A 54600-nucleotide genomic window follows, 5' to 3' on the forward strand; every position below is an offset into this window, starting at 1 on the left:
TGCACGGTACAATGACGGCCAGCGCGAGGCACAGTTTAACGGCGGCTTTCTTCACTTGCATTATACTCTAAAATTCGGTTCAGCCCCAGAAAGACCAAATCACAATGTGCAAATATCGTATTTTTAATTCGTTTAACAAAGAATTTTGCATCCCCGCCGGTAAAAATTATCGACAACGCATCGATTTCCGGAAACAGCCGGGCGATATACCCCTCGATTTCGAAGGCAATGCCGTTCATCACGCCCTGCCGGATCGCCTCGACGGTCGAACGCCCCAAAAGCGTCTGGTCCTCACAGGATTCACACAGGGGAAGCGCCGCCGTATAATCGTGCAAGGCCCGGAAGCGCATCTGTACGCCGGGAGAAATATTACCGCCCCGGAAAACCCCGTCGGCAGAAACCTGATCGATGGTAATGGCCGTCCCGAAATCCACGATCAACAGATTGCGGCCCGGGTAGAGCGACGCAGCGCCGACGGCAGCCGCAAGACGGTCCTCACCCAGAGTTTCGGGCGTAGTGTAACCGTTACGAATGGGAAGAGGAAGTTGCGGTGAGAGCCGCAGACAGCGCCCGATGCGGCGACGCACCAGCGCGACGGTGTCATCGACCGGACCGCGCGTAGTCGCAACAATAGCCTGCGTAATACCGGGATGAGCAGCAAGAATCCGATCTATCACCGCTTCGTCGAACTCTTCCGAACATCCGTCGGAAACGACGGTACCGCCGTCAAATACAGCGTACTTGACCCGCGTGTTACCCATGTCGATCGTCAGGTTCATCGTTGAATTTTTTGCTTCGTTCTTTCCGTCCGGCACGGCCGCTCTCCAAGTTCACTGCGGCACGAATCGTTCACAACCGTCCGGATTCAGTTTTTATAGCAGTTATATACTTTTCGGTTACCACGACCGTTCTCTTACCGATTTCGGCGGCACCCCACAACCCTGCGGAGCGTTATGCCGTCCTCCGACCCTCTCCCGAGGGAGGAACTTCGGGAAAAAGACGAGGCATATCGGTCGCGTTCGGGCAAGTCCATACATCAAAAATACTCCCCAGCTCTTTCTACAAAGATTTAAGCACCTCGTATCCCGCTGCGACATCCTTAATCCCCCTAACGGTCATCGCCAGGCGATTATTGTGTTGCTTGAGAACAAATCGGTCGGGGCGCTGCGTCACTTTGCGCAAAAGCTCCATGAACGTATCGCTCTTGTAGTAAGGAGAATCGTCGTCGCCTACGAAATGGACGATCATCAAGCCGTTTTTGACCTTCACGCGCTCCATACCCAGCCGCACGGCCTCCCACCGCAGGCGGACCACATTGAGCAGCTCGGCAGCGGGCCGGGGCAACGGACCGAAGCGGTCGATCATCTTGGCCTCGAAACTCTTGAGCATCTCCTCGTTGCGGGCCGTATCCAGCTCCCGGTACAAGCGCAGTTTCTCGGCGGGCTGCTGCACGTAGGAGTCGGGCAGCTCGGCCTCGACGTCGATCTCGATCACGCTATCCGAAATATAGCTCATCTTATCGACCACGCCCTGCTCGGCATCGCTCATGCCGGGCATCTCGAGTCCCTCCGAGCGGAGTTCGGCGATCGCCTCCTGCATGATCTTCTGGTAGGTTTCGAAACCGATGTCGGCGATAAAGCCGCTCTGCTCGGCGCCCAACAGATTGCCGGCGCCCCGAATGTCGAGATCCTGCATGGCGATATTGAATCCCGAACCCAGATCTGAGAACTCCTCGATGGCCCGCAGGCGCCGCCGGGCATCCGGAGTCAGCAGCTCGTCGCCGGGCGAAAGCAGGTAGCAATACCCCCGCTGGCTGCCGCGTCCCACACGTCCGCGCAACTGATGAAGATCGCTCAAGCCGAAATTCTGGGCATTATTGACGATGATCGTATTGGCGTTGGGAATGTCGATGCCGTTTTCGACGATCGTGGTCGAAATCAACACGTCGAACTCCCCGTAGATAAAATCCATAATCAGCTTTTCGAGCTGTTCGGCCGGCATCTTGCCGTGGCCGATTCCCACCCGCGCCCGGGGGCAGAGCCGAGTAACCATACCCTGAAGCGTCATCAGATCCTCCACCCGGTTGTGGACGAAATAGACCTGTCCACCCCGATCCAGCTCGGCATTGACAGCGTCGCGGATAATCTCCTCCGAAAAGAGATGCGACTCGGTAATGATCGGCTGTCGGTTGGGCGGCGGCGTCGAGATGACGGAGAGGTCGCGCGACCCCATGAGCGAGAATTGCAGCGTGCGGGGAATCGGCGTCGCGGTGAGGGTCAGCGTATCGACATTGACGCTCATCTGCGTCAGCTTCTCCTTGGCCGCCACGCCGAACTTCTGCTCCTCGTCGATAATAAGCAATCCCAGGTCGTGGAATTTCACCTGCTTGCCCAGGATCTTGTGCGTACCGATCAGGATGTCGATGCGACCCTCGGCCAGCTCAGATAGGATGCGGGACGTCTCTTTCGAAGACTTGGTCCGGTTGAGATATTCGACCTTCACGGGAAAATCCCGGAGCCGATGTACGAAGGAGCGGTAATGTTGCAGGGCCAGAATCGTCGTAGGCACCAGCACGGCCACCTGCTTGCCGTCGGTCGCGGCCTTGAACGCCGCTCGGATCGCCACTTCGGTCTTGCCGAAGCCCACATCGCCGCAAATCAAACGATCCATCGGCTGATTGGACTCCATGTCCCGCTTGACGGCCTGCGTCGCGGTCTGCTGATCGGGCGTATCCTCCCACATGAACGAAGCTTCCAGCTCCTGCTGCAAATAGGTATCCGGCGAAAAGGCAAATCCCTTGCTGGCTTTGCGCTTGGCATAGAGGGCGATCAGTTCGCGCGAGATGTCCTTGACGGCCTTCTTGGTCGCGGTCTTGAGCTTCTGCCAGGCTCCGCTGCCCAATTTGTAGATTTTGGGCGCTTCGCCTTCGCCGCTCTTGTATCGCGAAATACGGTGCAAGGCGTGCACATGCACGAACAGCACGTCGTTATCCTTATAAATCAATTTAATAGCCTCGTGCACCTTGCCGTTCTCGTTGATCTTGACCAGACCGCCGAAACGCCCCACGCCGTGATCGATATGCACCACATAATCGCCCATGCGGAGCTGATTCAACTCTGCGACGGTCATCTGCTCGTCGCGCTTGATCTCGCCGTTGATCCGATAGCGCTGGTAGCGGTCGAAAATCTGATGGTCGGTATAGAAACAAAGTTTCAGGTCGTGATCGACGAAACCCTCGTGCAGCGTGATCGGCAGGGGGTTGATCTGCGCCTCCTTACGCCCCGACTGGTAGAAAATGTTCTCCAGCCGTTCGAGCTGCGCCCGGTTTTCCGACAGGATATAGGTTTTATAACCGCGCTGTCCATTGGAAATGATGTCGTCGGCCAGCAATTCGAAATTCTTGTTGAACTTGGGCTGGGGAGCCATGCGGAACGCGACCGTCGCATCGGCCGGCCGCTCCTTCAGGCTATCACGCAATTCGAACAAACGCATCCCGGCCATGTCCTGCAACAACACCTTCCGGCTCACCAGATGGGTGTCAATCTCCGCAGGTTCCTCCATCTCCCCCAGAACCTTGCGACGCAGATCGTTCACGCGCCGCAGTACGTAGTCGGGATCGAAAAACCAGTAAGTCGCCTCTCCTGCAAATGCGAGCAGCGAAATCCGATCCCCGGCAAAACCGTTCAGGTTCGGAACGATCTCCACCTCGTTCAGCCGGTCGGCGGAAAGCTGACTGGAAATCTCGAATCGGCGGATCGAATCCACCTCTTCCCCGAAAAAGTCCAACCGGTAAGGTTTGCTCTCGGAAAAGGAAAACACGTCGAAGATACCGCCACGCAGCGAATACTGTCCGGGTTCGTAAACGAAATCCACCTTCGTGAACCCCGAATCGGCCAGCAACTCCTCCAGCTCTCCGATCGCCAGCCGGTCGCCGACCTTCACCCGCACGGTTTCGCGCCGCATCGAGTCGGGGTCGGTCACCCGTTCGGCCAGAGCTTCCGGATAGGTACAGATAATCCGGTATTCGCCCGCAGCCATTTCCCGACGCAGAGCACTCAACGCCGCCGTCCGCTGCACGACACCCTGCGCATCCTCCGTACCGTAAACGATCGAACGCTTGTAGGAGCCCGGAAAAAAGTAAACCTGTTTTTCGTCGAGCAGGGCATAAAAATCGTTGAGCAGGTAGGCCGCCGCATCGCGGTCTTCCGCCACGAAGACGTGCGTACCGCCCGTTCGGGCGATCAGGGCAGCGGCATAAACCGAGAGAGCCCCGCCGACCATATCGCGCAGAAGAACGGTCCGCCCCGCCGAATCGTACGCACGACGCATCGCGCCGAGAGGCTCCGCTCCGGCGATCAACTGCAAGATATTCGGTTTATTTCCGGGACCCATATTCCGCCCAGCTAAAAGATGCCCTGCAGGAATCGATTCCGCAAGGCGCTCAAACGATTATTCAACTCCGTGTATTCGTATCGGCTGCAGATCGTACCTGCGACCGAACATGTATGTCTTTCCACCTTCCGCCTTTGTCCGGCTCCGGACTTCGTCCGCCTTCCGGCCAGTAAAAGGGGCCGAATCCCATCCGGCACATCGACCGAGTCCATGCCTCCGCCCCTGCGGCATCCGGTATCTCTAATCCTTATACAGGTCTTTGCCCTCCTTGTCGTAGTAGTGGACATCGACGATACCGACGCTCTGGTCCGCCACGATCTTCAACTGGATCTTATACTTCCACATCCAGCGGCGGCGCAACGACCACAGGCCGTGATTCAAGTAGGTCGAAACGTAAGGGCTGACGCGCAACTTGATATATTTGTGCCCCGCATCCTGGGCCAGATAGGAGATCTTGTTCTCGATCTTCTTGTCGAGCAGAACGGTCGGCTCGATACGCCCCGTGCCGTTGCACGTGGGACAGACGTCCGTAACATCCTGCACGGCGACCGGACGCACCCGCTGGCGGGTGATCTGCATCAGCCCGAACTTGGTCAGCGGCAGCACCGTATGCTTGGCCTTGTCGGTGGCCATCAGCTTGTTCATCTCCTCATAGAGCAACTGACGGTTCGCAGCCTTGTGCATATCGATAAAGTCGATGATGACGATACCGCCCAAATCGCGCAGACGCAATTGCCGGGCGATTTCGCGTGCAGCGGCCAGATTGACATCGAAAGCCGTCTGCTCCTGATCGTCCTCCGCCTTGGTGCGATTGCCCGAATTGACGTCGATGACGTTCATCGCCTCCGTGTGCTCGATAATCAGGTAAGCGCCCCGGCGCAACGACACGTACTTGGCGAAGAGCGACTTGATCTGCTTCGAAATGTCGAAATTGTCGAAGATGGGGACGTTGCCCTTATAAAGTTTTACGAGTTTCTCGCTTTGCGGTTCGATCTGACGGATGTAGTTCTGAATCTCATGGTACATCGCTTCGTCGTCCACGACGATCTGCGAAAAGGCGCCTCCCAACGAATCCCGGATAATGGTGTTGGCCCGGTTCATCTCACTCATCAACTGGGCCGGAGCAGGGTTCTTGCGAATATTTTGCAGGGTCTTCTGCCATTTGTCCAACAGGGAGCGGATATCCTGTTCGATATCGCTGTCCTTGGCCTCGACAGCCGCCGTGCGGATGATAACGCCGAAATTCTTCGGCAAAACGGCGGCTGCAATGCCCTTGAGCCGCTTCTTCTCCTCCGCCGAGCGGATCTTCTGCGACAGGAACACCTTCGACGAAAAAGGCACCAGCACCACGTTACGTCCAGCCAGCGAAATATCGGCCGTCAGACGCGGTCCCTTGGTGGAAATCGCCTCTTTGGCCACCTGCACCATAACGGTCTGCCCCACCTGCAGGTAGGAGCCGATCTTGCCCGACTTTTCGATCGGCGGCTCCAGCTTCATCGCATCCAGGCGGATTCCCCGCTTGCCGGGCTGGTAACTCGCCACCAGCTTCTGCAACGAAGAGAACTGGGAGCCCAGGTCGAGATAGTGGATAAAGGCATCCTTCTCATGGCCGATATTGACGAACGCGGCGTTCAGCCCCGGCATGATCTTGCGCACCTTGCCCAGATAAATATCCCCTACGGCGAATCCCGTCTGGCACTGCTCCTTGTTGAGCTCGACCAGCACCTTGTCCTCGCACAGGGCGATCGAAATCTCGGTCGGGTTTACATTGACTATTAATTCTCGGTTCATATATATTTTCGTCCCGCAGACCGCGGCGACGATTCTGACATTATGGGGTTTGCGGCTGTTCGGCGTTCGGGAAGCACAGCCCGGCTTCCATTGTTTTCAACTCGCCTGGTCCGTAGAGGACGATATTGCGGCACATTCCCTTCGCAAAAAGCCTCTTTTGGCTTTTCGGGAGCGGATTCGATATACGGTGATACGTTCACAAACACATCGTCCTCTCCTTCCCGACGATCCGACACATCCCGCCCTGCGAACGGAGCGGGAATCGGAAAACAGGTAAAGCTAAAAGGGCCTCGCACCCTTTTAGCTTTATCTACCTTAATTAGCACTAAGGCGTACTACCTACTTTTTCTTGTGACGATTCTTGCGAAGACGTTTTTTACGCTTGTGGGTCGCCATCTTGTGACGCTTATGTTTCTTTCCGTTCGGCATAACTGTAATTGTTTAAAGTTTCTATTATTTATTTAACTTTTGCCGCAAAACTCTTTGCAGGCTTGAAGGCCGGAATGTTGTGGGCCGGGATCGTAATGGTCGTATTCTTGGAAATGTTACGAGCCACCTTCTTCGCGCGTTTTTTCACGATGAAGCTGCCGAAACCACGGAGATATACATTGTTGTTCTGCGCCAGGGAACCCTTGATGCTCTCCATAAAAGCCTCGACGATAGCCTGGACCTGTACTTTTTCAGCACCGGTACTTTTAGCGATTTCGCTAACGATATCTGCCTTTGTCATACTCTTTATATTTATAAGTTAAACTCTATTTCGGGACTGCAAATATAAGTTTTATTTGATTATATCACAACAAAGTAGAACATTTTTTTGCAATTCACCTCGCCCGCGTCGCGCCGCAGTTCGAAACCCCTTACTCAAATACCGGGCCATAAAACCGCGCTTCGATACCCGGCGGGCCGACCGGAGCCGGACCGTATCGAAGAATATCCGGAAAAAGGCAACGCATTATCAAACAACCCGATAGCCGGAACCGGACACCGCCGCCCGAAAGTTTCGTCCGTCGGGCACAATAAATTGCCCGAAATTCGCATTGTATAATTGGTAAAATCACTATTTTTGTAGAAGATAGGATCCGGTTCGGCAATCCCGGCGGGCAAGCCCGCAACCTTTCACTATCTTTGACATAGTCTTAGATAGAATGCGCCTCGGGAAACCGGGACAGGTTCCCGTTTTCTCCCGGCTTTCACTATCTTTGTTTCAACTAAAACCGCGAATATGGTCAAAATACTTTGGGTGGACGACGAAATCGAACTATTGAAACCCCATGTGCTTTTCCTCCGGGGAAAAGGTTACGAAGTCGATACCTGCAACAACGGATACGACGCGATCGACATGGCGACGGAGGGCAACTACGACCTCATCATCCTGGACGAGATGATGCCGGGTATGACAGGACTCGAAACCCTTCCGAAAATCAAGGAAATACGCCCCACTACTCCGGTCATCATGGTCACCAAGAGCGAGGAGGAGAACATCATGGACAAGGCCGTCGGGTCGAAGATCGCCGACTACCTCATCAAACCCGTGAATCCCAACCAGGTGCTGCTCTCGATCAAGAAGAACGTCCACTCCCAGCAGCTGGTCACCGAACAGACCACGGCCGATTACCGGGCGGAGTTCGGACGCCTCTCCTCGGCACTCCAGATGGCCGACAGTTTCGCCGACTGGTGCAACGTCTATCGCCGGATCACGAACTGGGAGATCGAGCTCTCCGATTCGACCGACCAAAGCATCAAGGAGGTCATCGAATACCAGAAGCACGAAGCCAACCAGGAGTTCTGCAAGTTCGTCCGCAGGAACTACTACGACTGGATCAACAAGCGTGACGAAACCACCCCGGTCATGTCGCATACGCTCATGCGGTCGAAGATCTTCCCGGTGGCAGACGAGAATCCCAAGACCACGCTGCTGCTGATCGACAACTTCCGCTACGACCAGTGGCGCTCGATCAGCCCCCTGCTGCGCGGCTACTACGACATCGCGGCCGACGATTTCTACTGCGCGATCCTGCCCACGGCGACCCAGTACGCCCGCAATGCCATTTTCGCCGGCCTGATGCCGCTGGCCATCGACAAGCTGATGCCCAACAAGTGGCTCAACGACAACGAGGAGGGAGGCAAAAACCAATACGAAGAACAGTTTCTGCAACGGCTGATGACCTCCAGCGGCAAGAACTACAAATACACCTTCGACAAACTGGTGCGCCCCGAGGCGGGCCGCAAGCTGATCGACAACATCCAGCGGATTTACGACGCCGACTTCTCGGTGATCGTCTATAACTTCCTGGACATCCTCTCGCATGCCCGCACCGAAACGGACATCATCCGCGAACTCACCGAGGACGAAGCCTCGTTCCGCTCGCTCACCCGTTCGTGGTTCGAACACTCCGACCTGCTGACACTGCTGCGCCTGCTCTCGGAACGCGGACACACGGTAATCATCACCTCGGACCACGGCACGATCCGCATCGACAATCCGGTGAAGGTGACCGGCGACCGCGAAACCTCGGCCAACCTGCGCTACAAAACCGGCCGCAACCTGGCCTACAACTCCCGCGAGGTATATGAAATCACCCGCCCGGAAGACATCCAGTTGCCGTCGATCAACTTGTCGTCGAGTTACATCTTCGCCTACAACACCGATTTCCTGGTCTACAACAACGACGCCAACCGTTACATACGGTACTACCGCAATACTTACCAGCACGGGGGAATCTCGATGGAAGAGATGCTCGTTCCCTACATCGTACTAAAACCCAAACAATAAATCATGCAGACCATCCACATCGACTCTCTGGACGAATTGCCGCACGCAGCGGCCGCCGTCATAAACGCGCTCGAAGGACGCTCGGTCGTCGTTTTCCGCGGCGAAATGGGGGCGGGCAAAACCACCCTGATCCGGGAAATCGTCGCCCGGCTCGGAGCCGACGACACAGTGACAAGTCCCACTTTCGCCATCGTCAATCAATATACGACCCGCGAAGGGAAGAATATCTATCACTTCGATTTCTACCGGATCAACCGGCTCGAAGAGGCTTACGACTTCGGCTACGAAGAATATTTCTACTCCGGGAATCTCTGTCTGGTCGAATGGCCCGAGAAGATCGAAGAGCTGCTGCCCGAAGAGGTGATGACCGTGCGGATCGCCGTCGGCGACGACGAAGAGCGCACGATCGAAATCGACTGACTCCCGATTCGGCCCAATATCCCTGTATAGTACTTCTCAACACAGACTTCCCGCCCTCCGGCTCCAGCAGGCGAGATCATCCGGCACACGGTTGCAACAGAGAGTGTGTGATCCAGCCCGGCTCGAACGACCGACTGCCGAAACGAATATCGGGCGTAGTAAGTTTCCCCACCCCGCAACGTGAAACGGGAAGGAGTCGGGAACCCGCCGGTCAGATTCGGCTCGCTACACTTTATCATCCTTGCAGCAAATAGGGGGGGGGCAGGCTCAAACGACCGACATTCGAAGCATACGCAGAGGACACTTGTGAACTCTACCATGCAAGGAATAGGAAAACAGAAAGTTAAGTTTGGATTAGCGCTCGGCTTTCACTATCTTTGACATAGTCTTAGATAGGATGCGCCTCGGAAAACCGGGAACAAGATCCCGTTTTCTCCCAGTTTTCACTATCTTTGGCCCCGAAAAATAAGGGCTTCGAAAAACGGTCGCCCGGGAAAAGCGAAAAATTTGCAAAAAAAGACAACCGCCGCTTTTGACGACAAACACACGACAATGGAAAAATACGAATCGAAACACCAACAGATACTCCGCTCGGCGGAACAGATTTATACGGTCATCAGCCGCTTCGACAATCTCACTCCTGCGGTGCAGGACAAGGTCGAAGAGTGGCGGGCCGACGAAAACAGTTGTTCATTCAAAGTCAAGGGCTTCACCGTCAATCTGCAAATCGTGGCCAAGGAAGCTCCCAAATACGTCAAGATACAGAGCGGCGAAGACGGCGTTCCCATCGACTTCACCTTCTGGATCCAGTTGCAGCCGGCAGGTCCCTACGATACCCGCATGCGGCTGGTGCTGCACGCGGAACTGAATATGATGATGCGTATGATGATCGGAGGCAAGCTCCAAAAAGCGCTCGACCAAATCGCCGAAGCCATGGCCAAAGCCATGAACGGCAGCGCGATGTAATACCGATGTAATACCAAATACCCAACGAAAAACCCGGTGCGATCTGCACCGGGTTTTTCGTTGATACCCTCGTTCCGGACAATACCGCAGTCTGAAACCGATACGGCAAGGCAAATTATCAGGCTGGAACCGCCTGTCCCGGACAGGCCGCGACATCGGGCCGGCAGAAAAATCGTCCTCTATCTATCCGGCACGAAAAGCGACCTCTATTTTTCCAAACATTCGAACACCCGGCGCACCGTAGGAAACATCCCTTCGAGCCGATCTTTCAGTTCGGCGGCCGGACACCACGCAGCCACATCGATTCCCTCTTCCCGCTGAGGTTTAAGGGCTCGGCTCGAAGAAACGCGCATTTCGAACCAGTGCGTAGCCTTGAGCTCCCACCGCCCGTGCATATAATAGGCATGCAACGTCCGGCAAAGGAAGCGAACCACCTCCGCACCCACAGCTCCCGTTTCCTCGGCGACTTCGCGCACGGCACATTCCGCCGTACTTTCGCCCGGCTCCACATGTCCTTTGGGCAAATCCCAGCGCCCGTTGCGGTGAATCATCAAATATTCGCCGCGATCGTTCACTACCACGCCGCCCGCAGCCTCGACAGCAGCGAATTCCTGCCGGAAGAGGGAAAACGCCTGCTCGGGATCGGGCGTACAAACCGCAACCTCATTGTGAGTTTCCAGAAAATTAAGTATCTTCGTCCGGGAAATACGCCCGCCCTGCGGAAGATCGACGGCAAAAAAACGTGCCGGCGACGTTTCATCGGTAAAAATCAGAGTTTTATCTGCAAAATATAGATAGATACGCATAAAAATCGCTATTGACAAGCGCAAATTTAAGTATAAATCATATGAAGTAAACCCGATCTCAAATGAAAAATTTATTCCTCTTTATGGCAATTACGCTCGTGGGACTCGGCGGATGCAGTGAAAAGCGCTCCCAGCCCCTCGCTATCGACAACTCGCTCACCCAGGAGGAGATCGCCGCCGGCGTTCTCTCGCCCGAAGTGATGTGGAAAATGGGCCGCGTAGGACTGGCCTCGCTCTCGCCCGACGCCAGTCGGCTGCTCTACACCGTCACCTGGTACAATATGCAGGAGAACCGGGGCGTTACGGCGATCTACGTTCGTGACGCCGCCAGCGGCGAAGTCGCCCAGCTGACCGACTTCTCGTCGAACAACTCCGATCCGAAATGGAATGCCGACGGCAGCAAGATCTACTTCCTGTCCGACCGCAGCGGAAGTTCGCAAATCTGGGAAATGGCTGCCGACGGACAAAATCCCCGCCAGCTTTCGAAACTCGACAAGGACATCGAAGGGTTCGGCGTAAATCCTGCGGGTGACAAAGTCTTTTATGTACAGGGCGTACAGGTCGCCGACCGCAAGTCGTCCGACATCCACCCGGACATGGCCGAATCGAAAGCCCGCGTTTACGACGACCTGATGTGCCGCCACTGGGACCGCTGGGATGAAGGCGAATACCGCCACATCTTCATCGCGGAGCTGACCTCCGGCGGCATCGGGAAGGGCGTGGACATCATCGGCGAAGGTGCGGAGTGGGACACTCCGCTGGCACCCTATTTCGATATGTCCGAAATCGCGTGGGCTCCGGACGGCACCCGACTCGCATACACCTGCAAACCGCTGACAGGTGCGAAATACGCCGTTTCGACCGACTCGGACATTTTCGTCTATGACACGGAGACAGGCGCCACGACCAACATCTGCAAGGGACTCACCCCCATCTCCGGTCACGATGCGGCAGCCAAAACCGAACTGCCTTTCGTCGGCTACGACAAATACCCCGTATTCTCGCCCGACGGCACCAAAATCGCATTCCGTTCGCAGCGTCGTGCGGGCAATGAAGCCGACAAGGAGCGTCTGATGGTCTGGAATTCCGAAACGGGCCTGGTGAAGGAACTCACGAAGAATTTCGACTACAACGCTACCAACGTCATCTGGGACGGCAGCGAAGCGCTTTGGTTCCTCGCGCCGATGGAGGCTACGCACCAGCTCTGCCGCGTGGACATGAACGGCAACGTTTCCGTACTGACCCGGGGCGATCACGACATCAACGCCGTATCGATCGCAAACGGCAAGGCCGTAGCCGATATCTGCACGATCTCTTCGCCCTCGGAGCTCTATGAAATCGACCTGAAAGACGGAGCCATCACGCAGCTCACGTTCATCAACCAGCCGATCCTCGACAAGATCCGCCTTGGCAAAGTCGAGAAACGCTGGGTGGAAACCACCGACGGCAAACAGATGCTGACGTGGGTAATCCTGCCGCCCGATTTCGACCCTGCGAAGAAATACCCGACGCTGCTCTACTGCGAAGGCGGTCCGCAAAGCGTCGTATCGCAATTCTGGAGCTACCGCTGGAACTTCCAGCTCATGGCCGCCAACGGCTACATCGTCGTCGCCCCCAACCGCCGGGGCGTGCCTTCGTTCGGACAGGAGTGGCTCGACCAGATCTCGGGCGACTACTCGGGCCAGAATATCCGCGACTACCTCTCGGCTATCGACGACGTCGCCAAGGAGCCCTGGGTGGACAAGGACCGCCTGGGCTGCGTCGGCGCTTCGTACGGCGGTTATTCGGTCTATTTCCTGGCCGGACACCACGACGGACGCTTCAAGGCTTTCATCTCCCACTGCGGTATCTTCGACTTCGAAGCCATGTACGGATCGACCGAGGAGCTTTTCTTCCTGAACAACGACTACGGAGGCCCCTACTGGGACAAGCAGAACGCGACGGCCATGCGTACCTATGCTAACTCGCCCCACAAGTTCGTCGATAAGTGGGATACGCCGATTATGATCATCACCGGCGAACTCGACTTCCGCATCCCCTATACGCAGTCGCTCGAAGCCTTCACAGCAGCACGTCTGCACGGTATCGACGCCCGTCTGGTCGAATTCGAAGACGAAGACCACCAGGTGATGAAGCCCCAGAACTCGGTGGTTTGGAACCGCGAATTTTTCGGCTGGCTCGACAAATACCTGAAAAAATAGCGTTTTTCAACCGTTTCGATGCGAACGGCGGCCTTCTTCCGGGAAGGCCGCCGTTCTATTTTCCACAACGGAATCGGAAGCCATTGATAAAAAAAGCGTATTGGTGACAACTTTTCCGTCGCTCGTTGAATTTATTTTTTTTCATGTTCCGCAAACTATAATTTTGACTTCGAACTTAAAATCAGATAAGCATTATGGAAACAACCAAGACGCTTCGCAAGTATGTGACCCCCAGCATCGGGGTTTTGGACATCCGCATAGAGCGCGGATTCGGCGACTCTTTCCCGGGCGGCACCGTAGAACCTATGTCGTACAACGACGCAACGAACGACAGTTACTAATTAAAACCATCGAACTTATGAACCGCATAATCAATACCCTTGCCCTCGCAACGGCCGGACTGGTTCTCCTCTGCGGATGCTCCGCCGATCCTGCGACGGATGAAGCCGCTCCGGGAGGGAACGACGGAAAAACCGTCCCTGTCTCTTTCGCCGCCGAACTGCCGGCAACCCGTGCGACGATCGAAATCGGCGACGACCGTTTCAACGGCGCCTGGGAGGTCGATATCGACAAACTCGGCATACACGCAACGCTGAACGGCGTCGCGCAAATCAACAAACCCTTCGTCTTTTCGAGCGAAGGCATTTTCAAAGGTGAACTCACTCCGGGAACCGGCGCCTGGACCTACCTGGCCTATTATCCCCACGGAGAGCAATCCCTGAACGGCACGTCGGCCACCATTCCTTTCGGCAATACCCGCATCCAGAAGGGCGGAACCTACAACAGCCTGTTCGACATTCTGATAGCACCCGCACAAACTACGGCCAATTCAGCGGAAGGCGTCGATGACAGCGGCGAAAGGATCCGCTTCAATATGCAGCGGCTGACGTCGATCCTGGATTTCGACCTGACCAATTCGACCTCCGACCCGATTCGCTGCGTGCTGCTGACGGCGGAAAGCGACGATTTCCTGTCGGCCAAATCCCTGAATTTCGACCTGGCACAAGGAGAGGCCGCCGCACCCGCACTCGACACGGAAGAACGGTCGAAGTCGATTCTGATAAACTTCGACGGCGGGTCTGCATCGGCCGCAGCTCAACTGGACGCCTTCTTCAATGTCCTGCCGGGCAATTACAACCTGAATCTGGACATCATCACCGCCACCAAACAGATGGCCTCCGTAAAGATCGACCGTACCGACAAGCCGTTCGAGGCGGGTGTCCTCTACAAGAAAGAGGTCGGCACGCTGACCCCCTCCGCCATTCCTGCCCCGTCGCTCGACTGGCCCGACCAGGACATCGACGCCACGCATGAAATCACGGTAGGGCCGGACCAGTCGCTCACCTACCCCGCAGCCATCGACATCACGGTACCGGGCGGTATCGCCGAACTGAAAGTCGAAATCGTTTCCGACGCCCTGAACTCGCTGGGGATACAAAACCTCGATCTGGTACACGAAACTTCGATCGCAGGAAGCATCCAATACAAAGACTTGGGTCTGAAATGCAGCACGGAGATCCAATATACGAAATCGACCGTATTCGACATCACCAAGCTCGTCCCGATGATTGCGATGCTCCCCGATGCAATCGGCAACCACGTATTCAAGGTGTCCGTTACCGACCTGGCCGGCCAGACGACCGTACAGGACCTGACCTTCCATTACGGCCAGGTAACGCTCGAAACCGCCGACCTGTGGCAAAATACCGCAACGCTGAAAATCGTCCCCTCCGCAACGGCCGCGAGCGCGACGCTCGAATACAAGCGCAGCACCGACGACGCCTGGCAGCAGGCGACCGTTTCCGACAACGGCAACGGCACTTTCACGGCCGCGATCGAGCCGACCTGGAGTTCATCGACCAACGAAATGGGTAAAACCGTTTACGAACCGGACTATGCCACCGGCGTTTTCGCAGGTACGACCTACGATTACCGCTTGAAGCTGGACGGTACAGAAAAGGAAACCGGCCGCTTCACGACGGCCAAAGGCGATGTAATTCCCAACGCGGACATGTCGGAATGGAGTACTGTTTCCCGGGCAGGTCTGTCCGGAAGCAAAGACGTTCCCTACCCCAATAAAACCGGAGATTCTTTCTGGGACTGCGGCAATAACGGCATCACGACAGATTTGTGTTCTTCTACCACGGATAAATTCGGCGCAGCGGCACCCGCAGCGAAACTGCAGAGCAAAAATATGTTCGTCCTGGCTGCAGGCAATCTCTTTACCGGGAGTTTCAACTATGCCAGCATGACCGGTACGGTGAAATTCGGCAGCAAATACACCTACACGGCACGTCCCAAGGCTTTGCGCGTAAAATATCACGCCACGACCGGCGACATCGACATCGTGCGATCGCAAAATCCGGCCCCCGGTGTGGCCAAGGGCGATCCTGACAAATGCCGTATCTTCGTGGCGATCGTGGACTGGTCCCAGCCCCACACGGTCGTTTCGGGAACCGGCTCGACCACGGGAGCCTGGGATCCGGCCAACGGAGCGGACGTCGTATCGGAAGCAGGTAAAGTCGTCGGCTACGGCTCGATGTGGATCGATCAAAGCACCCCCGGCGATGCCTTGGTTTCTTCCGAAGACGCACTCAAAATCCATTGGTACGAAGAGAAAGCTCCGGCTCCCACAGGGAACTACACGATCGTGATCTCATGCGCCGCGAATGCCTACGGCGACTACATGACGGGCTACTCGAAAGCCTGCCTCTATGTCGATGACTTCGAATGGGTATATTAACTCCATTCAGCGATATTCCGTCAAATACCTCCTTGGAATAAGGAGGTATTTGACGTTAATTCCACGCTGTTATCTCAAACAAAACGCCCGTAAAACCGGGGATTCGTGATGAACTTTACCCGTTTCGTTGAATTTATTTCCATTATAGAAAAAACCCGTCTATTTTTGTGAAAATTGTGAATATCATTCACTAACTGTCTTATGGCGAAAAAACATCGGATCCTTCTCCCTGTACTGGCGCTGCTTCTGATCGGCGCCTGCTCCCGCAACGAGGAAATCGAGCAGCCGACTTCTCCGTCCGGCGGAGTCGAAGTCGCCATTTTGTGCGACAACACGAAAGAACCGCAGGTTTACAGTCTGCCCGACGGTACCCGAACCTGGATCGACGACAACGACTGGGCTTCGACCCGCTGGGACAAAAATGACAAGATCGCCCTTTGGGCGACCGCCGACGGCAGCAACTATACGCTCAACGCCCAGCATTTCTCGCTGGCCTACTTCACCCCCAGCTATTCGACCGCCGTTTTCAGCTCGACGGTCGCCGATATGCCGGCAGGAACCTATACCTACACGGCCGTCAGCCCGGTGCCCGAAAGCGTCAGCGGCACGCAGGTATCTTACCGGATCCCGGCAGAACAGACGGGCCGTTACGAAGGGAAATGGGATATTCTGGCCGCCGATCCGCTGACCGCCGACGCGCTTCCCCTGTTCGAACAGTCCGACCAAATGCTCGAAACTCCACCGTCGCACGCGCTGCGCTTCCGTCACAAATGCCACGCACTGCGAATCGAAGTCCCTGCAGGCCGCAACATCTGGGGCGAACCGATCACACGTCTGGTCATCGATTTCCCGACAGAAGTCGTCGGAACCGTTTCGTTCGACGCTGCCGATCCGTCGGCCCCAATGTCCCTGACCGAAGGCTCGAAGAGCATCACGCTCGATCTGAATACCCCGCTGACGGACGAAGCCGAAAACTATGCCTGGGCCTTCATCAACCCCACGACGGTAAGCGGCGACATCTCTTTTACGGCCTATACAGCAAACGGATACCGTTCCCACACGCTCTCCGTCCCGATCGACCGCGAAATGGCGGCGGGACACATCACCCCCATTACCTTGACGATCCCGACCGAGTTGCCGGTAAGCTATGTCGATTTTTCGGTCACGGGCGACTCCTCGAATCTGGGTGAAGAGCCTTACAACCTGATCGTCAAAGCTCCCGAAGGAATGACTTTCCGCGACGGGACGACCGAGCAGACCTTCCCCATCGACGAATCCAACAAATACACGGTGGCTTTCTACGGCGACCTTTACGGCGATCTGCTGGCTCAACAACCGTTGCAGGTCAGCTTCGAAACCGAAAATGCCCTCGTGCCGCAAAATGTAAGCGTCGCTTCGTTCACTCCCGGCGAACATCTGCCGATCGCACTCAAAATCCCGTACCTTCTTTCGGAAGATTTCGACGATAAAACCGATTTCGAATACAAAACAGAAGCTACGACATCCAATCCGGACGGTATCTCTCTGTCGCAGTACGGCTTTGACGAGGGTTGGACGGGAACCCGTCTTCAGGTTTCGCAAAAGGCGATGCGTATTTCCGTCCGACACGAAACCATAGCCCAGTATCCGGGACGGCTCGACACTCCGCCGCTCGCCTATATCAAACCCGGAAAAACCGTAAAGCTGAAAGTGACCTTCAATGCCAACAAGGACAACGACTATCTCTATTGCAGTTTCGGAACCCTCACGGATACGGCACCTAAAAAAGGTAACGACGGCCTCGAAAACACGCTGAAAGAACAGATCGACAACCTCAATACACTGAGCGGCGTATCGTTCGGAAATATTCAGGGAGTATGCACCTGCGAAGTTCCCGCAGCAACGAATGCAACGCGCCTGTCGTGGCTGACTCAGAGAACATACAACCTCACCGGCAACGGATGGGTATCGAGAACTTGGTATATGTACCTCGACAACATCCGCGTAACCATCGTAAAATAAACCTCCAAATCAATAACCCTATGAAAAAATACCTGTTGATTCTAACGACCCTTGCACTGTTGGGGGGGGGCTGCTCGAAAGAGGAAATCCCCGAAACGACAGACGGGGAGGGCTCGGTCGAATTCCGGACCACGACCTGCTCCGAGGTCGATTCGCAGACGACCCGGGCGCAAACGTCCCTGCCGGACAACTGCAAGCCGTCCGGCAACAGCTTCAAGCTGGTCGTAAAAGGCAAAGAAGGCACCGCGACAGCGGAATACCTCGCCGAATACACCACGCTCAGCGAATATACGGCCCCCTTCATGCCCAGCGGCGACTATACGGCGACGATCAGCTACGGCGATCCGCAGCAGGAGGGCAGCACGGCTTTCTGCTACCAGGGAGCGCTCGACTTTACAATACTCGCCCGCAAGACGATTCAAAAGACCATTACCGCCTCGCTCACGAACTCGGTAATCAGCCTCGAATGCGGCGAGTGGTTCAAGAAATACTATTCCGAAGCGCAATTCACCGTCCAGACCGAAGCGGGCAACAATTTCAGTTTCACCCACTCCTCGTCGCCCGATACTCCGATCTTCGTCAAGCCGGGAAGCAAACTTCTGCTCAAAGGTACGGCGGTGAAGGCGCAGAACGGCGTGAAAGTGGAATTCCCGCAGCAGCAGATCGGTGTCACGACGGCCCGCACCTGGCACAAAATCCGGATCGACGCTTCGCAGGCGGGACAGGGCAGCATCAGCATCCGACTGGACGATACGCTGACCGAAGTACCCCCGCAGGAAATCGAACTCAACCCCGAAGCATAACCCCGTATAAAATAAGCTAAAAACAGATCCTATGAAGACTTTTACCAAATATTTGCTCTTGCCGCTCTGCTGTCTTTTCATGGCGGCGGGATGCGGAAAAGACGATCTCCCGACGGGCGAACAACCGGAAGGACCCGGTTCGGAAACGGGTATCCTGAGCTTTGAGAACTGGGACCTGACCGTAGCGGACGACATGGAAATTTTGCCGACGGACAACGCTCCCGGCACCTCTTCGACGCGCAGCACGGTGGACGCACCGGACGATTATATCGTAAAGATTTACAATTCGAAAAAAGAACAGGTCGGCAGCTACACCTATGCTGAAATAAAGACCACGGGCAATATCGAATTACCGCAGGACAGCTATACCGTCACGGCGGAATCGCCCAATTACGCCAGCACACCCGACGTGGCGTGGGAAACGCCCGTCTATTACGGCGAAATTTCGGTCAACGTAATCAAAAAGCTCACGACCACGGTCAATAACCTGGTCTGCAAATTGGGAAATATCAAGGCGACGGTCGGACTTTCCGCCGATTTGGACAGCCTGTTCAAGCCGGACGACGAAACAGACAAACTCACCGTCACCCTTTCGATCCAGGACAATTCCCTGGTTTACGGACGCCCCGAAGCCACGGGCGAAACGCTCAAACCCGGTTTCTTCCGCGCAGTCGATACGGACAACACCCTGAAAATCGTCCTTTCCGGCCAATACAACAAAGCCGGCGAGGGAGAGCCAGCCTCCTACGTGCCGGTCAATTGGAGCCAGGAGATACAGAACGTCAAAGCCGGACAATGGCGCAAGATCAACATCAAGATCCTGCATGCCAGCGACGGCAACGTCCAATTCCAGGTTACGGTCGAAACATGGGTTTACGACGAGAAAATCGACGTGGATGTCATGTCTTCGTTCTATTCTTACGGCGAAGAGGAGATTCCCGACGAAGAAATTTCGGACGAGAACTCTCCGGCAGTAACCCTCGAAAACGGGGATATCGCCCAGCCCTACCCCATCACGACCAGCATGTTCGACTTCGACGTTCAGAGCTGCTCCCCGATGATTACGGCCGTCGTAACTCCTTACCAGGGTTCGACCGTTGCCTCGCTGGAGGTTGTCTTCGATTCGGACAACGCCCAGTTCCTGGAAGCTCTCGCAACGGCCGGCTACAGCAACAACACGGTAGCCCTCTGGCCGGGCGAAAATCCGGCCGGCGACTACTGCGTAGTCAAGCAAAGCGGCTCCGATCTGCTCGTCAAGGTCAATTACAACGGTATGAAAGGATTGTACGACCACACGGGCACCCATACCGCGAAGTTCATCGCCATCGACTCCGAAGGCCGTCGCTCCTACACGACAATGACCATCAAGGTCACCCACGACAGCGGCACCGCAGAGGGACCGAACATCTTCTGGAGCACCAATCCGGAAGGTACGGATATTGTCGATATCGACTCCCGCCACACGCTCACGGAGGAGGGTATGAACGTCTTCATCAACCTCGCCTCCGAGAGCGGAATAACCGGCCTGACGGTCGATATCATCAGCGATGCCCTCACCGCCGAAGTCCTCGAAAGCCTCGGTATCGGCTTGGAAGCGCATATGGATCTGGTCAATCCGGCTTCCGACAAAATGGACGAAGGACTCCACTCGTTAGGGTTTAAGACCAAAGACGAAATCGTCGGACAGAAAACCCTGCAATTCGACATTTCTCAGTTTATGACGATGCTCTATGCCGTAGCTCCGGGCAACACGGACTTCAAATTGACCGCAACGGATGCTTCGGGACAGAACATCAAGTCCATCATGCTCTATGTTCCCCAACAGTAAACCGAAACAGTGATGAAAAAGATTCTTAAATATATTTCGCTGCTTGCAGGCGTGGCCTTCCTGACCGCAGCCTGCTCGCAGAGCGACATCGACGGCAACGCCTCGGAAGAGATGGGAACCCTGCGCCTGAGCGTCAATATCGGCGGCTCGCGTGCCGACGCATACAACGCTCTGGATCGGAGTATCATGCGCGTCTATAAGATCGAAAACGGAGAAGAGAAGCTGATCCGCAAATACCAGCCGGCTACGGAAGCTCCGGGTGATTTCTACCTGGTGGCAGGGTCCTACCGTATCAAAGTGGAAGCAGGGGACCAGAGCCAGGCGACCTTCACCAACAAGAGTTATTACGGCGAATTGGACGTCGATATCGAACCCCAACAGACCGTCCTCAAAGAGGTAGTCTGCCCAACCACCAACATCGGCGTCAAAGTCGTCTTCGATCAGACGATTCTGGACAAAATGGATCCGGGATTCAAGGCTTACGTCAGCGCCATCGACACCTTCTCCAAAACGGAAGCTGAAAACGGCTCGGTACCGACGCTCAAATACACCGAGAACGCAACGGGTTATTACCTGCTGCCCGAAGATGTTCACAACCTGAGTTGGGGCTTTTACAGCTCGAGCACGGAGTTGGGTAGCGTTTCTAAAACCGGAGTCATTCCGACACCCGAAAGCGGCAATCTTTATACGCTGACATTCAAGTATTCGAAGACTCCGAACGGTTACCTGGGCATCACCGTACAGGTCGATCAGGACGGAGAGATCCACGAAGATCCCTTCATCTTCAGCCCGCAGCCGACGATCAAGGGCGACGGATTCGACATCAACTCGGTAATCGGATTCAACACGGACGACATTTCGTTCGCAGTATCCTCGGTACAGGCGCTTTCGGGCATCTCCATCAAGGCCAACGACGAAACGATCCAGGTGTTGAGCGACGGCGCGCTGCTTCCGGAAGCCGCAGCCAAAGGCATCAGCTACACCAAGACCGACGACAACAGCGGCAAACTCTCCCTCGGCGGAACCTTCTTCTCCACGTTCGCCGGCGGCATTCACGAAGTAGAATTTACGATGACCGACGTCGCACAAGCCGAAGGTACGGGCAAAGCCCGCATCGCAACACCCGGACTCACCGACCTGGCGGTGTACGACCTCTGGCTCAATACGGCCGATTTTCAGGTAATCGTCACCGATCCGGCGCTCACCAACGTCAAAGTACGTTACCGCGAACGCGAACGCCTGGCGGAGTCGCCTGCCTTCGGTGAGTGGAAGACCGTAACCGCCGTTGCGGGTGCCGACTATACCTATACGGCACAAGCCATCGACTTCGCCGCAGACCGCGATTACGAATACCAGTTGCTCATCAACGATGCGGAAACGGGCGAGATACACAATTTCTCGGCCGCAACGGGCATTCAGCTTCCCAATGCGGGATTCGAAACCTGGACGAACAGCAAAACCTGGTACCCCTGCTCGGCGGACGAAATCGGCTCGAACGGCATGGGTACAGGCTATACCGGATTCTGGGGTACGGGTAACCCCGGTGCCAATGCCGCCGGTATCGTGGTGACCGAACCCGCAGACGATCCCCGTCCGGGATCGACCGGGAGCAAGTCCGCCCTGCTCAAGACCCAGAGCGCTTTCGGCGTAATCGCTGCCGGCAACCTCTTCATCGGAGCCTTCGGCGGTGTTCACAACATCACCAAAGGCGATGTGTATATGGGTCGTCCGTTCACCTTCAACGCCCGTCCCAAAGCGATCACATTCTGGTACAAAGGGACGGTCGGGTCCGGCGACAAGGCCCGCTTCTTCGTCTGCATGGGCAAATGGAGCTCCTACCACAAGATCGACACGAACGACCAGAGCACCTTCTTCGATCCTTCCCAGGAAAGCCTGCCCGAAGGCCCCATCTACGGCCACGGGGACTGGCTCAACGATACCTCCCAAAGCGATTGGAAAAAGATCGTAATTCCCATCAAATACCGCAGTGATGAAAAGCCCAATTACCTGATGGTAACAGCCTCGGCGAGCTACTGCGGTGACTACATGGAAGGGAACAAGGAGAGCAGAATGTATATCGACGACATCGAATTTGTATATTGATTTTCATGCGAGGAACCGTCGCCATCCTGACACTGACACTGTCACTGTGTCTATGTTTTGCAAGCAATCAATCGCAGGCCGCTCCGGGACCTGCGATTGATTCGGCAATACCGCAACCCGATTCTTCGGAAACCGTGAACACGGGCTCCGAAAGCCCTCGGCCCGAACATCCGCTTCGGACCGATGCACAATCGCCTGCTCCGATGGAATCCGCCCCGGAGCGTAAGGCCGATCCTCGCGCAGAACGGGGCCTGACTTCCATGTCCAACCAGTTCGTCCCCCGGGGACAATGGATTTTCGGAGCCTCCGCCTCCTACTCTACCCACACGAACAAAGATTACACGTTTCTGGTAATCGAAGATATCAACTCAGACGGCTACACCTTCAAAGTCACCCCCCTGATCGCCTACGCGATCCGGGACAACATGGCTATCGGCGTCAAATTCATCTATTCCCGCTCATTGCTCCGCATAGATAGCGGCAGCATCAAACTGGGCAGCGACATCGACCTCGGTGTCGATTTCTACAACGCACTGCAACACAACTACTCCGGAGCTTTCATCTGGCGTCAGTACATCCCTCTGGGACAAAACAAGCGCTTCGCCCTGTTCAACGAAACCAGCCTGACATTGGGCGGCGGCCAGTCCCGGTTCGCTGCGGACTCCCCGATCCGGGGCACTTACGAAACCAATTTCTCCGCCTCGATCGGCATATCGCCCGGCCTGGTAGCCTTCGCCACCAACAACGTAGCTTTCGAAGTCAATGTCGGCGTAATGGGTCTTTCCTACACCCGGACACGCCAGGTACACAACCAGGTAACCGTCGGAAAGCGAACTTCGAGCCTGATGAATTTCAAAGTCAATATCCTGTCGATCGGGCTGGGTATATCTCTCTATCTATAACGCGGAAATACGATGAAACGACTGATTTTTACCATACTGATAGCCGTCGCAACGGTTTCCATGCTCCGAGCCCAGGAACCGACATCCCTGGAGGCAATTCCGTCTTCCCGCTTGCAGGACAGCCTCTACGCCACTCCGGTTCCGACGACCGTCCCTGTCATCGAGGAACTTCCGGCCCCGACGTTCTACGCCGATCTGAGCGACTCGTCCGCATCGATGCCGACCTCGGTTTCCCCGGTACGTCGGAAACAACGATTCCTGCCGATGAAACGGAGAATCGACCGTGAAATCAACAAAATCAAATTCGCCTATGCAGGTGAAATCGCCCTGGGCCTCACCGTATCTTACGGCACCCTCTCAAGCGACGACACGGACTACCTGCTGATCCTGGACAACCTGAATCTGAACGGCAGTATCTTCACCATCAACCCCTCTGTAGGCTACTTCTTCAAGGACAACATGTCGGCCGGCGTCCGTTTCGGATACACCAACATCAACGGAACGCTGGACACGGGCAATTTCAATCTGGGAGAGCAAAACGACGTCAATCTGGCCTTCAAAAACCTCCACCTGCAAAGCAGTGCACTGTCGGTCGGCCTCTATTTCCGCTCCTATGCGGGATTGGACAGCAAAGGACACTTCGGGCTTTTCGGTGAAGTAGATCTTTCGATGAAGACCGGTAATTCGGAGTTTACCTACGAAACCGAAGGCACCCTCAGAAGCACGTTCAGCGACGACCTGAAACTGTCGCTCGGGTTCAATCCGGGTCTGGCGGTTTACATCTTCCCGAACGTGTGCAGCACCGTTTCCTTCGGGCTGGGAGGTATCGAATACACCAAGATCAAGCAGAAAGATGCCAACGGCAACGAAATCGGCCAACGAACAGCTTCGAAAATGCGGTTCCGCCTCAACCTGCTCAATATCCGCATCGGCGTTACCGTTCATCTATGGAACAAGAAAGCCAACAAAGCATGATGAAACATTTCCGGCATATCCTTATCGGCACACTCCTGCTGCTGACCTCCTGCATCGAGAACTCAATTCCATATCCGGTCGTCACGCTGCAAATCCTCGGTGTCGAAGGCGAAGGCTTCACCTGTTCGCCCGAAGATATCAACACCCAGGAGCGGATCGTCACGCTCCATCTGGACGAACAAACCGACATATCCAACGTGAAGATAGACAAAATATCGGTCACTGAAAATGCCCGGTCTTCGAAACCCCTTTCGGGGACATTCGACCTGCGGACTCCGCTCTACCTCACCCTTTCGTTTTATCAGGATTACGAATGGACGATCGTAGCGGACCAGCAGATCGAACGTTATTTCGAAGTGGAATCGCAGATCGGCGCTGCGGAAATCGACGTCGATCAACTTACGGCGAAAGCATACGTTCCGGAAGGGACCGATTTGAGCGATCTCAAGGTCACGCGGCTGAAACTCGGTCCGGCAGACATCACCACGATGACACCTCCGATCGACGAGCTGACTTCGTTCGAATCGGTCCGCTACGTTTACGTCGCTTACCACGACTTCGAAGAGAAATGGTCGCTTTACGTCGAAGCTACCGATACCAAGGTACGCTTCACGCAGGTCGATGCCTGGAGCGGGGTCATCTGGGCCTATGCCGAAGGCAACAGCGCGGACGAACTGGGATTCCGTTATCGCAAGACCGGCGACGAGGCGTGGACCGAAGTCGATAAGGAGCAAATCAACATCTCGGGCGGTGCATTCGACACCTGTATCACGGGACTTACCCCGGAAACCCAATACGAAGTAGTCGCCTACTCCGGCAGCAACGAAACGGAAGTAGCAAGCGTCACGACCGAAGCAGCACCACAACTCCCGAACGGAGGTTTCGAAGAGTGGGAAACGATCGACAAAGTCGTCTATCCCTACCTGGCCGACGGCATTCACTTCTGGAATTCAGGCAACAAAGGCGCCAGCATCGGCAACGCTACTCCGACCGACAAGACGACGGACGTGCGTCCCGGCACATCGGGCATCTATGCCGCACAGCTTTCGTCGAAGCTCGCAGGTCTGGTCGGCGTTTACAAATTGGCCGCCGGCAATCTCTTTACAGGCATATTCTACGGAATCCGAAATCTCACGCACGGTATCGTCTGCTTCGGACAACCTTTCGAAGCCCGTCCGACGGCTCTGCACGGCTGGTTCAAATACAACCAGGGAATGCTGACCAACGTGGGCAGCACCCAGCCGCCGGGGATGAACCTCAAGGTCGGCGATCCCGACAACGGCATGATCTACATCGCCGTCGGCACCTGGACCCCGGAAGAGTACGGCATCTCGCAGGGAGAACAGTTCGGATCGGCCGAAAACCCGATTGCGATCGACACCCGCAACCCCAGTTCGTTCTTCGATCCGACGAGTCCGGCCGTAATCGGCTACGGACAACTGCCGCTCACCGCCAGCTACTCCGAATGGCAGGAGTTTACCATACCGCTGAAGTACGTGGCGACAGACCGCAAACCGACCCATATCGTCGTCGTCTGCTCGGCTTCCCGTTGGGGCGACTATTTCATCGGAAGCACCTCGAGCGTGCTCGTCGTCGATGACCTCGAACTGATTTACGACCGGCTGGACAAAACCGGTGAATAGGTATATTCGCCGTCAGACTATCCCTCCGATCGGATACGAACGACGAAAACCAAACGCTGAATCCGCAGCGCTTTCCAACAAAAAAGCAGGGAATCACTCCCTGCTTTTTTGTTCTGTTATCGGACTTACCCTCTCGGCGCCCTCCGGATCAGAGCTGCGCGATCCGGCAATACTTATTATAACGATTCATTACGTCCTGCACGAAAGCCCGCGTCTGACGGTAGCCGGTAAATTTGCCGCACTTCACGACCTCGTGCTGGTAATAGGCGGGATCGGACTTGAGTTCCAGGTAGCGGAGCACCACCTCCCAGGAATTGGGGTCTTCGCCGTTCACACGGGCCAGCCGCCGGGCATCATTGACATGACCGATTCCACCGTTGTAGCAGGCCAGGATCAGGCTCATTCGGTCTTTCTCGGAAATTCCCGCCGGCAGGTCGAGCGTCGAATCGATCCGATTCCACACTTTATTGGCCAGCAATACATTGGTTTCCGGATCGAGCAAGGCTTCTTCCGAGGCTACGTCGAACTGCCGGGCCACTGCAGGCATGATCTGCATCAGCCCCCTCGCTCCACGGCGGGAAACTATATCGGCTTTGAAACGCGACTCGTGATAGGCAATAGCACTCATCAGGCGCCAGTCGTTCCCCTCCCGCTCGCTGATATTCCGAATTACGTGATCGTAAGGAGAGATCACATACCGGGCTTCCATTTTCTCCTCCAGGGTAATCCCCGCTTCGGACGACGTCGAAAAATCGGCGTTGAATCCGTAAAAAGTGGTCTGTAATGTTAAAAATACGAAAATTAAACAGGTTTTCTTTAACATAAAACTTGCTTTTGCAGGCAGCTTCCTGTGCCGTACAGTACGCTAATCATAGAAACCCCACGAGATACCCATCTTAAACATGCCCGGATTGAGCGGGTACTTCGCAATCGCGAAATATTCGCCGTTTCCGAACAGGCCCCGGTTGATATGCTGATATTTCAGGAATATCCGCATTCTCTTCCACTTGCCCATCAGGAAAAGATCCATGTAGGGATAATTCCCCACCTCGATTTCCCGTTGATTGAAGAACTCCGAGAGCGCAGGGTTGTAGCCGGGCGCATAGTAGCGCGTATTGAAATGGCCATCGACTCCGAACTGCACCCGGAGCACGTTGCGCACCGCCCAAAATTCGTAGTAATACGAGAGGAAGGCGCTGACGAGCGGAACGGGTATGACTCTATGATTCGTACTCCACTGCAACAAAACCTTATGGTCCAAATGAAGTCCGGCGATCCGGAAATCTTTGCGGGCGTACACGCTCGTCACGCTGACGCTTCCGTTGTCCTGCGCTATCTGGCTGTCGGCACCGTAATAAATCTTATCGGTGACAATGCCTTGCCACACACCGACCTCAAACGCATAATCGGGGACACGGAAAGCAACTTCGAAACGAGTTTCATTCTCCTTGCGCAAAGGAGTCAACCACACGTAGTGGTTAGAGAATAGATTCTCCTGCCAGTAATCCGGCGAACGCGTTTCCATACGGAAACGCCCTTCGAGAATCAGGGGACGTTTGCGGATATATCCCGTCAGCGCCAGATTGGCGCCGAACGAAACGTCACCGCCGCGATATCCCGACGGGTAGAACTTGGCGTCAGCTCCCCAATCGACATATTTCTTGATCTTTCCTTCGACCGATCCATATACGAAGTAACTGCTTTTCCCCACCTTCTCGTACTTACCGTTCAGGTAGGAATCCAGCCTGAACTGCGAATAGGTGTGCAGGTCGAGTCCTACACCTCCGTTCACCGTACCGACCACACCGTTGCGATCCCAGGGCTGCGCCTGAATGAACACCCGGTTGGAAATCACCCGCTCATAGATCGAGTCGCGCGTCTGCGTGGGATTGATAAACCAGTTCTTGTAATATTCGAGATCGCGTGCCGGAACGAAATTACCTTTATCATCCCGTTCGTAACGGTCGTCGGTATAGGTTCCCCGAACATCCTTATAAACTTTGCTCCAGGAGTTGTACTCGAACGAATGACCGATGAATACGGCCGGCAGATTGGCGATCGAAAAGTCGCTTTCGGTAACCGGCAGCAACGGAATACCGTACGACTGTTCGACGAAAAACGCATTGTTGCGGTATATGTTGGTAGCCTGCGAGCTCGTCAGTCTCATCGGCACGCCCGACGGCATTTCGAAAGTCGTATCCCGGATCGCCCATTCACCCACCACGCCGCCGTTCTCACGTGTTTCTATGTGGTTGTTGATGAATCCGGCATGCACCGAATAACGCTTTCCCGTGTGCGAAACGGCAACCGAAAGGTTGTGGTTCTTGGTACGGGACCACTCGTAAAGGCCCTTGGTGCCGCGCGACCGATAATTGACGTTGAAGCCCGTAGTCGGCGAAATATTATGTCCCAACGTCAGGCTGAAATTCTCCTCCCGGAACTTCTTCTGTCCCGACTCAAGGTACATGAAGTGGAAATACGGCCGTTTGAGGTTGTAGAAGGGGACGTTTTCCATGCGATAGGTATAGACATCGAAACCTTCGGCAAAAGAGAAGTCGCGGTATTGAGGCCGTTCGAAGTAGTTGTACGGTAACGAAGCCTGTCCCAACGCACCCACGGCGGCATGGCCGACGCCTTCCTTATAAAACGGGTAGTCGATGCGGAAAGTGGCGAGCGTGGTATCGAGCGGATTGATATGCACCTGGTTGTAGTCCCGCGAGATCGTCCACGAAAAGTTGGGCAGCGCACGGATCGAATCGTTGAAAAAATAGGATTCGAGGGGCTTTCGAAGCCGTTTTTTCTTGGTCGAATCGGTCGGCATGGCGGGTTGTTCCTCGCCGTTCTGCGTCTGGAACGGGTTGCTGCCGAGCATATTGTTCGGATTATTCGGGTCGTTCGGATTCTGATTGTTCTGGTTTCGCAGGATCGCGCTGGCGTCGAATTGAGCGGATGCCTCCAACGTCGGAAAGGCCAGCAGCCCTCCCCACAGCAAAATCCACAGAATTTTTTTCAACACCTTCGGAAACATCGGAATACGTACGCGCAAATCGCGGCAAAGATAGTAAAAAATCAGGCTTTCGGTGCTTTATCGGGATTTCCCGAGCGCATGCAGAGCCAGCGAACCGCCGACACGACGATATATAGAACGATAATTACCGGGATAGCGTATGTACGAAGTATAATTATCAACACGATACTCGCCAGCAGAAAGAGGTACCTCACCTCGTTTCCACGCCAGCCGAAGCCGTGGAACTTGAGAGCGAACATACGGATCGGAGAAACGAGGAGCAGGGAGGTCAGTACGGCGATCAGCAACACCCCGTCCGAAGAAAGAGCGACCGCCCCTTGCTGCCACAACATGCCGAGCGAAGCGCAGAGAAGCGATCCGGCAGGCGTCGGAAGTCCGCAGAATTCGACCGTCTGCGTTTCGTCGATGTTGAACTTGGCCAGACGCAGCGCGGAAAACGCCGTCAGGACGAACACGCCATACCCCAGCTCCCAGGCCGCCGGCAGACAGCAAGGTTCGGTTTGCAGGCAAACCTGCCAGAGCACTGCGGCAGGAGCCAGTCCCGAGGTAATGACATCCGCCAACGAATCGAGCTGCACCCCGATCGCCGAAGACGAATGCAACAGACGGGCCACGAAACCATCGAAAAAATCGAACACGATTCCTGCGACTATCAGCCAGAAAGCAAGTGTCAAATCATTGTACATCAGTGCTGCCACGACGGCAAACGACCCGCAGAGCAGATTCATGAGGGTCAATAAATTCGGTATCGTGAAAAGTCGTATCCGCATTTGTAAAAGAATTAGTCCACCTATTAGTAGGCAAATATAGGAAAAATCTATCGGTTACACGCACACGACCGTCGTAAAATGCACATCGAAAAAATTGCCGAAAGCTATTTTCACCCTCAACATCCATATTTTTCAGAAAAAAGTTAACTTTGGAATCCTGTTTGTTGCTTTTTCGGCAAACAGCTTCTAAACACACACGACCGATGAAAGTTGGACTTTTCATTCCCTGTTACATCAACGCGCTCTATCCCGAGGTGGGCGAAGCCTCTTACAAGCTACTCACACAGTTGGGTGTAGAGGTGGATTATCCCCTCGATCAGACCTGTTGCGGCCAGCCGATGGCCAACGCAGGCTACGAGCGCGACGCCAAGGCCCTGGCCGAGCGGATGGAAGCGCTGTTCGCCAAATACGACTACGTGGTGGGGCCTTCGGCCAGTTGCGTGGTCTTCGTCAAGGAGGGATACCCCCGCCTGCTGAACGACTACCGCGAACATGCCTGCATCGATTCCCGCATCTGGGAGATCTGCGAATTCGTACACGACGTCGTAAAACCGACCTCGCTCCCGGCCCGTTTTCCGCACAAAGTGAGCATCCACAACTCCTGCCACGGATTACGCAAGCTCGGGCTCGGTTCGCCGAGCGAGCTGAACCTGCCCTATCATTCGAAACTGCGCGACCTGCTCACGATGGTCGAAGGCATCGAAATCGCCGAACCCTCGCGCATCGACGAGTGCTGCGGCTTCGGCGGTATGTTTTCCGTCGAGGAGAACGCTGTTTCGACCTGCATGGGACGCGACAAAGTACGCGACCACCTCTCCACGGGCGCCGAATACATCACCGGCGCCGACAGTTCGTGCCTGATGCACATGCAGGGCATCATCGACCACGACAAACTCCCGATCCGCACCCTGCACATCGTACAAATCCTCACCTCGACACTATGAGCAGCCACTCCAAAGCCGCAGCGAAATTCATCGCCGACGCACCGCGCACCGCCTGGCACGACAAAGCCCTGTTCGCCGTACGCACCAAGCGCGACAAGATGATGCACGAAGTTCCCGAATGGGAGGCGTTGCGGGAAGCTTCGTCACAGATCAAACGCCACACGCTGAGCCACCTGGCCCATTACCTCGAAGAGTTCGAACGCAACGCCACCGCCAACGGCATCGTCGTCCACTGGGCTGCGGATGCCGACGAGATGAACCGCACGGTCTGGGAGCTCATATCGGCTCACGGCGGCAAGAACCTCATCAAGAGCAAGTCGATGCTGTCGGAGGAGTGCGGACTGACGCCCTATCTGCTCCAGCGCGGCGTCGATGCCGTCGAAAGCGACCTGGGGGAGCGCATCATGCAGTTGCTGCACGAGCCGCCCAGCCACATCGTGCTGCCCGCGATCGCCGTCCGCCGTGAAGAGGTCGGCGCCCTCTTCGAAAAAGTGTGGCATACCGAACCCGGCAACAGCGACCCGACCTACCTCACGCACCAGGCCCGGATTCACCTGCGCTCCAAATTCCTCGGTGCCGACATCGCCATGACTGGCGTCAATTTCGCCGTGGCGGAAGCCGGGGCGTTCGCCGTCTGCACCAACGAGGGCAACGCCGACCTCGGCACTTCGTTCCCCGACCTGCACATCGCCATCATGGGGCTCGAAAAGGTGATCCCCGACTACCGGGCGCTCGCCGTCTTCACCCGCCTGCTGGCCCGCTCGGCCACCGGACAGCCCGTAACGGCCTACACCTCGCTCTACCGACGTCCCGCACCGGGCAAACAGATCCACGTCATCATCGTCGATAACGGCCGTACGGAGTCCCTGGCCAACGCCGCGCACCGCAACATGCTCAAATGCCTGCGCTGCGGCGCCTGCATGAACACCTGTCCCGTTTACCGGCGATCGGGCGGTTACTCCTACTCGTATTTCATCCCGGGACCGCTGGGTATCAACCTGGGTATGCTCCGTTCGCCCGAACGGTACGGCGGCAATGTTTCGGGCTGCTCGCTCTGTTACTCCTGCTCGGACGTATGCCCGGCCAAGATCGACCTCGGAGAACAGATCTACGCGTGGCGGCAGGAGATGGGCGAAAAGAACCTGATCGACTGGCACAAAAAGTTCATGGTCAAAGGTATGGACTTCGCCATGGGCGGTCCGGGCCGTTTTTACGCGGCTGTCGGAGCGGCCCGCATCGCGGAATACCTGCCCCGCTTCGTACTCAACAACAAGTTGAACCCCTGGTATGCTTACGGGCGCGACATACCCCACTTCGCCCGAAGCACCTTCAACGCCCGGTGGAAAGCGGGCAAAGTCAAATCCGAAAAACCGACCGAACGATGAACAGCAAAGAAATAATACTGAACCGCATCGCCGGAGCCGCCATGCCTCCGGTCGATTACCCCGCTTTCGACTTCACTCCGCTGCGGTTCGAAGATCGCACGGCCGCCTTCGCCGAAGCCGTGAAAGCGGCCGGCGGGCAGGTCGTCGCGGCAGACGGGAACCCCCTTACAGAGTTGATCCGCCGATACTATCCCGACGCCAAAACCATCGCCTCCGTCCTGCCCGAAGCACACGCCACTATCAACCCCGACACGGTGGACGACGCCCGGAAGCTGATCGATATCGACCTGGGCGTAATCGACGGTTGTTTCGGCGTGGCGGAAAACGGCGCGGTATGGATCCGGCAGGACATCCGCCACAAAGCCCTCTATTTCGGTGCCACGGCCCTGATGATCCTCATCCCGCGCGATGCGCTGGTCGATACGATGCACGAGGCTCTCGCCCGACCGGAATTGGACGACTTCGAATACGGATGCTTCATGTCCGGACCGTCGAAAACCGCAGATATCGAACAGGCCCTGGTCTTCGGGGCGCACGGTCCGATGTCGGTCACCGTCGTACTGCGGTAAACCGCATCTCTCGACTCCACATCCACTATCCGGCACTTTTTCCCAAGTGCCGGATAGTTCGTTGTACGATTCGTCCGTATCATCCGTAAAATTTCCCTGGCCGACAAATATCCGCATTTCAAAAACATACCGAACAATATTTAATTTTCATCCGAGAATAATTTTAGCTATCTTTGTCTAATGGATCGATCCGGCGATGCCGGCCGTAAATTCCGAAATCATTCAAAAACAAACCGCAGCAACAACTCATCATGGACAAACATACCTATTGCGTCATCATGGCCGGCGGCATCGGCAGCCGCTTCTGGCCCAAAAGCCGCCAATCCAAGCCCAAGCAATTCCTCGACATCCTCGGCACCGGCAAGTCGTTTATACGCATGACGTACGAGCGTTTCGAAAAACTGGCTCCGGCTGAAAATTTCCTGGTCGTGACCAACGCCCGCTACAAAGACCTCGTGCTGGAACAAATCCCGGAACTCGGGCCGGAACAGGTACTCTGCGAACCCGTCGGACGCAACACGGCTCCCTGCATCTGTTATGCAGCCTACGGACTGCAGAAGCGCGATCCGGGAGCGAAGATGATCGTCACCCCGGCGGATCACCTGATCCTCAACGAGGAGGATTTCCGCGCCATCATCGGCGAATGCCTCGACTTCATCGACGACCGGGCGGCTCTGATGACCGTCGGCATCAAGCCCACCCGTCCGGAAACGGGCTACGGCTATATCCAGGTATCAGACGACCGGACCATCAGCAAGGTCAAGTGTTTCACCGAAAAACCCAACCTGGAGCTGGCGCAGACGTTCCTGCAATGCGGCGAATTTCTCTGGAACTCCGGCATCTTCGTCTGGAAAGTCGGCGACATCATCGAAGCGGTGCGCACCTACCTGCCCGAGCACCACGCCCTCTTCTCGGACATCCAGCCGGTATTGGGCACTTCAGAAGAAGCGGAAGCCATCGCCCGAGTATTCTCCGAATGCCGCTCCATCTCGATCGACTACGGCGTGATGGAGAAGGCGAACAACGTCTATGTACGCCGCGGAGAGTTCGGCTGGAGCGACGTGGGGACCTGGGGCTCGCTCTACCAGCACGCCCGCAAGGACCGTTACGCCAACGCCAAACCCGAGAAGGGATGTTATACGGACGAAAATACCCGCAGTTGCATCGTCTCCCTCCCGGAAGGCAAAGTAGCCGTCATCAACGGCCTGAAGGAGTACATCGTGGTGGATACGGAGGACGTGCTGCTGATCTGTCCGCGCAGCGAGGAACAGAACATCAAGAAGTTCATCGACGAAGTGAAATACAACGAAGGCGACAAACATATTTAAGGGCCACAACATTTCCGCTCCGACGCGGGATTCCGGAGCCGCCGGGATTTCCGAAAAGGTAAATGCCCCTCGCCGGGTTTCCCATCGACAAGCGTTCCGCTCTTCTTTTGGACAAGGAAAACATGACCAAATATTCGATTTCCCCGATGTCATCCCTGTATGAACTGTATCTGCGCCACCCGCGCATTTCGACGGACTCCCGCCGCATCGAGCCCGATTCCGTATTCTTCGCGCTCCGGGGGGCGTCGTTCGACGGCAACCGCTTCGCAGCCGACGCCCTCGAAAAGGGGGCGGCATACGCCGTCGTGGACGATCCCTCGCTCCCGAACACCCGCCCCGACAAGGCAGACCGTCTGATCGTCGTGGACGACGCGCTGCAAACCTTGCAAGCCCTCGCCCGGGAACACCGCCGGGAGTTGGGGCTGCCGATCCTCGCCATCACGGGCAGCAACGGCAAAACCACCACGAAGGAGCTGGTCAGCCGCGTACTGGCCGAGAAATACGAAGTCTATGCCACCCGGGGCAACCTGAACAACCACATCGGCGTACCGCTGACCCTGTTGGCAATGACCCGCGACGTGGAGTTCGGCATCGTGGAGATGGGTGCGAGCGCGTGCGGGGAGATCGCCCTGCTCTGCTCGATCGCGGAACCCAACTACGGCATCGTCACCAACATCGGACGAGCCCACCTGGAAGGCTTCGGCGGCCCGGAGGGTGTCCGGCGCGGGAAAGGCGAGCTGTACGACTGGCTCGCCCGGACCGGAGGGCGCGTTTTCGTTCCTGCCAACGACCCGGTCCTGATGTCCATGGCGGCCGAACGCGAAACGCTGGCTGCGGAGTGTTACCCGACCACGCTGGCCGACGGCGTGGAGCACCACCTCGAAGGGGACTACAACCGCTTCAATGTCGCTGCGGCGGTCGCCGTCGGGCGTTATTTCGGCGTGGACGACGAACGCATCCGCTATGCCGTAGGCTCCTATCGGCCCGACAACCACCGCTCACAAAAAATACGCACCGGGCAGAATACCCTGATTCTCGACTGTTACAACGCCAATCCCTCGAGCATGCAGGCATCGCTCGTCAACTTCCGGCAGGAACCGCTCGAAGGCTGCACCCGGAAGATACTGATCCTCGGCGATATGCTGGAACTGGGCGACTGGTCGGATGCGGAACACCGCCATATCATCTCCCTCGCCGCCGAAATTCCCGATGCCCGTATCTTGCTGGTCGGACCGCATTTCGCGAAGGCTTACCGCAGCCTGGAATCCCGACCCGCCGACACGACTCTCTACCCGTCGCAGGAAGTACTGGCCGCAGAGCTCCGGAAACATCCCGTATCGCAGGCCCTGATCCTGGTCAAAGGATCGCACAGCATCGGACTGGAGAGGCTCGCCGATCTCCTGTAACGATTCGATTAACAAACACAGCGACCATGAAAACATTCAGATACCTCATCGCCGGACTGCTGTTGCTTGCGGCGCTTCCCTCCCAGTCCAAAGAGGAGGAAATCTCGGTTTCCCGTTCCTGGGGCAAACTCTCCGGAACGCTGACCGTACCCGACGAAGGAAGCGACGCAGCGGTGCTGATCATCGCCGGCTCGGGACCGACCGACCGCAACGGCAACAGCGGCTCGGGCCTAATAACCAACACCTACTACATGCTCGCCCGTGCGCTCGAAAAAGAGGGAATCGCCTCGCTCCGCTACGACAAACAGGGCATCGGAGGCAGCCGTTACCAAGATCCGGAACTTTACAAACAGGAAGACCGGCTGCGCCTGGCCGACTACATCGCCGACGCCGAAGCCCTGACGGATTACCTCAAGGAGCGCGGCTTCCGAAAAATCATCCTTGCCGGGCACAGCGAAGGTTCGCTCGTCGCATTGGTCGCAGCGACCGAATCGCCCGACGTCGCGGCCGTCATCTCGCTGGCGGGAGCCGGCTATCCGATCGACGAAATCCTGCAACTCCAGCTCACCCGCGAACTGATCTCCTACAATCCCGGACTCATCCTCAACGTGCAGTCTATCCTCTCCCGGCTCAAACAAGGGAAAACGACCGAAGATATTCCCGCGATTTTACAAGGTATCTTCCGACCTTCCGCACAGCCTTACCTGATCTCGTGGATGCAATACGATCCGCGCGAAGTGATCCGGCAGGTAAAACAGCCGGTCCTGATCGTCAATGGCGACAACGACATCCAGATATCCGCCGACAACGCCGAAGCTTTGGCCCAAGCCCGGCCCGACGCCGACAAGGTCATCATCGAAGGGATGACCCACCTGCTGAAACAGAGCGAAGTGACCGATCCTCAACGGCAAAAAACGACTATTTATATGGATGCTGCCGCGCCTGTTTCCGAAAAGTTAGTGACGGTCATGGCGGATTTCATCCGCCGGATATGACCTTCTGTCGGCACGGCGAAACGTCGGCCCCGCCCCGGGGATTCCGCGCCATCGCATGCCGCCCGGGGGATAATCATCTTTTCGACGACCGGGACCGAAAAATGCCCCGGCAATACGAATTGCCGCATTTTTAGGAGCCATTGCGTTTGATTTTCTGAAAGAAAAACCTACTTTTGTAAGTTGTCTCGGAATTTTAACGAAAACCTACATACGCAATGGAACAAACCAAACCCTCTCAATCTCTGCCCGACAACGCGTACCGCGAACTCAAACCGGGCGAAGAGTACGTCCCGATGATGCCGGCCGACGCCAAGCCGAAGGAGGTCACACCCTATTCGGTCACGATGGGCCTGCTGATGGCCGTTCTCTTCTCCGCCGCCGCAGCCTATCTGGGCCTGCGCATCGGCCAGGTATTCGAAGCGGCCATCCCGATCGCCATCATCGCCGTAGGCGTCGGAAACATGCTGGGCAAAAAAAACATGCTGGGACAGAACGTCATCATACAGTCGATCGGCGCCTCGTCGGGCATCATCGTCGCCGGAGCGATCTTCACCCTGCCGGCGCTCTACATCCTCGGTTTGGAAACCGCATTCTACAAAGTATTCCTCTCGTCGGTACTGGGCGGTATCCTGGGCATCGTGCTGCTCATCCCCTTCCGCAAATATTTCGTCAAGGAGATGCACGGCAAGTACCCCTTCCCGGAGGCGACGGCCACGACCGAAGTGCTCGTATCGGGCGAAAAAGGCGGCAATCAGGCCAAGCTGCTGGCCGTAGCCGGACTGGTGGGCGGTCTGTACGACTTCGCAGCGAGTACCTTCGGCCTCTGGACGGAAGAGATCTCGACCCGCATGACGGCTTGGGGCACCCTCTGCGCCGATAAGTTCAAAACCCTGCTCAAAGTCAATACGAGTGCTGCGGTGCTCGGCCTGGGTTACATCATCGGACTGAAATATTCGGCCATCATCGCCGCCGGTTCGTTCCTGATCTGGCTGCTCGTCGTTCCGGTGGTCGGTTCGACCGCCACGGGCGCAGGCATGTCCCCCGAAGAGCTGTACCAGACCTTCGGTCGTCCGCTGGGTATCGGCGGAATCGCCATGGCCGGGCTTATCGGCATCATCCGTCAGAGCGGCATCATCAAACAGGCGATGGGGCTCGCCGTCAGCGAGTTTTCGGGCAAGAAAAAAGCCGAAACGAACGTACCGCGCACCCAGCGCGACCTGACCATGCGCACGATTCTCACTACGTTGATCGCGGCGCTCGCCACCACCTTCTTCTTTTTCCAGTTCGGCATTCTGGGCAACTGGGGGCAGACGGCCGTGGCGCTACTAATCGTCTTCGTCATCTCGTTCCTTTTCACGACGGTCGCAGCCAACGCCATCGCCATCGTCGGCAGCAACCCCGTTTCGGGTATGACCCTCATGACGCTGATCCTCGCGTCGCTGGTACTCGTAAGCATCGGCCTGAACGGTACGGCCGGCATGACCGCCGCACTGATCATCGGCGGCGTGGTCTGCACGGCCCTCTCGACCGCCGGCGGCTTCATCACCGACCTGAAGATCGGCTACTGGATCGGCACCACGCCGAAAAAACAGGAGAGCTGGAAATTCCTCGGCGTCTTCGTTTCGGCCGCTACCGTCGCAGGCGTGATGATTATTCTGAACAAAACCTACGGCTTCGGCCCCGGCAGCCCGCTGGAAGCTCCGCAGGCCAATGCCATGGCCGCCGTGATCCAACCCCTGATGCAGGGCGGAACGGCTCCCTGGGTACTCTATTTCTGCGGCGCAGTCCTCGCGCTGGTACTCACCGGCATCGGTATTCCGGCCCTTCCATTCGCACTGGGCATGTTCCTGCCCCTGCAGCTCAATCTTCCGCTGCTGATCGGCGGTCTGATCGCCTGGTTCGTATCGACCCGATCGAAAGATCAGGCGCTCAACAAGGCACGTATGAGCCAGGGTACGCTCATCGCGTCGGGCTTCATCGCAGGCGGCGCCCTGATGGGCGTAGTGGGAGCGATCCTGAAATTCGCCGACGTGGACTGGAAACTCACGCAGTGGAACAGTTCGAACGCAGCCTCGTGGGTAGGTCTGGGCATGTATCTGGCGCTTATCATCTATTTCGCCGTACATTCGCTCCGCGCTAAAAAGGAAGAATAAAAAATCAACGATATATACTATGGAACTCAAAGACAGATTTCTGAAATACGTTTCGTTCGACACCCAGAGCGACGAGTCGAGCGAAACTTTCCCCTCGACCGCGAAACAGCGGGTGCTGCTCGATTATCTGGCCGAAGAGATGAAGGCCCTGGGCCTCACCGAGGTCACGGTGGACAAGTACGGCTACGCCATGGGTACGATCCCCGCGACGCCCGGCTGCGAAAAAGCCCCCGTCATCGGATTCATCGCCCACGTGGACACCGCACCCGATATGAGCGGCGCCGACGTGAAACCGCACGTCATAGAGAATTACGACGGCAAGGACATCCGGCTGAACGCCGGCGTGACGATGAAAGTCGCGGACTTTCCGGAGCTGAGCTTCTTCAAGGGACATACGCTGATCCACACGGACGGCACGACGCTGCTGGGCGCCGACGACAAGGCGGGCGTGGCGGAGATCATGACCGCTGCGGAATATCTGCTCGCACATCCGGAGCTCCGGCACGGTAAGATCCGCATCGGCTTCACCCCCGACGAAGAGATCGGCCGGGGCGTGGACTTCTTCGACGTCAAGGCCTTCGGCGCCGACTTCGCCTACACGATGGACGGCGGCTTCGAGGGGGAACTCGAATACGAGAACTTCAACGCCGCGAGCGCCAAGATCGAGATCCAGGGCCGCAACGTCCACCCGGGCTACGCCAAAGACAAGATGATCAACGCCATTCAGGTAGCATGCGAGCTGAACGCCCTACTGCCGGCCTGGGAGCGACCCGAACACACCGAAGGCTACGACGGCTTCTACCACTGTATCGCCCTCAACGGTACGGTCGATCAGGCGCAGATCAGCTACATCGTCCGCGACCACGACAGCGCCCGTTTCGAAGCCCGCAAGAACTACATGCAGGAGTGCGTCGATCTGCTCGTCCGCAAATACGGCGAAGGGGTGCTGACCCTCACGCTCAAGGATTCGTACTACAACATGCGCAAGATGGTCGAACCGCACCCGCAGGTGATCGACAAGGCGATCGAGGCGATGAAAATGGCGGGGGTCGAACCGCTCGTGAAGCCCATCCGAGGCGGCACGGACGGCGCACGGCTCTCCTTCATGGGACTCCCCTGCCCCAACATCTTCACCGGCGGCATGAATTTCCACGGCCGTTACGAATATTGCTCGCTGACGACCATGCACAAAGCCATGCAGGTAATCCTGAACCTGGCCCAGCTCTGGACAAAATAAAAATATTGCACAACAAGCGTTTTCGACAGGCGGACACGAAGCCGAATCCGTTCGGACCATGCCGAGCGAAAAAAACGCAAAAAAACAAACCGAGAGTTTTTCCGATACCCGGACCGTACGAAGATGTTCGATACGCTTCGGGACAGAAAACGAAAAAAATAAACCGGCAAAAATCGTATGAACAGATTTGGTTTTCTGAAAGTAGCGGCGGCAGTTCCCCATGTACGGATCGCCGATTGCGACTATAACGCCCAACATATCACCGAATTGATCCGCAAGGGCGCCGACCGGGGAGCGAGCATCATCCTCTTCCCGGAACTCTGCATCACCTCCTATACCTGCGGCGATCTGATCCAGCAACCCGCCTTGCTCCATGCGGCGGAACAGGCCTTGGGCTATATCCTCGCCCAGACCCGCGAACTGCCCATCGTCGCCATCGTCGGTATGCCCGTCACTTACGGCAATGCCCTCTACAACTGCGCGGTAGTTTTCGCTCAGGGACGTATTCACGGCGTGGTCCCCAAGACATATATTCCCAATTACTCGGAATTTTACGAGGCCCGCTGCTTCATGTCGGGCGAAGAGATCGGCCTGGCCACGATCCGGATGTGCGGCCAGGATACCGACTTCGGCCGCAACATGCTTTTCAACATCGGAGGCGTGAAGTTCGGCGTGGAAATCTGCGAGGATATGTGGGTTCCGGCCGCCCCGTCGCTGCATCAGGCAGTGGACGGCGCCCAGATACTTTTCAACCTCTCGGCATCGCCCGAAGTGCTGGGCAAGCACAACTACCTGCTCACGCTGGTCAAATCGCAATCGGCCCGGACCCAGTCGGCCTACATCTACTGTTCAGCCGGCTACGGAGAATCTTCGACCGACCTGGTATTCGGCGGCAACGGCCTGATCGTCGAGAGCGGCCGGATGCTGCGGCGCACCGAACGGTTTTCGACCGAGGAACAGTTGATCGTCGCGGACATAGACACCGAAAAGCTCCTCAACTCGCGCCGCCGTACCACGACTTTCGCGCCGCACCGTCCCGCCGAGCGCATCATCGTCGAAATTCCCCTGCCGGAAAACCCCGCGAACGTCACCCTCGACCGGGAGTTCAATTCCCATCCTTTCGTGCCGCAAACGCCCGAAGAGATGGACGAATCGGGTCGTGAAATCATCAACATTCAGACGATGGGGCTGGCCCAGCGCCTGCAGCATACCGATTGCAAAAAGGTCGTCATCGGGGTTTCCGGCGGCTTGGACTCCACACTGGCCCTACTGATCGCCGTGCGGACTTTCGATCGCCTCGGGCTCGACCGCAAAGGCATCATCGGCGTCACAATGCCCGGATTCGGCACCAGCAACCGCACCTACCGCAACTCGATCGCCCTGATGCGCTGCCTGGGCATCACTTCCCGCGAAATTTCCATCCGCAAAGCCTGCGAACAACACTTCGCCGATATCGGACTCAACCCCGAAGAACAATCTTCCGCCTACGAAAACGCCCAGGCCCGGGAGCGGACACAAATCCTGATGGACATCGCCAACATGGAGCACGGCATGGTCCTCGGCACGGGCGACCTGAGCGAACTGGCACTGGGCTGGGCGACCTACAATGGTGACCAGATGTCGATGTACGGTCTGAACGCCTCGCTGCCCAAAACCCTGATCCAGGTGCTTCTACGATGGATGGCCCAGGTATGTCAGGACGATGCGATCCGCGAGATCCTGCTCGACGTGGTCGCCACGCCGATCAGCCCCGAGCTGCTGCCGTCCGGCGAAGAGGGAGGAATCGCCCAGCACACCGAGAAGTTGGTAGGGCCTTACGAGTTGCACGACTTTTTCCTCTACCACTTCATCCAGAACGGTTACTCCCCGGCAAAAATCCTCTTCGCTGCGGAAACAGCGTTCGACGGACGCTACGACCGGGCGACGATCCTGCGCTGGATGCGGGTATTCTTCCAGCGATTCTTCTCGCAGCAGTTCAAACGCTCGGCCATGCCCGACGGTCCGAAAGTTGGCATCATCTCCCTCTCGCCGCGCGGCGACTGGCGCATGCCTTCGGACGCTACGGCAACCCTGTGGTTGCGGGAAATCGATCTTCTGATTCAGGAAAAATAAAAACCATTCGGATATGAAACGTACATTATGTCTGTCCGCCCTGTTCGTCGTATGCGCGACAATCGCTGTTTCGGGACAATCGATGAATGAAAAACTCCAGCAACTTTTAGGAGGTAGTCACTCCGCGAAACAGGAAGAGGCCACACCGCCGACCTATCCGTCGGAAGAAGCGCTCCTCGGAGTCTGGACCTACCAGGCTCCCAGCATCGAATACAAGGGCGACGATATGTTCGCCTCGATCGCCGTAGCCGGATTGCAAGACCAGTTGGCGACCCATTACGTCAAGGCAGGCCTCGTGCCGGGACAGGGGACCGTTTCCTTCAAAAAACGCAACCGGCTCCACGCCTCTATGGGCGGACATGAGATCGACGGGACGTATAGCTACGATCCCGCCACCGGAACAGCCGCCATCACGCTGATCCAAGACGGGAAACAAGCCACCTTTCAAGGCTATCTCTCCCTGCGCGGCGAGGTGCTGACGCTCCAGTTCGATGCAGGCGATGCGCTCGAAGCCGTGCGGCACTCCTCTCCGGAATACGCTGCGAACGAGAAAATGCAGCAAATCGCCTCCGTCATGCAAAATTATCCCGGCATCATGCTGGGCGGACAGTTGAAAAAATAGCAACCCGTAATATTAAAACGGGGCTGTGTCGAAATGAAAATTTCAGGCACAACCCCTGAATAAGGAATGTCAGAATGGATGCAAGACAAGGCATTTGCGGGTAAGAGCGACAGGAATTTACTATCGTAAATGACTTTGCCGCATCCCGATAATAAAACAGCAGTGTGTCATAAAGACACACTGCCTTATTTTTCATAGATATTACCAGTTGAACAAACCGACGCCTGCGGCGACGATAAAACCAGTTGCGAATCCCACCGCCACTTGCGACAGCGTATGATACCCCAGTTTCAGCCGGGCGGAGCCGAGCGCACCGGCAGCGAGCAGGGCTGCGATAAACGCAGCGAAGAGTCCCCCGCCGCTGGCGATATTGATCAGAACGATAAAAGCCACGGCAGCACCCAACGCCGTCATATGCAGGCTGATCTTCCAATAAAAGCTGACAAAAAGACACACGGCGACACAACAGGCTCCCGCAAACATAAAACGGCTCAACATCTGCGCCGAAGGAATCCTCGCAATGGCGACGGCGCACAACGTATAGCAGGCGATCATAGCGAGCAGCGGGATGAAGCGTTCCTTGCGGTCGCTCAAATCCGCATCGCCGATCTTACGATACGACTTGAGCAGTGCGATCACCAAAACCGGAATGATCGTCGTAAAAAGCAGCGTCACCCAAATAAGGTATATCTTGACCTTGAGCGGATAAAGCGAATAGACCGTACCGGCCAGCAATAGCAGCGACACCATATAGAGCGGCACCAGGAACGGATGCAGCACAACGGAAACAGCCTTCGACAAACGCAAATACATCTTCTACGCGATTAAATCTGTTTACGGAGCCGTGCCACCGGAATACTCAACATCTCCCGATACTTGGCCACCGTACGACGTGCGATGCGGTACCCCTTCGAATTGAGGATATCCATCAATGTTTCATCGGTCAGAGGCTTGCGTTTATCCTCCTCGTCGATGCACTGCTGGAGGATATTCTTGATTTCATAGCTCGACACTTCCTCGCCGCTGTCGGTCTGCATCGCCTCCGAGAAGAGCGACTTGAGCAAAATGATGCCGAACTGGGTCTGTACATATTTGCTGTTCACCACGCGCGAAATGGTCGATACGTCCAACCCCGTGCGATCGGCGATATCCTTGAGGATCATCGGCCGCAACTTACTTTTGTTACCGTCCTTGAAATATTCCTGCTGGTAATCGAGAATCTCCTGCATCGTCCGCATCAGCGTATCGTGCCGCTGCTTGATCGCCGAAATGAACCACTTGGCCGAATCGATCTTGCTCTTGACGAACTGAATCGCCTCGCGGTCCTTCTCCTTGACCCGACCGTCGGAATCCACCATGCCCCGCATCATTTCGATATAACGATGATTGATTCTCGCTTCGGGAAGATTACCCGAATTGAGCGTCAGGTCGAAATGCCCTTCGTGGTAATCGAGGATGAAATCCGGCGTCACGTAAGGCGTCGTATCGGCCCCGCCTTCGGAGTAAAGGTTGCCCGGTTTGGGCGAAAGGCGGGTAATCTCTTCGATCGCCTCGCGGAATTCGTCCTCGGAAACCTGAAGCCGGGCCATCAGTTTTTCGTAATGCTTTTTGACAAACTCGTCGAAATAGCACTCCACGATCTTGCGGGCCAGCCGGCGGGAGCGGGTATTAAGATTCTCCTGATCCAATTGCAACAACAAACACTCCTGCAGGTTACGGGCACCTACACCGGTCGGTTCGAGTTCGTGGATAATCGACAGCAATCGTTCCAAGTGCTCGACCGAAACATCTACGCCCTGCGTGAAGGCGATGTCGTCGGCGATAGCCTCCAAACTCCGGCGCAGATAGCCGTCCTCCTCGATACTGCCGACCAGATAAACGGCCAGACGCATATCCTGCTCCGAGAGATTGCGGTATCCCAACTGTTCGACCAGGTACTCCTGCAACGAACGTCCGCCCGCAAGGGGGGCCTGGCGCGGTTTATCGTCTTTCGAATAGTTGTTGATACGGCTCTTATAGGAAGGAGTTTCGTCTTCCCGGAGGTATTCCTCCACCGAAATCTGCTGCGGCTGCTCGTCCTCCGGAGTATGATCGTCTTCCTCCAACACGATGTTCTCCTCGATCTCCTGCTTGATCCGCTGCTCGAGCTGCATGGTCGGCAACTCCAACAATTTGATCATCTGAATCTGCTGGGGTGATAATTTCTGTTGCAGGGACAATACCTGCTTTTGATTGATCATGCTCATACTTGTCTCCTCCCAATTATTAACTTCGAAATTAGTAATCGGCTTCTTCTTTTGGCAAAATAAAATATTGCAGTTCGTGATAAAAGTATTATCAGGAACGGCTGAAAACGGGTTAATAGATAAATGGTCCGGATTTAATTAAAATTCCGCATTCTTGGGCGTACGGGGGAAGGGAATCACATCGCGGATGTTACCCATACCCGTCACGAAGAGCAGCAGGCGCTCGAACCCGAGTCCGAAACCGGAATGAGGAGCCGATCCCCAACGACGGGTGTCGAGATACCACCAGAGTTCTTTCTCGTTCATACCCAGTTCGTGTACACGGGCCGAAAGTTTTTCGTAGTCGGCCTCGCGCTCCGAACCGCCGATAATCTCGCCGATCTTCGGGAACAGCACGTCCATCGCACGGACGGTCTTTCCATCCTCGTTCTGCTTCATGTAGAAAGCCTTGATCTGCTTCGGATAGTTGATAAGGATCACCGGACGCTTGAAGTGCTCCTCGACCAGATAGCGTTCGTGTTCCGACTGCAAGTCGCACCCCCAGTCGCAGGGGAATTCGAACTTGCGGCCCGAAGCCTTGAGAATCTCCACGCCCTCGGTATAATCCAGCCGCTTGAATTCGTGGTTCAACACGAAGTTGAGCCGCTCGATCAAACCGTTGTCCCACATCTTGTTCATGAACTCCAGATCCTCGCGGCAGTTCTCCAACGCGTAGCGGATCAGGTATTTCAGGAAATCCTCGGCCAGCTCCATGTTGTCCTCCAGCTCGTAAAAGGCCATTTCCGGCTCGATCATCCAGAACTCGGAGAGGTGGCGCGGCGTATTGGAGTTTTCGGCACGGAACGTCGGGCCGAAAGTATAGATCTGCCCCAGCGACAAAGCTCCCAACTCGCCTTCGAGCTGGCCGGACACGGTCAGGCTGCACGGACGGCCGAAAAAGTCCTGCGAATAGTCCACGGCCCCCTCTTCGGTTTTGGGCAGGTTGTTCAGATCGAGCGTCGTCACCTGGAACATCGCCCCGGCGCCTTCGCAGTCCGAAGCGGTGATCAGCGGCGTATGCAGGTAATAGAAACCTTTGTCGTTAAAATATTTATGTATCGCATAGGCCATCGCGTGACGGATGCGAAAAATCGCACCGAACGTGTTGGTACGGGGACGCAGATAAGCGATGTCGCGCAGGAATTCGAGCGAATGTCCCTTCTTCTGCAAAGGATAGGTTTCGGGATCCGCCGTACCGTATATCTCGATCTTCTCGGCCTGCACCTCGACGCCCTGTCCCGCACCGCACGAAGCGACCAGGCGTCCGTCCACACGCAGACAGGCTCCGGTAGTCACCTTACGGAGCAGCTCCTCGTCGAATTTCGCCAGATCGACCACAACCTGCATATTCGCCACACACGATCCGTCGTTCAGGGCGATGAAAGCCACGTTCTTATTTCCACGTTTGGTTCTGACCCAACCTTTCACAACGACCTCGGCGTCCGTCGCCGGCGACTGCAGCAATTCTGCGATTCTCAAGCTTTTCATACGTTCGGTAATTTCTTCTTGTTTTTACTCATTCTTAAAGATAGACAAAGATAGGATATATTTGTGATTTGTCAAAAAAAAAGTACCTTTGTCAATCGCATTATAGTACAATTCCGCCATGAAACGAATTTTCCTCGCAATCGCCGTCCTGTGTTACACCGGGGCCGTTTACGGACAAGACGGGGGACGCATCCACCGTTCCGAATTCGTCCCGTTCGACACCCGCGAAGACGCCGATGCGCTCAACCGGAAAAACACCGACAAATACCTGGTTTTCGCCCCCGGACTTCTGAACGACGGGGAAGAGGTGCTCGGAATCGGGAATGTGGTCAATCTTCCGAACGGTTGGTTCGACTCGTTCATCTACCTCCATCTCGAAAACACGGGCACGGCCTACACGCTCCGCGTCAATGACCGCACCGTAGCCGTGGTCGAAGACCCTTTCGCTCCGGCCGACTTCGACCTTACCCCCTACGTCAAACAGGGCGATAACCTCATTTTACTGGAACTGCACGAAAGTAATACGCCCGAATTGCAAAAAGGTTTCACTCCGACCCCGGTAAAACCGTTTACCAACAGTTATCTTTTCGCCCAGGAGAAACGCAGCATACGCGATTTCAACGTAGCGCTGATCCCCGATTCGACCCGCAAATTCGGCGTGCTCGACCTGGAGGTGATCGTGCAGAACGGCTACAACTACGAGGAACCGATCACCGTCGGGTTCGACATTTACGCCCCCAACGGCAAGCTGCTCGATTTCAGCGTAAACGACATAACCGTTCCCGGACGCTCGCTCGACACGGTACGCTTCTCGCCCTACATTTATCACACCTACGAAAATAGCTGGGGAGCCAAAGGCGCCGCCCCGCTATACCGGGTCATGCTCTACACCAAACGCAAGGGAGTCTTCAAGGAGTACATCCCCCTCAAAGTAGGATTCGGAAAGACGGAGATGAAAGACGGGAAGATTACCCGTTTCGACAAACCTGTCACTATCGTTTCCGAAAGATACAACGCGGCAGCGGACGCCGCTGCCACGCGCAAAGAACTGCTGGCGCTCAAGAAAAAAGGGATCAATACCATCTGGCCCAATGCGCCTCAACCCTACTGGTTCTACAATCTGTGCGACGAACTGGGCCTCTTCGTGATCGATCAGGCCAATATCAACGCTCCGGAAAAGCGCGACGACCGCACCACAGGCGGCACACCGAGCAACGATCCGCGTCTTGCGGACGAATACCTCGAACGCGTGCGGAACATGTACTACCGCTCCCGCAACCACACCTGCATCATCGGATTCGCTCTGGGCGGAGAGTCGGGCAACGGATATAATATGTACAAAGCCTATCAGTGGCTCAAGTCCGTGGAACCTTCGCGTCCCGTAATCTGCATCGATGCCGACGGAGAGTGGAATACGGACCTGGAAATAGTCCCCTGAAAACCGTAACGTACCCCGGCCGCACATTCGGCCGGAAACCGTCATGCCTGTTGGCGAATCGCCGGACGCAGAAACAACCTCTCGCCGTTCCGCCGCCAAAAGCCGCCGGCAGGACGACCATAAACCAACCAACGTGAACATCGAACTGATCGTAATCGGAAAAACGGACTCCAAGGAGATCGAATCGCTGCTGGCCATGTATGCCCGGCGAATCAATTTCTATTGCCGTTTCGCCGTCACAGTCCTGCCCGACGTAAAAAACACCAAGAACCTCTCGGCCAAACAGCAGCGCACGACCGAGGGCGCCAGCCTCCTGCGTCAGTTCGGCGACGGGGATTACGTGGTGCTGCTCGACGAACGGGGCGACGAATACCGTTCGATCGACTTCGCCTACTGGCTGCAAAAACGCATGGCGAGCGGCATCCGGCGGCTGGTCATGGTCATCGGCGGCCCCTACGGATTCTCCGACGAGGTATATGCACGGGCCGATACCAAACTGTCGCTCTCGAAGATGACCTTCTCGCACCAGATCGTGCGAGCCATCTTCGCCGAACAGATATATCGGGCTTTCACCATCCTGAACAACGAACCCTACCACCACGAATGAGCTGTCCCCCGACAAAACCGGCCATCGCCGTCATTACGCCCAACATCCTGATCGGGTTGGGCCTGCGGACGATTCTCGAAAAGGTAGGTCCTCCGGGAGAGATCGCCGTGTTCGACAGCTTCACCGAATTCATCGCTTCCGGACCGGAACGCTATTTCCACTATTTCGCCGCCATGCAGGTTTTCATGCGCCACCGCACCTTCTTCCTGGAAAACAGTCACAAGACGATCCTGCTGGGCAAAGGGTATTCGGCCCAGTTCGCCCGAATGCGCCAGATCGATATCTTCGGCGGCGAAGAACGACTGGTACACGATCTGCTGTGCCTGCGCAGCGAAGCGCCCCGACCCGACCATGCCCTTCCCCGACAGAACGGCGCTCCGGCCGCCAACCTGCTCTCCGTACGCGAAACGGAAGTGCTGACGCTCATCGCTCAGGGTTTGCTGAACAAACAGATCGCCGACCGGCTGCAAATCGGGCTCACGACCGTCATCTCCCACCGCCGCAACATCATGCAGAAGCTCGGCGTACAGTCCGTCGCCGCACTCGTCATCTGCGCCGTCAGCATGGGCTACGTGGACGAAAGCGACATCCGCACTCCTCATAAATGAGGGTTGCAAAAACGATCGGAATATCGTTCCTTTGTCCCCGAACAATCGCGGTAAAAGCGAACGCGGCGCTCCGGCGAAATCGGAGAAAACCGACGGACTCTACGGTCTGCGCCGTTTTTGCCGTTCGAAACGATCCGATGATCCGCCAGGCGATCCATATCATCTTTCTGTCGGCGTGCATACTCCTGCACGCCATGAGCGTATGTGCCGCCCCCGCGCTGCCGGAAGACTCCACTCCGGCACTGGCGGACTCCGTTATCCAGGTGGAGGACATCCAGGTCACGGCCATCAAACAGGGCCTCAACCTGCGCAACCAACCCGTAACGGCTTCCGTAATCGGACGCACGGACCTGGAACGGCGGCACGTCGCAGCCCTGAAAGAGGTTTCGCAGGTGGTTCCCAACTTCCACATCCCGGACTACGGCTCGCGCATGACCTCTTCGATCTACATCCGGGGACTGGGCGCCCGCATCGACCAACCGGTGATGGGACTCAACATCGACAACATCCCCTACCTGAACAAGGACGCCTACGACTTCGATTTGACGGACATCGAGCGGATCGAAGTGCTGCGCGGCCCCCAGAGCACGCTGTTCGGACGCAACACGATGGGCGGCGTAATAAACGTCTATACCCTGTCGCCCTTCACCTTCGAAGGAGTGCGGCTGGGCATGGAATACGGCAGCGGCAACACGCAGAAATACCGGATTTCGACCTACTACAAAACAAGCGAACGGGTCGGCTTCTCGGTCGGAGCCTACTATTCCAAGACCGACGGCTTCTTCAAGAACCTCTATACCGGTGAAAAATGCGACTGGGAGAGAAGCGGCGGCGGCCGGTTCAAGGTACAGTACCGCAACCTGCACGGACTTCGTATCGACAACACCTTCTCGTTCGTCAAGCTGGAACAGGGCGGCTACCCTTACGCCTATGTCGAAACCGGCCAGATCGCTTACAACGACCCGAGCGATTACCGCCGCACGAACTTCAACGACGGACTGACGATCCGCTACGAAGGAGAGAAATTCTCCGTAGCGAGCATCACCAGCTATCAGTACCTCGACGACCGGATGAACCTCGACCAGGATTTCCTGCCGCTCTCCTATTTTACACTGACACAGGCCCGCCGGGAGCACGCCGTGACCGAAGACCTCGTGTTCCGCTCCCCCGACGACAAAGCCTACCGCTGGCTCCTCGGTGCTTTCGGCTTCTACCGCCATACCAGCATGCACGCACCGGTGCTCTTCAAGGAGGACGGCATCCGCAACCTGATCCTCGATCGTTTCGAGCCGCAGGGGATTCACGCCGAATGGGGCGAAGATACGTTCCTGCTCGACAGCCGCTTCCGCACGCCCGACTACGGAGCGGCCCTCTACCACGAATCCACCTACGACGCCGGCCGATGGCGCTTCACGGCAGGCCTGCGCGTTGATTTCGAGGCTTCGAAGCTCCACTACCGAAGCTATGCCGAAGCCACCTACACGACCCAAACACCCGACGGCACGAGCTATCCCCATGCTATTCTGGTCGATCAGCCGGGTACGCTCAAACAATCCTTCACGGAGATACTTCCCAAAATATCGGTGCTCTACCGGATGGGCAGCTCACGGCGTAACACGCTCTACGCCACCGTCAGCAAAGGCTACAAGGCCGGCGGATTCAATACCCAGATGTTCTCGGATGTCCTGCAGCAGCAAGTGATGAAACAGATGGGATTCGGCTCGCTCTACGACGTGGCCGACGTGGTGACCTACAAACCCGAGAAAAGCTGGAACTACGAGGTGGGTGCCCACCTCTCGACCCCTTCGCACAAGGTGCAGGCCGATCTGGCGCTCTTCTACATCGACTGCCGCGACCAGCAGCTCACGGTCTTCCCCGAAGGACAGGTCACGGGCCGTCTGATGACTAACGCCGGCCGCACGCGCAGCTTCGGCGGCGAAGCGTCGCTGCTGGCTACCCTCTGGCGAAACCTCGACCTGCAAGTCGCCTACGGCTACACCCGCGCCACGTTCGTCAAATTCGATACGGGCAAAGCCGACTACGCTGGCAACTTCATCCCCTACGCCCCGCAGCACACGCTCTACGCCGGAGCGTCCTATACGCTCCGCACGGGCTGGAACTGGCTCGAATACGTCATCTTCCGAGTGGCTGCCAACGGTGCGGGCCGAATCTACTGGAACGAAGCGAACACCTTCTCGCAACCCTTCTACGCCCTGCTGGAAGCCTCGATTCGCTTCGAACACCGCCACTGGGCCGTCGATGTCTGGGGACGCAACCTGACCGACACCCGCTACGATACATTCTATTTCATGTCGATCGGCAACTCGTTCCTGCAGCGGGGCCGGCCACGCACTTTCGGCGTTTCATTGAGCATCACCCTATAAAATTCCATACTATGAAAAAATTCTTCACGTTTCTCCTCCCCTTCTCCCTGCTCGCCTCGGCTGCTTTGAGCAGTTGCTCGGATGGCTGCACCGGCGATCCCGATCCTACCCCGGAACTCCCCGACGGGTATACGTATGCCACGGAAAACACCTCGATCAACGACGGAACCGTCACGGCCAACATGCTTTTCTTCGGCACCTCGACCGTCACGACGGTCGCCTCGGGCGCCACGTTCACCGACGGGAAAGCTCTCTTCGAACTGGTTGCCGACGGCGAAGGCAAGGTGCGAATCCTGATGCACGAAACCCGCTTCGCCGCCGAAATGCCCGCCCTCGAAATGGAAGTACCGGGTATTTCCTACACAGGCGAGGAAAAAACCATTGACTTGAGCGCCGCCTCGGTCACACCGGAAATCAAGGGCACGCCCTTCGCCAAATACGTAATCACCAACCTCACGGGCGAGGCCGCAAGGACCGAGCTGACGGTTACCTTCACCTGCGCCGGCGCTTTCGATGTAAGCTATCAGGGACGCCTGATTATCGAAAAATAAAATTGTTTCAAAAATTTCGGGCGAAACTCTCAGAAATAATCTTACTATGCTTGATTTGGGCATGGCTCGTATCATCGCTGAATGTATGGATAAATATTATTCAGGTCAAGGAAGTGAAGTTTCAGTCGCAACCCAGAAAGTTGCGCAAGATGATCCCTTACACATCAATAGTCCGGAAGGACAGCCAATGTATGCGTACAAAATCAAGCAGTTCCTTTTAGCTTTCGCTCTCGGCATGACAGTGTCTTCTCCGTGGGATGGTTGTTTCAATGCCAATGGAGGTTATATTGTCGTAAAAAAAGACGGTGATGTCATTGGTTGCATCCATTTTTAAGGAGGGAAAAAGAGTGTTGAATTTACGTGATTATCAGTATTTTGTTTGTTTGTCAAAATCTATAATCAGTTAGTTTCAGCACAAAAAATGCGGATAATGGACGTTGTTTCGTTACTAAATCATTACCCGTGAAAGAGTAATATTTAACATATATGAGAGATGCTATTGCACCGTTTGTCACCGATTTGCGTATCAAGGTCTAACTCGTTGATATTTAACTTTGCAAACAAAAAAAACGAGTATGGCAAGAAGTACATTCAAAGTGCTGTTCTACGTGAACGGCAGCAAGGAGAAAGACGGTATTGTCCCCATCATGGGACGAGTGACAATCAACGGTACTGTGGCGCAGTTCAGTTGCAAGCAGACCATCCCGAAAACCCTTTGGGATGCGAAAGGCAACCGAGCCAAAGGCAAGAGTGCCGAAGCACGGAACGTCAATCTGGCATTGGACAACATCAAGGCGCAAATCATCAAGCACTATCAGCGCATATCCGACCGAGAGGCATACGTAACGGCTGAAATGGTGCGCAATGCCTACCAAGGGGTAGGAAGCGAGTATGAGACACTGATAAAGGCTTTTGACAAGGATTGCGCCAACTTCCTGAAACGTGTCGGCAAAGACCGCAGCATCGGCACGTATAAGGTCATGGTAAGGGCAAGGAACTATGTCGCAGCCTTTATCAAGTCATTCTACAGACGGACGGACATGTCCATGCTGGAACTTACGCCCGACTTCATCAGGGAGTTTGCGGCTTATCTTACGGCTGAACGGGGACTGAAAAACGCCACCATCTGGCTGAACTGCATGTGGCTGAAAGGCGTGGTCATGCGTGCGCACTATAACGGACTGATACCGAGAAATCCGTTTGCGCAGTTCCATATCAGCCCGAATGTTAAGGAACGGGAATATCTGACAGAGGACGAAATCAAAAGAATCATGGCGCACGAGTTTGACAACCCCACCCTCGCATTGGTGCGGGATCTGTTCATTTTCGCCTGCTTCACCGCCTTGTCTTTCGTGGATATGAAAGAACTCACAACGGACGAAATAGTGGAGGTGAACGGTGAGAAATGGATATTGTCGAAACGGCACAAGACAAATGTCCCGTTCCAAGTGAAGCTGCTGGATATTCCCTTGCAGATAATCGAACGGTACAAGTATCTGTCGGAAGACAGGCTGGTTTTCGGGAAAATCAACTATTGGACGATGTGCAAACAACTGAAAAAGGTAATGGCGGAATGCGGAATAGAGAAGCAAATCTCCTACCATTGCGCCAGGCATCATCATTTATCCTACACGCTGAAAATAAGCAGTTTATAAGAATATGCTTTTTTTTTAACAGGTAATGATTTGGCAACCGTTCTTCTTCAATATTCCGCTTTCCTTTGCGTTACCTCATTTTTTCCTTTGGCACCGGTTGGCTTCATAAACGCTTTTATACTAAGCCATTCAGCGCATTTTCATGCCTTTCATGCCGCTATTCCAGAAATTTTCTGTATCTTTACAAGCAGATGAGGAATAAAATCTTTGTCTATTTAGGGATAGTCATTTAATTCCTTCAATTTGAATTAACCAGCAGACTTTCCCTTATTTTTCCGATCATACTCATCGTTTTTTATATCATCGGCTCTGTTTTTAGGGCCGATTTTTTCATTTTCAGTCACGTCTGGAGCTACCACTCCCGTAAAGTCGTGTTCCATGCGTGGAACATCAGGCTGCAAGAGCTACTTGGACTGACTCTCGTCTTGCAAGGTTTACCACATTTGCTGTGTGGATACCGAAGAAGATCAGCATGATCTCTGTCGATTTTATCCTTGCAGCAATCTTTCGCAGACCATAATGCTCCTTCTGAGTTCCAAAAGAGCCTTCCATTGCTGTAGCTCGAACGCGTGCAAGTTCTCGTTTAGTAGCGTTCTTAACTTCATTCTTTCCAGTTCGTCCTTTCTGAGTGAATGAGGTTTCAATACCATTCTCCTTGCAGAAAGTTCTGTTGTCATTACCCGAG

General features: G+C 55.8%; 42 protein-coding genes and 1 pseudogene (1 of these 43 running past the window's edge). 30 read left to right on the forward strand and 13 right to left on the reverse strand.

Annotated features, from left to right (window positions below):
• From bamG to ALIPUT_RS11740, 5 genes are all read right to left on the reverse strand, one after another.
• Positions 1 to 61: the beginning of a BamG family beta-barrel-assembly machinery protein gene (bamG, locus tag ALIPUT_RS11720; protein WP_004330226.1), read on the reverse strand. It extends 1295 nt beyond the left edge of the window; the window shows 61 of its 1356 coding nt (coding positions 1–61); its start codon is at positions 59 to 61; its stop codon lies off the left edge, out of view.
• On the reverse strand, positions 36 to 779 hold the full coding sequence (locus ALIPUT_RS11725; protein WP_004330227.1) for a type III pantothenate kinase: 744 nt from the start codon (positions 777 to 779) through the stop codon (positions 36 to 38). Before ALIPUT_RS11725 ends, bamG begins: the two co-directional genes overlap by 26 nt.
• A 280-nt stretch (positions 780 to 1059) precedes the next feature.
• Entirely contained in the window at positions 1060 to 4329 is a 3270-nt protein-coding gene (mfd, locus tag ALIPUT_RS11730; RefSeq protein ID WP_227088863.1) for a transcription-repair coupling factor, read from the reverse strand.
• A gap of 303 nt (positions 4330 to 4632) precedes the next feature.
• Positions 4633 to 6183 (reverse strand): Rne/Rng family ribonuclease, encoded by a 1551-nt coding sequence (locus tag ALIPUT_RS11735; protein WP_004330230.1) that lies wholly within the window; start codon positions 6181 to 6183, stop codon positions 4633 to 4635.
• A gap of 457 nt (positions 6184 to 6640) precedes the next feature.
• Positions 6641 to 6913 carry an HU family DNA-binding protein gene (locus ALIPUT_RS11740; RefSeq protein ID WP_004330232.1) on the reverse strand — a complete coding sequence of 91 codons (273 nt, stop codon included), beginning with the start codon at positions 6911 to 6913 and terminating at the stop codon, positions 6641 to 6643.
• A gap of 495 nt (positions 6914 to 7408) precedes the next feature.
• Here ALIPUT_RS11740 and porX point away from each other — a divergent pair, with 495 nt between their 5' ends.
• The 3 genes from porX (at position 7409) to ALIPUT_RS11755 (ending at position 10345) form a co-directional block, all read left to right on the forward strand.
• Positions 7409 to 8959, forward strand: a complete 1551-nt coding sequence (gene porX, locus ALIPUT_RS11745) for a T9SS response regulator signal transducer PorX (RefSeq protein ID WP_004330234.1) — start codon at positions 7409 to 7411, stop codon at positions 8957 to 8959.
• Positions 8960 to 8962: 3 nt separating this feature from the next.
• Positions 8963 to 9379 carry a tRNA (adenosine(37)-N6)-threonylcarbamoyltransferase complex ATPase subunit type 1 TsaE gene (gene tsaE, locus ALIPUT_RS11750; protein WP_004330235.1) on the forward strand — a complete coding sequence of 139 codons (417 nt, stop codon included), beginning with the start codon at positions 8963 to 8965 and terminating at the stop codon, positions 9377 to 9379.
• Between the two features lie 552 nt (positions 9380 to 9931).
• The gene (locus ALIPUT_RS11755; protein ID WP_040294002.1) at positions 9932 to 10345 is read left to right on the forward strand and encodes an SRPBCC family protein; all 414 of its coding nucleotides are present in this window, start codon (positions 9932 to 9934) and stop codon (positions 10343 to 10345) included.
• A 206-nt stretch (positions 10346 to 10551) separates the two neighbouring features.
• Here ALIPUT_RS11755 and ALIPUT_RS11760 read toward each other — a convergent pair whose 3' ends face one another.
• Entirely contained in the window at positions 10552 to 11151 is a 600-nt protein-coding gene (locus tag ALIPUT_RS11760) for an NUDIX hydrolase (RefSeq protein WP_004330239.1), read from the reverse strand.
• A 62-nt stretch (positions 11152 to 11213) separates the two neighbouring features.
• Between ALIPUT_RS11760 and dpp5 the strand changes: the two genes are divergently transcribed.
• The 10 genes from dpp5 to ALIPUT_RS11805 all read left to right on the forward strand — a co-directional run bounded on the left by dpp5 (position 11214) and on the right by ALIPUT_RS11805 (position 26350).
• Positions 11214 to 13352, forward strand: coding sequence for a dipeptidyl-peptidase Dpp5 (dpp5, locus tag ALIPUT_RS11765; protein WP_004330240.1), 2139 nt, complete (start codon positions 11214 to 11216; stop codon positions 13350 to 13352).
• A 194-nt stretch (positions 13353 to 13546) separates the two neighbouring features.
• On the forward strand, positions 13547 to 13693 hold the full coding sequence (locus ALIPUT_RS13065) for a hypothetical protein (protein ID WP_004330241.1): 147 nt from the start codon (positions 13547 to 13549) through the stop codon (positions 13691 to 13693).
• Positions 13694 to 13710: 17 nt separating this feature from the next.
• Positions 13711 to 16095: a PCMD domain-containing protein gene (locus tag ALIPUT_RS11770; protein WP_004330242.1), complete on the forward strand. Its 2385-nt coding sequence runs from the start codon at positions 13711 to 13713 to the stop codon at positions 16093 to 16095.
• A gap of 201 nt (positions 16096 to 16296) precedes the next feature.
• Positions 16297 to 18096 carry a fimbrillin family protein gene (locus ALIPUT_RS13070; protein WP_004330243.1) on the forward strand — a complete coding sequence of 600 codons (1800 nt, stop codon included), beginning with the start codon at positions 16297 to 16299 and terminating at the stop codon, positions 18094 to 18096.
• 20 nt (positions 18097 to 18116) lie between these two features.
• Positions 18117 to 18899 (forward strand): DUF4493 domain-containing protein, encoded by a 783-nt coding sequence (locus ALIPUT_RS11780; RefSeq protein WP_004330244.1) that lies wholly within the window; start codon positions 18117 to 18119, stop codon positions 18897 to 18899.
• Between the two features lie 31 nt (positions 18900 to 18930).
• Positions 18931 to 20727, forward strand: coding sequence for a DUF4493 domain-containing protein (locus tag ALIPUT_RS11785; RefSeq protein ID WP_004330245.1), 1797 nt, complete (start codon positions 18931 to 18933; stop codon positions 20725 to 20727).
• A gap of 12 nt (positions 20728 to 20739) precedes the next feature.
• Positions 20740 to 22830, forward strand: a complete 2091-nt coding sequence (locus tag ALIPUT_RS11790; protein WP_004330246.1) for a DUF4493 domain-containing protein — start codon at positions 20740 to 20742, stop codon at positions 22828 to 22830.
• A 203-nt stretch (positions 22831 to 23033) separates the two neighbouring features.
• A complete protein-coding gene (locus tag ALIPUT_RS11795) occupies positions 23034 to 23732 on the forward strand; it encodes a hypothetical protein (RefSeq protein ID WP_004330247.1) in 699 nt (232 codons plus the stop codon).
• Positions 23733 to 23744: 12 nt separating this feature from the next.
• Positions 23745 to 24707 carry a hypothetical protein gene (locus ALIPUT_RS11800; RefSeq protein WP_004330248.1) on the forward strand — a complete coding sequence of 321 codons (963 nt, stop codon included), beginning with the start codon at positions 23745 to 23747 and terminating at the stop codon, positions 24705 to 24707.
• Positions 24704 to 26350, forward strand: a complete 1647-nt coding sequence (locus tag ALIPUT_RS11805) for a PCMD domain-containing protein (RefSeq protein WP_004330249.1) — start codon at positions 24704 to 24706, stop codon at positions 26348 to 26350. The genes ALIPUT_RS11800 and ALIPUT_RS11805 overlap by 4 nt, the downstream gene beginning before the upstream one ends.
• A 148-nt stretch (positions 26351 to 26498) precedes the next feature.
• On the opposite strand, the gene ALIPUT_RS11810 is transcribed toward ALIPUT_RS11805, so the two are convergent.
• The 3 genes from ALIPUT_RS11810 to ALIPUT_RS11820 all read right to left on the reverse strand — a co-directional run bounded on the left by ALIPUT_RS11810 (position 26499) and on the right by ALIPUT_RS11820 (position 30148).
• Positions 26499 to 27173, reverse strand: coding sequence for a transglycosylase SLT domain-containing protein (locus ALIPUT_RS11810; RefSeq protein WP_004330250.1), 675 nt, complete (start codon positions 27171 to 27173; stop codon positions 26499 to 26501).
• Positions 27174 to 27215: 42 nt separating this feature from the next.
• The gene (locus tag ALIPUT_RS11815) at positions 27216 to 29342 is read right to left on the reverse strand and encodes a putative porin (RefSeq protein ID WP_302758569.1); all 2127 of its coding nucleotides are present in this window, start codon (positions 29340 to 29342) and stop codon (positions 27216 to 27218) included.
• Positions 29343 to 29419: 77 nt separating this feature from the next.
• Positions 29420 to 30148 (reverse strand): CDP-alcohol phosphatidyltransferase family protein, encoded by a 729-nt coding sequence (locus ALIPUT_RS11820; RefSeq protein WP_004330252.1) that lies wholly within the window; start codon positions 30146 to 30148, stop codon positions 29420 to 29422.
• A 203-nt stretch (positions 30149 to 30351) separates the two neighbouring features.
• Here ALIPUT_RS11820 and ALIPUT_RS11825 point away from each other — a divergent pair, with 203 nt between their 5' ends.
• The 10 genes from ALIPUT_RS11825 to ALIPUT_RS11870 all read left to right on the forward strand — a co-directional run bounded on the left by ALIPUT_RS11825 (position 30352) and on the right by ALIPUT_RS11870 (position 42899).
• On the forward strand, positions 30352 to 31092 hold the full coding sequence (locus tag ALIPUT_RS11825) for a (Fe-S)-binding protein (protein ID WP_004330254.1): 741 nt from the start codon (positions 30352 to 30354) through the stop codon (positions 31090 to 31092).
• The gene (locus ALIPUT_RS11830; protein ID WP_004330255.1) at positions 31089 to 32477 is read left to right on the forward strand and encodes a lactate utilization protein B; all 1389 of its coding nucleotides are present in this window, start codon (positions 31089 to 31091) and stop codon (positions 32475 to 32477) included. The genes ALIPUT_RS11825 and ALIPUT_RS11830 overlap by 4 nt, the downstream gene beginning before the upstream one ends.
• Entirely contained in the window at positions 32474 to 33046 is a 573-nt protein-coding gene (locus ALIPUT_RS11835) for a LutC/YkgG family protein (protein WP_004330256.1), read from the forward strand. The genes ALIPUT_RS11830 and ALIPUT_RS11835 overlap by 4 nt, the downstream gene beginning before the upstream one ends.
• 251 nt (positions 33047 to 33297) lie before the next feature.
• Positions 33298 to 34374: a mannose-1-phosphate guanylyltransferase gene (locus ALIPUT_RS11840; RefSeq protein WP_004330258.1), complete on the forward strand. Its 1077-nt coding sequence runs from the start codon at positions 33298 to 33300 to the stop codon at positions 34372 to 34374.
• Between the two features lie 146 nt (positions 34375 to 34520).
• Positions 34521 to 35780, forward strand: a complete 1260-nt coding sequence (locus ALIPUT_RS11845) for a UDP-N-acetylmuramoyl-tripeptide--D-alanyl-D-alanine ligase (RefSeq protein WP_040294008.1) — start codon at positions 34521 to 34523, stop codon at positions 35778 to 35780.
• Positions 35781 to 35806: 26 nt separating this feature from the next.
• A complete protein-coding gene (locus tag ALIPUT_RS11850) occupies positions 35807 to 36775 on the forward strand; it encodes an alpha/beta hydrolase (RefSeq protein ID WP_004330260.1) in 969 nt (322 codons plus the stop codon).
• Between the two features lie 215 nt (positions 36776 to 36990).
• Complete coding sequence (locus ALIPUT_RS11855; protein WP_004330262.1) at positions 36991 to 38928, forward strand: OPT family oligopeptide transporter; 1938 nt, start codon at positions 36991 to 36993, stop codon at positions 38926 to 38928.
• Between the two features lie 19 nt (positions 38929 to 38947).
• Positions 38948 to 40165 carry a peptidase T gene (gene pepT / locus ALIPUT_RS11860; protein ID WP_004330263.1) on the forward strand — a complete coding sequence of 406 codons (1218 nt, stop codon included), beginning with the start codon at positions 38948 to 38950 and terminating at the stop codon, positions 40163 to 40165.
• 177 nt (positions 40166 to 40342) lie between these two features.
• On the forward strand, positions 40343 to 42277 hold the full coding sequence (locus tag ALIPUT_RS11865; protein ID WP_004330265.1) for an NAD(+) synthase: 1935 nt from the start codon (positions 40343 to 40345) through the stop codon (positions 42275 to 42277).
• A 13-nt stretch (positions 42278 to 42290) separates the two neighbouring features.
• On the forward strand, positions 42291 to 42899 hold the full coding sequence (locus ALIPUT_RS11870; protein ID WP_040293984.1) for a lipocalin-like domain-containing protein: 609 nt from the start codon (positions 42291 to 42293) through the stop codon (positions 42897 to 42899).
• A 201-nt stretch (positions 42900 to 43100) separates the two neighbouring features.
• Here the strand turns inward: ALIPUT_RS11870 and ALIPUT_RS11875 are convergent, their stop codons facing one another.
• The 3 genes from ALIPUT_RS11875 to asnS form a co-directional block, all read right to left on the reverse strand.
• On the reverse strand, positions 43101 to 43712 hold the full coding sequence (locus ALIPUT_RS11875; protein WP_004330267.1) for a hypothetical protein: 612 nt from the start codon (positions 43710 to 43712) through the stop codon (positions 43101 to 43103).
• An 11-nt stretch (positions 43713 to 43723) separates the two neighbouring features.
• On the reverse strand, positions 43724 to 45139 hold the full coding sequence (gene rpoN / locus ALIPUT_RS11880) for an RNA polymerase factor sigma-54 (protein WP_004330268.1): 1416 nt from the start codon (positions 45137 to 45139) through the stop codon (positions 43724 to 43726).
• Positions 45140 to 45283: 144 nt separating this feature from the next.
• On the reverse strand, positions 45284 to 46672 hold the full coding sequence (gene asnS, locus ALIPUT_RS11885) for an asparagine--tRNA ligase (protein ID WP_004330270.1): 1389 nt from the start codon (positions 46670 to 46672) through the stop codon (positions 45284 to 45286).
• 118 nt (positions 46673 to 46790) lie between these two features.
• On the opposite strand from asnS, the gene ALIPUT_RS11890 reads away from it, so the two are divergent.
• From ALIPUT_RS11890 to ALIPUT_RS11920, 7 genes and pseudogenes are all read left to right on the forward strand, one after another.
• Positions 46791 to 48110 carry a glycoside hydrolase family 2 TIM barrel-domain containing protein gene (locus tag ALIPUT_RS11890; RefSeq protein WP_004330271.1) on the forward strand — a complete coding sequence of 440 codons (1320 nt, stop codon included), beginning with the start codon at positions 46791 to 46793 and terminating at the stop codon, positions 48108 to 48110.
• 133 nt (positions 48111 to 48243) lie between these two features.
• Complete coding sequence (gene rlmH / locus ALIPUT_RS11895; protein WP_040294009.1) at positions 48244 to 48717, forward strand: 23S rRNA (pseudouridine(1915)-N(3))-methyltransferase RlmH; 474 nt, start codon at positions 48244 to 48246, stop codon at positions 48715 to 48717.
• A complete protein-coding gene (locus tag ALIPUT_RS11900; RefSeq protein ID WP_004330273.1) occupies positions 48714 to 49325 on the forward strand; it encodes a response regulator transcription factor in 612 nt (203 codons plus the stop codon). The genes rlmH and ALIPUT_RS11900 overlap by 4 nt, the downstream gene beginning before the upstream one ends.
• Positions 49326 to 49462: 137 nt before the next feature.
• Positions 49463 to 51709: a TonB-dependent receptor gene (locus ALIPUT_RS11905; RefSeq protein WP_147554441.1), complete on the forward strand. Its 2247-nt coding sequence runs from the start codon at positions 49463 to 49465 to the stop codon at positions 51707 to 51709.
• A gap of 11 nt (positions 51710 to 51720) precedes the next feature.
• Entirely contained in the window at positions 51721 to 52260 is a 540-nt protein-coding gene (locus ALIPUT_RS11910) for a hypothetical protein (protein ID WP_004330275.1), read from the forward strand.
• Positions 52261 to 52273: 13 nt separating this feature from the next.
• Entirely contained in the window at positions 52274 to 52594 is a 321-nt protein-coding gene (locus ALIPUT_RS11915) for an HpaII family restriction endonuclease (protein WP_256130243.1), read from the forward strand.
• A gap of 241 nt (positions 52595 to 52835) precedes the next feature.
• Positions 52836 to 53876 (forward strand): annotated as a pseudogene (locus ALIPUT_RS11920) (site-specific integrase); the annotation flags it as partial.
• Positions 53877 to 54305: 429 nt separating this feature from the next.
• On the opposite strand, the gene ALIPUT_RS12620 reads toward ALIPUT_RS11920, so the two are convergent.
• Positions 54306 to 54600 (reverse strand): transposase (locus ALIPUT_RS12620; protein WP_004330279.1); only part of this gene is annotated, 295 nt, incomplete at its 5' end.

This window comes from Alistipes putredinis DSM 17216 (genome assembly GCF_000154465.1).
Lineage (GTDB): Bacteria > Bacteroidota > Bacteroidia > Bacteroidales > Rikenellaceae > Alistipes > Alistipes putredinis.

What these genes read in the sequence shown, in the direction of transcription:
- ALIPUT_RS11725 (WP_004330227.1), bottom strand. Translation starts at nt 779, where the DNA reads ATGAACCTGACGATCGACATGGGTAACACGCGGGTCAAGTACGCTGTA.
- mfd (WP_227088863.1), bottom strand. Translation starts at nt 4,329, where the DNA reads ATGCGTCGTGCGTACGATTCGGCGGGGCGGACCGTTCTTCTGCGCGAT.
- ALIPUT_RS11735 (WP_004330230.1), bottom strand. Translation starts at nt 6,183, where the DNA reads ATGAACCGAGAATTAATAGTCAATGTAAACCCGACCGAGATTTCGATC.
- ALIPUT_RS11740 (WP_004330232.1), bottom strand. Translation starts at nt 6,913, where the DNA reads ATGACAAAGGCAGATATCGTTAGCGAAATCGCTAAAAGTACCGGTGCT.
- porX (WP_004330234.1), top strand. Translation starts at nt 7,409, where the DNA reads ATGGTCAAAATACTTTGGGTGGACGACGAAATCGAACTATTGAAACCC.
- tsaE (WP_004330235.1), top strand. Translation starts at nt 8,963, where the DNA reads ATGCAGACCATCCACATCGACTCTCTGGACGAATTGCCGCACGCAGCG.
- ALIPUT_RS11755 (WP_040294002.1), top strand. Translation starts at nt 9,932, where the DNA reads ATGGAAAAATACGAATCGAAACACCAACAGATACTCCGCTCGGCGGAA.
- ALIPUT_RS11760 (WP_004330239.1), bottom strand. Translation starts at nt 11,151, where the DNA reads ATGCGTATCTATCTATATTTTGCAGATAAAACTCTGATTTTTACCGAT.
- dpp5 (WP_004330240.1), top strand. Translation starts at nt 11,214, where the DNA reads ATGAAAAATTTATTCCTCTTTATGGCAATTACGCTCGTGGGACTCGGC.
- ALIPUT_RS13065 (WP_004330241.1), top strand. Translation starts at nt 13,547, where the DNA reads ATGGAAACAACCAAGACGCTTCGCAAGTATGTGACCCCCAGCATCGGG.
- ALIPUT_RS11770 (WP_004330242.1), top strand. Translation starts at nt 13,711, where the DNA reads ATGAACCGCATAATCAATACCCTTGCCCTCGCAACGGCCGGACTGGTT.
- ALIPUT_RS13070 (WP_004330243.1), top strand. Translation starts at nt 16,297, where the DNA reads ATGGCGAAAAAACATCGGATCCTTCTCCCTGTACTGGCGCTGCTTCTG.
- ALIPUT_RS11780 (WP_004330244.1), top strand. Translation starts at nt 18,117, where the DNA reads ATGAAAAAATACCTGTTGATTCTAACGACCCTTGCACTGTTGGGGGGG.
- ALIPUT_RS11785 (WP_004330245.1), top strand. Translation starts at nt 18,931, where the DNA reads ATGAAGACTTTTACCAAATATTTGCTCTTGCCGCTCTGCTGTCTTTTC.
- ALIPUT_RS11790 (WP_004330246.1), top strand. Translation starts at nt 20,740, where the DNA reads ATGAAAAAGATTCTTAAATATATTTCGCTGCTTGCAGGCGTGGCCTTC.
- ALIPUT_RS11795 (WP_004330247.1), top strand. Translation starts at nt 23,034, where the DNA reads ATGGAATCCGCCCCGGAGCGTAAGGCCGATCCTCGCGCAGAACGGGGC.
- ALIPUT_RS11800 (WP_004330248.1), top strand. Translation starts at nt 23,745, where the DNA reads ATGAAACGACTGATTTTTACCATACTGATAGCCGTCGCAACGGTTTCC.
- ALIPUT_RS11805 (WP_004330249.1), top strand. Translation starts at nt 24,704, where the DNA reads ATGATGAAACATTTCCGGCATATCCTTATCGGCACACTCCTGCTGCTG.
- ALIPUT_RS11810 (WP_004330250.1), bottom strand. Translation starts at nt 27,173, where the DNA reads ATGTTAAAGAAAACCTGTTTAATTTTCGTATTTTTAACATTACAGACC.
- ALIPUT_RS11820 (WP_004330252.1), bottom strand. Translation starts at nt 30,148, where the DNA reads ATGCGGATACGACTTTTCACGATACCGAATTTATTGACCCTCATGAAT.
- ALIPUT_RS11825 (WP_004330254.1), top strand. Translation starts at nt 30,352, where the DNA reads ATGAAAGTTGGACTTTTCATTCCCTGTTACATCAACGCGCTCTATCCC.
- ALIPUT_RS11830 (WP_004330255.1), top strand. Translation starts at nt 31,089, where the DNA reads ATGAGCAGCCACTCCAAAGCCGCAGCGAAATTCATCGCCGACGCACCG.
- ALIPUT_RS11835 (WP_004330256.1), top strand. Translation starts at nt 32,474, where the DNA reads ATGAACAGCAAAGAAATAATACTGAACCGCATCGCCGGAGCCGCCATG.
- ALIPUT_RS11840 (WP_004330258.1), top strand. Translation starts at nt 33,298, where the DNA reads ATGGACAAACATACCTATTGCGTCATCATGGCCGGCGGCATCGGCAGC.
- ALIPUT_RS11845 (WP_040294008.1), top strand. Translation starts at nt 34,521, where the DNA reads ATGTCATCCCTGTATGAACTGTATCTGCGCCACCCGCGCATTTCGACG.
- ALIPUT_RS11850 (WP_004330260.1), top strand. Translation starts at nt 35,807, where the DNA reads ATGAAAACATTCAGATACCTCATCGCCGGACTGCTGTTGCTTGCGGCG.
- ALIPUT_RS11855 (WP_004330262.1), top strand. Translation starts at nt 36,991, where the DNA reads ATGGAACAAACCAAACCCTCTCAATCTCTGCCCGACAACGCGTACCGC.
- pepT (WP_004330263.1), top strand. Translation starts at nt 38,948, where the DNA reads ATGGAACTCAAAGACAGATTTCTGAAATACGTTTCGTTCGACACCCAG.
- ALIPUT_RS11865 (WP_004330265.1), top strand. Translation starts at nt 40,343, where the DNA reads ATGAACAGATTTGGTTTTCTGAAAGTAGCGGCGGCAGTTCCCCATGTA.
- ALIPUT_RS11870 (WP_040293984.1), top strand. Translation starts at nt 42,291, where the DNA reads ATGAAACGTACATTATGTCTGTCCGCCCTGTTCGTCGTATGCGCGACA.
- ALIPUT_RS11875 (WP_004330267.1), bottom strand. Translation starts at nt 43,712, where the DNA reads ATGTATTTGCGTTTGTCGAAGGCTGTTTCCGTTGTGCTGCATCCGTTC.
- rpoN (WP_004330268.1), bottom strand. Translation starts at nt 45,139, where the DNA reads ATGATCAATCAAAAGCAGGTATTGTCCCTGCAACAGAAATTATCACCC.
- asnS (WP_004330270.1), bottom strand. Translation starts at nt 46,672, where the DNA reads ATGAAAAGCTTGAGAATCGCAGAATTGCTGCAGTCGCCGGCGACGGAC.
- ALIPUT_RS11890 (WP_004330271.1), top strand. Translation starts at nt 46,791, where the DNA reads ATGAAACGAATTTTCCTCGCAATCGCCGTCCTGTGTTACACCGGGGCC.
- ALIPUT_RS11900 (WP_004330273.1), top strand. Translation starts at nt 48,714, where the DNA reads ATGAGCTGTCCCCCGACAAAACCGGCCATCGCCGTCATTACGCCCAAC.
- ALIPUT_RS11905 (WP_147554441.1), top strand. Translation starts at nt 49,463, where the DNA reads ATGATCCGCCAGGCGATCCATATCATCTTTCTGTCGGCGTGCATACTC.
- ALIPUT_RS11910 (WP_004330275.1), top strand. Translation starts at nt 51,721, where the DNA reads ATGAAAAAATTCTTCACGTTTCTCCTCCCCTTCTCCCTGCTCGCCTCG.